A 56608-nucleotide genomic window follows, 5' to 3' on the forward strand; every position below is an offset into this window, starting at 1 on the left:
CGGCAGGACGCGTACCCTCACCAGCGGCTCGGGGCGGCGGACATTGCGCCGCCTGATGCGCATGCTCATCCACCACACCTCGCCCGCGCCACGTGCAGCTCCGGTGTGATCACCTGCTTGGTCTTCGGCAGCACGATCCGGCCGTCGAAGTCGCAGAGGTAGAAGTTGAACCATGAGCCGTACGAGGCGGTCCCCGTCAGCTTCTCGAGCTTGTTCGGCAGCCGCTTCAGGACGCCCTCCACGGTGTTCTCGTTCTTGTTCAGCGTTCCGACGACGTCGCCGAGCCCGGCGATGTCGTCCTTCAGCGGGGGACGCGCGTCCTTCAGCAGCCCCGACGTGGCGTCCGTGAGGTCGCCGATGCTCACCAGTGACTGCCCGATGGGCCCCCGGTCGGCGGACAGCCCTGAGACCACCCGGCGCAGCTGAGTGAGCAGCCCGGAGAAGCGGGAGCCGCGCTTGTCGAGCGTCTCCAGGACGGCGTCGAGGTTGTCGATCACCGATCCGATCAGCTTGTCGCGGTCGGCGAGGGTGCTGGTGAGCGAGGCAGTGTGCGCGAGCAGGCTGTTCACCGTGCCGCCCTCTCCCTGGAGGGTCTGGACGATCTCGGTGGCGAGCTGGTTGACGTCGCTCGGGCTGAGCGCGGCGAACAGCGGCTTGAAGCCGTTCAGCAGGGCGTTGAGGTCCAGCGCCGGCCGGGTCCGGGACAGCGGGATGGTGCCGCCCGGCCGCAGCCGGGCGGTGACGTCGCCTGTGCCCTCGGTGAGCGCGATGTACCGCTGCCCGACCAGGTTGCGGTAGCGGACCACCGCGTGGGTCCCGGCGAGCAGCGGCCGGTCCGCGCTGACGGTGAACGTGACCTCCGCCAGGGTCCGGTCCTTGATCCGGATGCCGTCGACCTCTCCTACCCGCACTCCGGCCACCCGAATGTCGTCGCCGTTCTCCAGCCCGGTGACGTCGGTGAACACCGCGTGATAGGTGTCCTTGGGGGTGAAGGAGACGTTGACGATGGTGGCGGCGAGCAGCGCCGTCGCCGCGATCGTGACCAGCGCGAAGAGGCTGAACTTGACCAGCGGGGCGGCGGTCTGCCGGGCTCCTGACCTGCTCATACGACACTCACCGCCGTTCCGCGCGCGAGCGGCCCGAACAGCAGGGTCGCCACGGGGGGCACCTGGTCCGCGGGGACGCCCATGACGGGGGCCACGAGCGAGTCGACGGCCCGCTGCTCGGCCCGGGTGGCGGACACGTCGACACCTCCGGGGGGTGCGCCGCCGGAACCTCCGGCCGACGTACCGTCGTCGAGATGGGGCTTCGGCCCGGGCACCTGCGGATGCGGCAGGCCGCGGCAGTTCGGACCGGACCGCTCGCCGTACACCGGCTCCTCACCGGGCCGGTACTCCCCCTGCGGCCGGACGACCTCGAGGGTGATCCGCATCTCGCCGCCCCGGAACGCGTCCTCCGACGCCTTCTCCTGCCGGACCAGGCCCTGGAACAGGCACGGGTACTCGGGGGAGTAGCGGGCGAACAGCTCCAGCGTGGGGCGGGCGACCCGGCCCAGGGTGATCAGCCGGTCGCCGTTCTCGGACAGGAAGTCGTTCGCCGTGGCCGCCACGGAGGCGGTCGCGCGCAGAGCCGAGGCCAACCGGTCCCTCTTCTCGACGATCGTTCGGCTGGTGGTGACCGTGTTGCGCAGGATCCGCATCAGGTCGGGCGCGGCGTCGCCGTACACCTCGGCGACGTCCGCGAGCCGCGTGATGTCCTCCTTGAGGGAGGGCATGTGCGGGTTGAGGCGGCGTAGATAGCCCTCGACCCGGACGAGGTTGTCGCCGATCCGGTCGCCGCGGCCCTCCAGAGCGGTGGCGAACGCCGAGAGCGTGGCGTTGAGTTCGCCCGGCTGGACCGTCCGCAGCAGCGGCAGCAGGTCGTTCATCAGCTGCTGTACCTCGATGCCGACCGTGGTGCGGTCCTGTGTGATGACGTCCCCGGCGCGGATGGGCCGGGCCGTCGACCTGGCGGGCGGCACGAGATCGACGTACTTCTCGCCGAAGAGTGTCTTGGGCAGCAGCCGCGCGTGCACGTCCGAGGGGATGTCCGCGACGTACTCCGGCTCGAGCGCGATGTCGAGCGTGGCCTTCGTCCCGTCCGCGTGCACCCCCCGAACCTCGCCGACCAACAGCCCGCGCAGCTTGACGTCGGCGCGCGGCTCGAGCTGGTTGCCGAGCGTGTCGGCCTGCAGCGTGATGCGCACGACCGACGTGAACGCCTGCTCGTAGACGGCCACGGCGAGCGACAGCAGCAGCGCCAGCACGGCGATGAACGCGACGCCGTACCACCTGAGTCTCAGTGCTCTCATCGGCCTCACCCCGCGATCCGTACGGTCGTGTTGGCGCCCCAGATCGCGAGGCTCAGGAAGAAGTCCAGGACGTTGATGGCGACGATCGAGGTCCGCACCGCACGGCCGACCGCGACGCCGACGCCCGCCGGGCCTCCGCTCGCGTGGTAGCCGTAGTAGCAGTGCACCAGGATGATCAGGACGGCGAAGACGATCACCTTGCCGAAGGACCAGAAGACGTCGACCGGTGGCAGGTACTGGTGGAAGTAGTGGTCGTACGTGCCCGTCGACTGCCCGTAGTAACCGGTCGTGATGGTGCGGGCGGCGAGGTACGAGGACAGGAGCCCGATCACGTACAGCGGGATCACCGCGACGAAGCCGGCGATCATTCGCGTCGTCACCAGGAACGGCAGCGAGGGGACGCCCATCACCTCCAGCGCGTCTGTCTCCTCGCTGATCCGCATCGCACCGAGCTGCGCGGTGAACCCGGCGCCGACCGTCGCGGACAGGGCGAGTCCGGCCACCAGCGGGGCGATCTCCCGGGTGTTGAAGTACGCCGACAGGAACGCCACGAAGTTGGAGGTGCCGAGCTGGTTGAGGGCCGCGTAGCCCTGGAGGCCGACCTCGGTTCCGGTGAAGAAGGAGAGGAAGGCGATCACGCCGACCGTGCCGCCGACGACGGCGAGGGCGCCTCGGCCGAAGCTGACCTCGGCGAGCAGCCGCAGGATCTCCTTCTTGTAGCGGCGGACCGTGCGGCCCGTCCAGGCCAGTGAGCGCCCGTAGAAGGAGAGCTGGGATCCGAGCTCTTCGAGAAAGTCCAGTGGACGGCTGAGAAGTCGCATGGGCTAACCCCTCTGCGGGACGACCTGGAAGTACACCGCGGTCATCACGAAGTTGGTCACGAACAGCAACATGAAGGTGATCACCACCGACTGGTTGACCGCGTCGCCCACGCCCTTCGGGCCGCCCTGCGCGGTCAGCCCCTTGTAGGAGGCGACGATCGCGGCGATCGCCCCGAACACCAGCGCCTTCAGCTCGGCCGCCCATAGGTCGGACAGCTGGGCGAGGGTGGTGAAGGACGCCAGGTAGGCGCCCGGCGTGCCGTGTTGGAGGACGACGTTGAAGAAGTAGCCGCCCGCGACACCGACCACCGAGACCAGGCCGTTGAGCAGCACGGCCACGACCATCGATGCCAGAACCCGCGGTACGACGAGCCGGTGGATCGGGTCGATGCCGAGCACCTGCATCGCGTCGATCTCGTCCCGGATCTTGCGCGCCCCGAGGTCCGCGCAGATAGCCGTGCCGCCCGCGCCCGCGATCAGCAGCGCCGTGACGATCGGCGAGGCCTCCCGTAGCACGGCGAGCACGGACGCGGCACCGGAGAAGGACTGCGCGCCCAGCTGCCGGGTCAGGCTGCCGATCTGCAGCGCGATGACCGCCCCGAAGGGGATCGAGACCAGAGCTGTCGGCAGGATCGTGACGCTCGCGACGAACCACGCCTGCTGGATGAACTCCCTCGCTTGGAAGGGCCGTCGGGGGAGGGACCGGACGACGTCCAGTGCCATCGCGAAGAGGTTGCCCGAGTGCCGGAGCGCACCCGTCGGGGAGAGCCTCATGCGCCCGCCACCCCCGTCCCGTGCAGCTGTGCCTCGCGTCTGGCGATCGCCTCCCAGCGGGGCGGGCGGGTGATGCCGGGGCCGGGGAGCAGGCGGGGAGTCAGCGCCTCGGCCGCGCCGCCCTCGTTGATCTGGGCCAGCTCCTGCTCGACCTGGGCCGCGTCCTTCTCCTCCGCCATGCCGATCGGCCCCTGCATCCGGCCGTTCAGGAACTGCCGCACGACGGGCTCGTCACTGGCCAGCAGCTCCTCGCGGGGCCCGAACATCACCAGCTCGCGCCGGAACAGCAGCCCGATGTTGTCCGGGACCTGACGGGCCGAGGCGATGTCGTGGGTGACGATCAGGAAGGTCGCGTCGATCTGTGCGTTGAGGTCGACGATGAGCTGATTGAGGTAGGCCACGCGGACCGGGTCCAGGCCCGAGTCCGGCTCGTCGAAGAGGATGATCTCCGGGTCGAGGACCAGGGCACGGGCGAGTCCGGCCCGCTTGCGCATACCGCCGGAGATCTCGCCGGGCAGTTTCCCCTCGGCGCCGATCAGCCCGACCATGTCCATCTTTTCGAGGACGATCCGCTTGATCTCGCTCTCGGACCTGCGGGTGTGCTCGCGCAGCGGGAAGGCGATGTTGTCGTAAAGGTTCATCGAGCCGAACAGCGCGCCGTCCTGGAACAGCACACCGAACAGCTTCCGCACCTCGTACAGGTCGTGCTCGCGCAGGCGGGTGATGTCCCGGCCCGCGACCTTCACCGAGCCCCGCTCCGGCTTCAGCAGCCCCACGAGCGTCTTGAGGAACACCGACTTGCCCGTCCCCGAGGGGCCGAGCATCACCGAGACCTCCCCGGCGGGCAGCGTCAGCGAGACGTCCTGCCAGATGACCTGGTGGCCGAAGGACTTGGTGAGCCCTTCCACACAGATCTCGACACCCATCCGGTTCCACCCTTCGCCTGTGGAGCAGCTCCGACATCTGCTCTACGGGGAGGGGAGGGGCGTCCGTCGCTGCGGACGAAGAATTTTTTACGGACGCGTGTACGGGCGCTACGGCAGCATCGGTGATGGCGTGCGCGAAGGCGTCCTCGGGGCGGGGACGGAGAGTGGAGCGGCCGGCAGGGCCGGGGCCGGGGGAAGCGACGGGACCGACGAGGCGGCCGACCTCGTCGGCAGGCCCGGCACCTTCGGCACCTCGGGCACCTGCGGGATCTGCGGCGCCGACAGCCCCGGCAGCGGGGACGCGGACACGTCCGGCAGGGACGGCACGGGCACCGACAGGGACGTTCTCCCGGTGGGTGAGGGCGTCCGGCCCCAGGCCCCGGGCGCCGGGGGCGAGGGAGTGGGCATTCCGGGGGCGCGCCCCCGGCCCGTGGCCTCGCTGCCCAGGACCTGCGCGTCGCTGGACACGGCCGGCCGCGGCGTCGGACCGTTCCCGTGTCCGCCCGCGTCGAGCACGTACGGCAGCGCGAACCCCGCCACCGCCAGCGTCACCGCCGTCGAGGTGGTCACGACCGCCTGGGCATTGCCGCCCCCGCGCAGCCGCCCGCGCCCGACCAGGAACAGCACCAGCCCGAGCGTCCCGGCCAGCGAGGCGCGCAGCGTCCGCCGGGCCCGGGCGAGCAGCGACTCGACGGTCCGGTAGCTGAGCCCCATCCGCACCGCGACCTGGCTCACGTCCAGGTCCTCCGACCTCAGCCGAAGCGCCTCCGCCTGCCGGGCGGGCAGCTCACCGCTGCGCACGGCGAGCCACTTCGCCTCGGCCCGGTCGCACACCGCCTCCTCGACGGGTACCGGGCCCGGCGCGACGAGTGTGGGGCGGCTGCCCACCTCGGCCTCGCGGTTGACCTGCCGGTGCCGGTCGACGCACAGCCGCATCGTCACCGTCGTCAGCCAGGCGCCGAGCCGCTCGTCATCGAGCTCCGGGCGCTCCGCGGCCCGCAGCATCGCCTCGTGAACGGCGTCCTCGGCGTCCTCCTGGCTCATGGATCGCCGCCGGGCCACCTTGAGCAGCTGCTCGCGATGGCTCCACATGCGCTGCCAACGCTCGTCGGAGGCCGCTGTGTCCGCAGGCATGTCCGTCGCCATGAGGGCCCCTTCGCACTCACCCGCCGGTCCTGTGCTTCCAGCGGGTGGCGACATTACCGCCGGGTAGTGGCAGTTGTGGAGGGGGAGACGGCCATCGTGTTCCAGCCGTTGCCGGTGGTCAGCGGACCCGCGTCGGGCAGCACACCGCTGCTGGGCAGCGTGAGGGTCGGTTCGGGGACGGGAACCAGCGGCGTCCCGGACTCCTTCGGGACGCCGGCCTTGGGGGACGGGCTGGGGGAGGGTGAGGTGGGCGGCCTCGACGACGTGCGCGAAGGACCAGGGCCCGGCTTCCGGTCGTCCGACGGCTTCGGCGACGAGGGCTTCGGCCTCTTCGGGCGGGACGGCTTCGGCCGGTCCGAACGGGATCCGTCGGACGCGTCCGGCACCACGCGGTGTCCGGTCAGGTAGTACGCGTACCACGCCTCGACGGTGCGCAGATAGGCGTCCGAGTGGTTGTAGCCCAGGATCGCCCGGTCCAGGTCGGCGGGGTTCGACAGGTCCCGGCCGCCCGCGCACAGATAGCGGCCGGCGGCGAGCGCCGCGTCGTAGACGTTGTTCGGGTCCGTCCGTCCGTCGCCGTTGCCGTCCGCTCCCCAGCGGGCCCAGGTGGACGGGATGAACTGCATCGGGCCGACCGCGCGGTCGTACACCGCGTCTCCGTCGTACGCGCCGCCGTCGGTGTCCTCCACGACGGCGAAGGCGCCGCCGGTCAGCCGCGGGCCGAGGATGGGCGTCACGGTCGTACCGTCCCGGGTCACCCGGCCGCCCCGTCCCTGCCCGGACTCCACCTGGCCGATCGCGGCCAGCAGCTGCCAGCGCAGCCGGCAGCGTGGCGCGCTGCGCGCCAGCTCCTCCTCGGCACGCCGGTACGCGGCGAACACGCTCGCGGGCAGGGCGCCGCCGACCGTCACTCCCTGTGCCGAGCCGTTCTTCCGGGTCCGCAGCGGGGGAAGGCCGGTGCGGTACGGGGTGTCGCCGGACACGCCGAGGCCGTGCTCGGCGGGTGCCGCCCTCCGCGCGGGCTCCGCGGCCTGGGCCGAGACCGCCTTCGGCGCCTGCGACGCGGTCAGCACGGCCATCGCCGCCGCCGCGATCGCCGTACCCCTGGCACCCCTCAGTGCCCCCTTGAGTGCACGCGCTGTCACTGTGCAGTCCCCTCCGTGGGTGAATCCGTCGTCTGCTCTACGCGGCCGGAGGGCAGGTCCGTCGCGCGGAACCGGGGGGGGGGGGGGGGGGATTGGGCGGGCGCCTCTTCGGGAGATCGGTGTTGGTCAGGCGGGAGCCCTCGTTCACGGCTGAGTGAGAGTCCCGGCGTACCAGGAACGCGGCCGAACGCGGCTGCTGACGGTGCGGCCGTGCCAGCCCGGATCTCGGGGCCGGAGGCTTCCACCCCCTGCGCCGACTGGGTGAAGGCTGAGGCGAAACCGGCGGAGACGCTCAGCGCCCAGGGAGGATTTTGCCCGACGGCGCGTTCCCATTCGTTCCCATGCAAGGCCAAAAAGCCCCTCGGAGATCACTTCCGAAAGGCCCTTCTGGTACATCGTGCCTGTTCAGGCATGGTGCCCCCGGCAGGATTCGAACCTGCGACACCCGCTTTAGGAGTTTCCTTTGGCTGGGGCCGGGCCGTGGCCTGCGGAAACGCCGACTGCATGCTGCCTGGGCTGGGGAAACACCATCGGTGGTTCTCGCGTGTTCACAGGGATTCCCGGCCTCATGTGTGCTGAATCCGTTCTGGCTGGGGCTGCCTTCGGCGAGGAATCGCCAGGACGGTGATCCGCCTGCACGGCGGATCACCCCGCGACGACGGCCAAACGGTCGCTGATCTCGTGTGCTGCAGACCGGACACCCTGGACCGTGCCATCGCCGCCCACCGCACCGACGGTAGGTAGCGCCCGGCCTTCCGTGAACACCTCGGCATCACGACGGCCCGATGGTCGAGACGCAAGACGGACCAGGAACGCGTGCTGCTCGCGGAAACGCCGGTGAGGGCCTCGGTCGGCTCGGGGATCTCGTCATGGAGTTTTCGCTCGGCCGGGGCCCGGCCCGACCAGCGCGGCAGGCGGGGAACCTCACGCCGAAGGGCGCGCGGATGCGTACATGACTGAATCTGCAACTGGATCTACACAGCGAAGGCGCAATTGCCGCACAGGTGAGTTCGGTTGATGCAGAGTTGTCCGGGTCGGAGCAGACGTGACAACAGCTGCCGGTTTCGATGTGCAGCGCTACATGTAGAGAGGCTGCCCTCTATTCGTGTGCATCCCTGCACGGATGAGTGGCCGACCGTTTCAACTGCCCTGCTGGGAGCAACGACCGACTGGATGCCGGGCATGCTCCGTGATTTGATCCTTCGCGTCGCAGGGATCGCGCCAAGGTGTCCGGAAAGAGATGGCGCGGGCTGCGGTCGCGGCCGACCATCTGTCCCCGGCTTTGCCGCTCCCCCTTGTGGAACATCCATACGAAGGGCAGTTTCATGATGAACTCCGCTCCCCAGGTTCAGACCCTTGAAATCTCCGACGCCGAGCTCGACACCGTCTCCGGTGGCCTGAGCCCGCAGGTCGGTATCACCGCCGGCCCCACGGCGATCAGCAGCTCGGGCCTCGTGGCTCAGTTCGGCGCGGTCAAGGACGAGGTCCTGGACACCGTCGGCCAGTACCACCAGGTGGGATTCACCGCCTCCTTCTGATCGCGAGATCGCGGGACTCCCTCGTCGGGTGATCGCTGATGGCTTGGCCGACAGCCTGACCGTTGATCGGTAACCACAGCGGGCCCGTAGCTTCTTCAGGCGGCTATGGAAAGCGGAAAGCGTTGTGGCGGTTCTGGTCGAGGTCCGGCGGAAGGCCAAGTCGAGAGACGAGCTGTGACTCCATGGCTCACGGTTCCAACTGCTCGACCAGGCACACTCGCGTGTTGTCCGCCAGTCATCGGTCCAGGGCGGCTTCGCCAGCCTGGCCGAAGGTCCTCAACCTACCGCTGCCACACGCCACCGCGTCTCGGCGACATGATCTGGAAGGGCGGGGAAGAGGCTCCCGCCCAGGAGACGTGGCATCCGCGTGGCATTAGTGACACGCGTCTGGCACGCCCCCGAACACGACGCAGGGCCAGCTCAGGAGGAAACCCTCCCGAGCTGGCCCTTCTCGCTGTGCCCCCGGCAGGATTCGAACCTGCGACACCCGCTTTAGGAGTTTTCTTTGGGCGGGGCCGTGACCTGCGGAATCGTCTGAAGTGGTGTGTCTGGCCTGGGAAAACACCCCTCCGTGGTTCTCGCGTGTTCTCGGGGTTTCCCATCCCCATGTGTGCTGAATCCGTTTCGTCGAGGACTGTTGGCGAGGCCGAGGCTTCTCCTTCCCCAGGCTCTCCATGATGGACACCCCTTCGAGGCAGAAACCCTGATCTCAAGCGTCCGCCGAAGCGGATCAAGCTCACCGACCACTGGCGCCGCCGCTACGGACACCGTGCCGGCGTCGAGGGCACCATCTCCCAAGCAGTCCGTGCGTTCGGCCTGGGCGGATCCCGCTACCACAGCCTCGTCAAGACCGGCCTGTAGCGCCACCTCACCGGCCGCCGCCCCTCGCCCGCACCACCCGCATCCCATCCCTTGGCGGTAATACGCCCAGTCAGGGCCTTCGTTGCGTGGCAGCCGGCCGTACCCGCCTGGCGGGCTTACACGATGGGGTGAATCCCGCAGGTAAGCGGCAACCGGCCGCCACCTTCACATGTCACACATCTTGCTCTCGACAGCGGACACCTCAGGGGGACCCATGAGTAACCAGCCGCCGCAGCCTCCCGGATGGGCCGGCCCGCAGCATCCCTTCGGCCAGGCCGCTCACGGCCAGCAGCCGTACGGGCAGCCGCCGTTCCAGCCGCAGCCGCCGAAAAAGGGACCTGGCGCAGGGAAGGTCATCGGTTTCGGCTGTCTCGGCCTCGTCGGCGTGGCTGTCGTCCTTGGCATCGCTGCCGCTGCCGTCAGCGGCAGCGGCTCGAACGACTCCGGCAGCAGCGTCTCGAAGTCCACGTCCACCACCACGACCGGCAACAAGACGGCCGCCGATGCCACGGGAGACAGCAAGGGGTCCGGCGCCCCGAAGACCGTCGTCTTCAAAGTCTGGGGGACCGCCCCGGCCGGAGCGCTCGGCGGTCTCGACATCAACTACGGCTCTGACAGCGACACCCGCAAGGGCGTGTTCAAGAACGGCAAGTTCGAGGCCACCCTGCCCCTCAAGAAGGGGGCGATGTATTACACGCTGAACGCCCAACTGCAGGGTTCGGGGGACATCAACTGCAGCGTGACCGTGGACGGGCAAACGAAGTCCGGGCACGCGTCGGGCGGCTACAACATCTGCGACGCCCAGCTCAGCGGCGACTTCACCGGTGGCTGGCAGTAAGAGCGGTCCGGATTCCCGGCTGCCCATCCTCGAACCGAACAACTGCCTCTGGGGGAACCATGACCGACGCCGCCACACCGCCGATGCCGTCGTACAGCCCGACACCACCGGTGAAGAAGTCCCGCGCCAGCCTGGTCATCGCGGCTTCAGCCGCCGCCGTCATCGTGGCGGTCGTCGGCACCGGCATGGTCGTAGTGCACTCCGGCCACGGCAGCAAGCAGGCCGCAGCCGCCAATCCGACGGGCGGCGCTACGGAGGCGGCCGCCACGGAGTCACCGACCCCCACGCCGTCGTACGACGAGGTGACCGCCGACAGCTTCACCATCGAGCTGAGAACCACGAAGCGGCAGTGCTTCGGGACGGCTGGCTGCAATGTGACAGTCGAGCCGACCCTCACCTACCTGGGGGACAGTGAGAGTATCGACCCGGACGCCGTCTACGAGATCACTTACGAGATCCACGGCGACGAGTCCGGCCCGGTCATCGAGACAGCTGAACTGTCGGACCGGACGAGCCTGAACTACACGCCGTCCATGATCAGCACTGCTTCGGCGGGCACGAATGTATCCGTGGAGATCACCGACGTCACAGCCCAGAGAGGATGAGGTGTCGAAGGCCGGGTGCGCGGCGGCCTTGCTTCCCGACCCGAACCCGGTTGGAGGCCGACGTCGCGCAAGGCCCGATTCAACCAACAGCACCTCGGATGGCGTACGGGGGTGTTCGCGTCTGGAGTGACCTGCGGTTATCCCCTGATCGTTCAGGCGATGCTCAGTAGGTCGGCACTCGTGCCCCGGCCCCTCTCTGACCTGGGAGTTCCGGGGTCGTAGCCCTGCTCCAGACTGTGGCCCGGGCAGGGTTCGAACCCGCGACACCCGTTCAGGCGTTGGATGGAATCCTTGCCGGGTGCTGCCGCGCGGTGCTGTTTCCCAAGGTCAGCATCGTACGGAATGCACTTGCTCCGGCTCATGCTGCCCTGTAGCGGGCCGTCCGCTCATGTATCGCTCACACGCGCTGCCGACTGCCGAGCAGTGAGTAGGTCAGACCTGGCCGAGGTCGATCTCCACCGGGAAGGGGGCTGCTGCCTTGACGACGCCGGTGAACACGTCTCCGTCCCTGTAGGTCTTCGTTGCGGGGTCGAGAACGTAGGTGTACACGAGCGGGACGCCCGTCGCGGCCTGCTCGATCCGCCAGTAGAAGCCGATGCCTGCCTTGGCGTACTGGTCGACCTTCACGATCCGGTCGGTGGTCTCCGAGCCCGGCGACACCACCTCCGCGACCAGCAACACGTGCTCGGGGCGGGTGGGGGTGATGTCGATCGTGTCTGCGCGGTACACGACGACGTCCGGGCGTCGATTGGTGAGCGGGAGGTCCTGAAGCCGGACGTCGAAGTCCGTGTCGGCATTCCATTCCGGGCCCGCGGCGGCGTCCAGGTTGTTCGCCAGAATCCGGGCCAGCCGGTTGTGCCGTTTGGACGCGCTCGGACTCACGACGACCATCCCGTCCACGATCTCGATACCGGCGCACTGCTCCTCGGACCAGGACTCGTACTCCTCCGCCGTGATCTGCTCATGCATCCACGCCGGGGCCACCATCTCGGCCGTCATGAAGCACCTCCCGGACACTGTGCAGCGGGCCCGATCCCGCTGGATTCAGCGTACTGTCCACCACCCGTCCGGCACGCCGATCTCCTTCACGCACCCTCTCCGCCGGCCGGCATCCCACTGGTGAGCCCACGACGTCGTGATCGCTGGCCTCCCTCTAGGAGAGGCTGAACTCTGGACCTGCGCAGACCCGCCCGTCACAGAGCCGGCAGTACACCGCTGGTCACCCAAAACGGCCCCGGACAAGAAGCCCGAGGCCGAAGAGAGCGCCTCCCTGGGGAGAAATCCCAGGTCGGCAACGAACTACATGGTGCCCCCGGCAGGATTCGAACCTGCGACACCCGCTTTAGGAGAGCGGTGCTCTATCCCCTGAGCTACGAAGGCCTGGCACTCGGTCCACAGGGTACCGGATCAGGTGCCGGGTGCGTGAAAGTCCGGGGGTGCCGGGGCGGGTGCGGGGTTCAGGTCGGCGGGACGCGGGTGAAGCGGGATGCCGTGTGCAGGTCCGTCTGGAGGTGGTCGGCGGTGGTGCGCAGGGCGGGGAGCAGGTCGTGGACGCAGTCCTCGAGGGTGCGGCGGGCCGGGTGGGTGGCCACGTTGAGGGCCGCGACGACGCGGCCCGCCCGGTCCCGTACCGGCACGGCGATCGATCGCAGCCCCGACTCCAGCTCCTGATCGACCAGGGCATAGCCCTGCGCGCGGACCTCGGCGAGAGCGGGCGGCAGGGGACCGGAGGCATCCGCGAGGAGCACGCGGCCCAGGGACGTCGAGGCCGCGGGCAGCCGTGCGCCCACCGCGATGTCCACGGTCAGGACGCGGCCCGCGCCGGCCCCGGCCGTGTACTGGATCTCCGTGTCCGCGGCTGCTGCGGTGCCCGGCGCCAGGACCGCCAGCGCCGTCGGCTCGTGCACCTGGTCGGCGAGGGCCCTCAGGTGGGGCCCGGCGAGGCGGGGCAGCGTGGTGCGGGACAGGGGAGGGAAGCCCAGGCCCAGGACGCGGGGGGTCAGCGTGAAGGTGCGGTCGGCGGTGGGGGCCACCAGCCCCAGGTGTTCGTAGGTGATCAGCGCCCGGCGTGCCGTCGCCCGGGCGAGGCCGGTCGCCCGGGCCACCTCGGCCAGGGTCAGCGCCGAGCGCCCCTCGCCGAACGCGGTCAGTACGGTCAGGCCCCGGGCCAGGGACTCGATGAACTCCCGGCCCAGCTCGTGCTTGGACGCCGTCGTCCAGGTCGCCAGCCCCGAGGGCGGCGGGCCGGGCTGCGGCGGTGCCGCCTCGCGCAGGTCGGCCTCCATCGCCGCCACCGCCGTACGCAGCCGGGGCAGCAGCGCGGCGTGCAGGTCGGCCGCCGAATGCCTGCTGGTGTGGCTCACCACGCTCGCCACACAGGCCGTGCGGCCGGTGCCCGGTTCCCGCACCGGTGCGGACACCGCGACCAGCCCCGGTTCGATCAGCTGGTCGTCCAGCGCCCAGCCGTCCCGCCGGGCCCGCTCCACCCGCTCCTCGAAGTCGTCCGCGGCGGCCGCGGCGCGGGGCGGTACGGCGGGGAAGGAGGTGTCCTCGGGGTCCTTAGCCCGCCGGGACCGCCATCGCTGCCGGTCGGCCTCGGTCCACTCGGCCGCGAACAGCGGGCCGGGCGCGGTGCGTTCGGCCGGGAGCAGGTCGCCGATGCGGAAGCTCACGGACATCGCGCGGCGGCGCGTGGCCTGATGGATGAAGCGGACGCCGTCCAGGTCGGCGACCGCGAGCGACACGGACTCGTCCAGTTCGTCGGCGAGCGCGTCGGCCCGCGCGGCCAGCAGCGCGGGCAGGCGCAGGGCGGCCAGGTAGGCGTTGCCGAGCCGCATCACGCCGGGAGTGAGGACGACGTCCCGGCCGTCGAGGCGGACGTATCCCATGCGGGCGAGGGTCGCGGTGATCCGGTCGACCGTGGAGCGGGCGAGCCCGGTGGCCCGCTCCAGCGCGCCGGGGCTCAGCGTGCCGTCCGCCTCGGTCAGCCTTCGCAGTACGGCGATCCCGCGGATCAGCGGCGTGACCGCCTCGGCCGGCGGCCCACCGGCCACGTCGTGCGGTGCGGTCTTCGCGGGCATCGGCTCTCCGGTACGGCGTTCGGGCAGGCCTACGGTAAACCCGCCCGGCCCCGGCCTTCAGCCCCGTCTCCCGCTGCCTGCCCCGGCTCGCGGTCCTGGCTCACGCTGCTTGCCCCGGACGTCGGCTCTGCCTCCTGCTGCCTGTCATGGCTCTCGGACCGGTCTCCCGCTACCTGTCATGGCTCTCGGACCGGTCTCCCGCTACCTGTCTCGGCCTTCGGACCGGTCTCCCGCTACCTGTCTCGGCCTTCGGACCGGTCTCCCGCTACCTGCCTCGGCCTTCGGACCGGCCTGCCGCTGCCTTCTCGCTCTTCGGCCCCGTCCCTCGTTGCCTCCCCCGACCCACCACCCATTTACCCGCCCCCTTGACCTGCTGCCACCCCCCGACTTGCTGCCCCCCTCGACCTGCCGTTGTCGCCCCCCCGGCCCTGCTGCCACCCACCCCCCGGTCTGCCCCCGATCTGCCGCCCCCACCCCCAGCTCCGCGGTCTCCCCCCTATCGCCGGGTCACGCGCACCTTGTACTCCCCGTCGCGGCCTCTCCCCACCACCTCGACCGTGATCCCGTGACGGGGGTCCTTGAAGGTCTCGCCGGGGCCGAAGGGGGCGTCGGAGAGTTCCGTGTGGACGTTGGGGCTGCGGGTGCAGCCGCCGCTGCCCCGGTGGGCGTCGAAGACCGAGACCGGGCCGCGGCCGGTGTCCACCGTGGCGTCGACCTTGTAGATGAGGATGCCCGGCTTGCACACCGCCTCGTCGTTGCCTCCTTGTGTACGCAGCTCCATCGCGTACGAGGTGCGAGCGTCGACCGGCACGAGGATCAGCTTTCCGCCGCCCTCCTTGTACAGCGGCGTCAGCGTGAACTCGGCGCTCCCCTTGGCCGCCGCGCAACCGACCTGGGAGCCGTCCAGCCAGCCCAGCTTCCACTTGTGCCAGCCGAGCAGGTCGTTGTTGGCCCCCCAGTCCTCGCTCATGATGTCCCAGTGCCCGACGGAGCCCCCGCCTTCCTGGGTGTAGAGGTCGGGCAGCCCGAAGGTGTGGCCGTTCTCGTGCGGCAGCACCCGGTAGCCGGTGCGGGCGTAGGAGCCGGAGCCGTCGTCCTGGCGGGAGTAGACGAAGGACGCGTTGGCGACGGGGACCCCGTCGGCGACCGGGGCGTCGGAGTTGCCCGCGAAGGTCACGGACAGCACGGTGTCCAGGGCGGAGGGGCCTGCGTTCGGGGTGATCAGCACGTTCAGCAGGTCGTACGAGCGGAAGTCCACGTCCGGATCGGCGGCGGCCACGATGTCCTGCACCAGCTGCCGGTAGCCGGGGTCGAAAGGGGCGCCGCGCTCTATGCCGTACGCCTTGAACGGTTTCGGCATGCGCAGCCAGGTGGTGATGGGGGTCTCGGGGCGGTAGTCGAGACGGCCGTACGACGCTCTGCGGAACCACTCCTGGGTCTGCGGGAAGAATTCGTGGAAGCGGGCGAGCGCGCTGCCCTTTCCGGGCGCGTCGGAGAAGTCGATCATCAGGGTCAGGGCGTGGACCGTACCGGTGGAGCGGGAGTAGCCGGTCGGGGTGGGCACTCCCTCCGTCATCTGTACGTCCACGCCGCCGTGGAGCATGCAGGGCTGGAGGGCGGCGGAGTGGCCCAGGCCGATGGGCCCGGCGGTGGTGGGCGCCGTCAGATGTCCGGTCCCGGCCGAGGTGCTGACCGCGAGGGTCAGGAGAGTCACCGCGGCCAGGGCGGCCACACGGCGCCGGCATATGCGGCAGGGACGTATACGACAGGGACGCATACGGCACCCGCGGGTGCGGCACGGGCGTGTGCGGCGCGGGCGTATGCGGCGGCGGGGCTTCTGCGGCTGCATGCACGGACCTTCCGCTCCACGGCAGCCGCCGTCGGCGGCGACGCCGCCCCGGTGTCCGGCTGCCCCCTTGCGCTCACCCTGTGTCGGCGGGGCGCGGGGCGCGCGCTGGGCGAGACCGATCGTGGGAATCGGGCGCGAGCAGGTGTGAAAGACGCGGTGGGACCGGTTTGAGCTGCGCGGGGGAGGGACGATCGGGCCGCCGACGGGATGTGTGGCCCAGGTCACAGGAATTCTTTCCCGCGGGGGGAAATAACCGGGGAGCCTCTCCCCGTTTAGACCTGTGTCCGAGTGAAACGGGGACTGCTTCCCCGGATCGCCCTCACCATCGTCATCACTCTCCACACTCTCCACGACCGATCGACCGAAGGAGTACGCCGTGCAGACCGCGACCCCCATGCGCAAGGTGGCCAGGCCCCGCGCCGACGCCCTGCGCAACCGGGAGCGGATCGTCACCGCCGCCCGGGAGATGTTCGTCGAGCACGGCCCCGATGTGCCGCTCGACGAGATCGCCCGCCGGGCCGGTGTCGGCAACGCCACGGTGTACCGCAACTTCCCCGACCGTGACGCCCTCGTCCGCGAGGTCGTCTGCTCCGTGATGAACCGGACGGCCGAGGCGGCCGAGAAGGCCCTCGCGGAGACCGGGGACGCGTTCGCCGCTCTGGAGCACTTCACGCATGCCGCCGCCGACGAGCGGATCAGCGCGCTGTGCCCGATGGTCTCCAGCACCTTCGACCAGCACCACCCCGACCTGGAAGCGTCCCGGGGACGGATCGAGCGACTCGTCGAAGAGATCATGAGCCGCGCAAAGGCGGCAGGGCAGCTCCGGGCCGATGTGGGAGTCGGCGACCTGCTGGTCGTCGTGGCCCAGCTCAGCCGGCCCCCGGCCGGTACGGACTGCCTGTTGAGCGACCGCTTCGTCCACCGTCATCTGCAGCTCTTCCTGGACGGACTGCGGGCCCCGGCCCGCTCCGCCCTGCCCGGTACGGCCATCACCCTGCAGGAGCTGCGTCAGAACTGACCGCCTCCTCGATCACGCCCGCCTCGATCACGCCCGGCATCGTCGTCACCACCTCGGCGAGGGCGTGGGCGCGATCGTGACCTCGACCACGATCCCGACCGACTCGACCGCGACCGATCAGTTCCGTACGACACATCGACCGTTCAGTTCCGTGCGACACCGACCGATCAGTTCCGTACGGCACATCGACCGGTCGGCCCGTACGGCGCACAGGCCGATCACTTCCGTGCGGCACGCCGACCGATGAGTTCCGTGCGGCGCATCGGTCCACATGACACGCACGCCGCCCAACGACCGTTACGACCTGCTCTTTTTCCGTCACGAAGTCCCGAAGTGGGTACCCCCATGTCCGAAACAGCCGTCAAGGCTCCCCTCGCCGCCGCGTCAAGCGGTGACGCCAACCGCTGGAAAGCGCTCATCTTCATCGCGCTCGCCCAGCTGATGGTCGTCCTCGACGCCACCATCGTGAACATCGCCCTGCCCTCCGCCCAGACGGACCTCGGCATATCCGACGGCAACCGGCAGTGGGTCGTCACGGCCTACGCCCTCGCCTTCGGCGGTCTGCTGCTCTTCGGCGGCCGGATCGCCGACCTGTGGGGTCGCAAGCGCGCCTTCGTCATCGGCCTGACCGGCTTCGCCGGGGCCTCCGCGCTCGGCGGCGCCGCCACGAGCGGCGCCATGATGTTCGGCGCCCGCGCGCTGCAGGGCGTCTTCGGCGCCATGCTCGCGCCCGCCGCGCTCTCCCTGCTCGCCGTGATGTTCACGGACGCCAAGGAGCGTGCCAAGGCGTTCGGCATCTACGGCGCGATCGCCGGTGGCGGCGGCGCCGTCGGCTTCATCCTCGGCGGCGTGCTGACCGAGTACCTGGACTGGCGCTGGACGTTCTTCGTGAACATCCCGTTCGCGATCGTCGCGGCCCTCGGTGCCTACTTCGTCATCCGCGAGCCGGAGGGCGGCCGCAACCGCTCCCCGCTCGACATCCCCGGTGTCGTCCTGTCCACCCTCGGCCTGGTCTCGCTGGTCTACGGCTTCACCCGCGCCGAGTCCGACGGCTGGGGCGACACGGTGACCGTCTCCCTGTTCGTCGCGTCGGCGGTCCTCCTGGTGGCCTTCGTCTTCACCGAGACCCGGGTCAAGGCGCCGCTGCTGCCCCTGCGCGTGGTCACCGACCGCAACCGCGGCGGCATCTACCTCTCCCTCGGCATCGCGATCATCGCGATGTTCGGCACCTTCCTCTTCCTGACCTACTACCTGCAGGTCGTGAAGGGCTACTCGCCGATCAACACCGGTTTCGCCTTCCTGCCGATGATCTTCGGCATGATGGTCGGCTCGACCCAGATCGGCACCCGTCTGATGACCCGGGTCCCGGCCCGGCTGCTGATGGGCCCCGGCTTCCTGGTCGCCTCGGTCGGCATGCTCCTGATGACGCAGCTGGAGATCGGCTCGTCGTACGCCGCGACCATCCTGCCGGCGATGCTGCTGCTCGGTCTCGGCATGGGTACGGCGTTCATGCCGGCCATGTCCCTGGCCACCCTGGGCGTCGAGCCCCGGGACGCCGGTGTCGCCTCCGCGATGGTCAACACCTCCCAGCAGGTGGGCGGCGCGATCGGCACCGCCCTGCTGAACACGATCGCCGCCTCCGCGACGACCGCGTACATCAAGGACCACATCGCCACCGCGACCTCCAAGTCGCAGCAGCAACTGGTCAAGCTGGAGGGCCAGGTGCACGGCTACACCAACGCCATCTGGTTCGCCGTCGGCATGCTGGTGCTCGCCGCGGTGATCGTGGTGACCTTCGTCAACGCCGGCCGTCAGGACAGCACTCCGGTGGCGTCCGGTGACGGCGTCGAGGACGAGGTCCCGGTGCCGGTGGTCGCCCACTGAGGCGCCCGGGCGGTGCGCCACTGAGGCGCTTGGGCGGTGCGCCGCCGGGACGCCGGGGCGCAGGGACGAGGGGTCTGCTCCAACACGGCCGGGGCAGGTCGGGGCCGACTCTGCTCTAGCGCAGCCAGGGCAGGTCGGCACCCGCTTCGTTGGGCTGGAGGCCCTCGGCGACGATCTCCATGATCTCGCCGAGGGCCTTCTGCTGTTCCGGGGTCAGCCGCTCGAACAGCGCCTGCCGTACGGCGGTCACATGGCCGGGCGCGGTGCGCCGCAGCACCTCGGCGCCCTCGTCGGTGAGCACCGCGAACTGGCCGCGCTTGTCGGAGGCGCAGTCCTCGCGGCGGACCCAGCCGTTCTTCTCCAGACGCGCGATCGCGTGCGACAGCCGGGAGCGGGTGATCTTCGACCGCATCGCCAGCTCCGTCATCCGCAGTCGGCGGCGGGGTGCCTCGGCGAGGCCGACGAGCAGGCCGTAGTAGATGTGGGGCATGCCCGCGTCGCGCTGCAGCTGCCGGTCGAGGTGGTCCTCCAGCAGGGTGGTGGCGTGCAGGTAGGAGCGCCAGACGCGCTGTTCCTCGTCGGTGAGCCAGCGGTGCCGGTCCGCGGAGTCCGTTGCCGTGTTCATGCATCCCACTGTACGGGGCATCTCCTTGAAACTTGAACAAGTCACGCGTACGCTGTCCCGTAGAGCTTGAGAGTTAAAGCATCGAGGTCGCTCGGAGGCGTCCGGAACGATCCGGAGCCGGCCGGAGCCAACCGGGGTCGGCCTGAACTGTCCGGAGCCGGCCCGAAGTGTCCGCAGCATTCGAAGCGTTGGGAGCCGCCGTCGTGTCCGCCACCCAGGAGCGCATGCCCGCCCTCTATCTCGGCCATGGCGCCCCGCCGCTCGCCGACGACCCGATCTGGCCCGGCCAGCTCGCCGCCTGGTCCGCGGATCTGCCGCGCCCCAAGGCGATCCTGATGGTCTCCGCCCACTGGGAGGAGGCCCCGCTCGCCCTCGGCGCCACCCGGACCGTCCCCCTCGTCTACGACTTCTGGGGCTTCCCCGAGCACTACTACCGGGTCCGGTACGCGGCCCCCGGCGCTCCCGGGCTCGCCGAGTCCGTCCGCAAGCTGCTGCGCGCCCCCGGCGTCCCCGTCCAGGACATCCCCGACCGCGGGCTCGACCACGGCGCCTACGTCCCCCTGGTCGAGATGTTCCCCGCCGCCGACATCCCCGTCCTGCAGATCTCCCTGCCCACCCTCGACCCCCGACGTCTGATGGACATCGGCCGCAAGCTCGCCCCGCTGCGCGACGAGGGCGTGCTGATCGTCGGCTCCGGCTTCTTCACGCACAACCTGGCCGCTCTGCGGTACACGGGCCGCGGAGTGCCGAGCTGGTCGTCCGAGTTCGACGACTGGGGCCGGGGCGCGCTGGAGGCGCGCGACTGGGACGCCCTGCTGGACTTCCTCGACAAGGCCCCGGCCGGCCGTTACGCCCACCCGCGCACCGAACACTTCGCGCCGCTCTTCGTCACCATGGGCGCGGCCGAGGCGGGCGGCGAGCTGGATGCGCAGAAGTCGGTGATCGACGGGTTCTGGATGGGGATGGCGAAGCGGTCGGTGCAGTTCGGCTGACCGCCGGTCCTCATCCTGCTCCGGCCCGTGGATCCCGCGCTCGCACCGGCCTGCGGACCCTTCTCCCGCTCCGGCCCGTGGATCCCGCGCTCGCACCGGCCTGCGGACCCTTCTCCCGCTCCGGCCCTGCAGATCCGTTTCCCGCGCCGGCCTACAGATCCGTGTCCCGTGCCGGCCTACAGATCCTTCTCGTACCAGGCCACGTCCCAGTAGCGGCCGAACTTGCGCCCGACCTCCCGGTGGGTGCCGACGTGCCGGAAGCCGAAACGGGTGTGCAGGTGCTCGGAGGCGCGGTTGGGCCGGGCGATGCCGGCGTAGGCGCGGTGCACGTCCTCGTCGGCCAGGATCCGGAAGAGAGCGTCGTAGAGCAGGGTGCCGATCCCGCGGCCGCCGGCATCGGGAGCGACGTAGACCGATATCTCCACGGATGTCGCGTATGCGGGCTTCGGCCGGTAAGGGCTGGATGTGGCGTAGCCCAGAATTTCCTGAGAGTGCGTCTCCGTGGCAACCATCAGGCGGTATGGGCCGTCTTCCGGGTGGGAGAGCAGCCAAGGACGGCGCTCCTCCGCAGTGAAGACAGCCGTGTCGAAGGTGATCGCCGTCTTGCGCACGTAGTGGTTGTAGAGGGCCGTGAGGGCTTCGAGATCCTCCTCGACTCCCGGCCTGACCTGCGCCTCTGTGCGCTCGGTCGACATCACGCCTCCCCGTGTGGCGGACAGGGTACTGCATGATCAGAAAAATAGGGGAGCGGGTTGGGAATTCTGTCCGGATTCCAGTCGTTGTTTCCCACGGATGCAGGGCACTCCAGGAGAGTCCAGAGACAGTCCCGGGAGTGCTGAGCGTCCGATAGGACCACCCGCCAGCCCACCACGCAAGGGAGCACGCATGGCAACCCGTGCCGTCGCCCGTCGTCAGTCCGCCACCGGCGAGACGGTCGACTCGGCAAGCAGTGTTCGCGCCCATGGCGGCGAGATCGCCGACCGCGACCTGGTCGGCATGTACCTCGACGAGATCGCGCGTACGCCGCTGCTCGACGCCGCCAAGGAGGTCGAGCTGTCCCAGACCATCGAAGCGGGTGTGTTCGCGCGGCAGGTCCTCGACGGCTTCGAGGACAGCGAGACGGACGCCAGCCGTGACGAACTGGAGGCCCTGGTCGCCGCGGGCGAGCGGGCCAAGGACGTCTTCATCCGCTCCAATCTCCGCCTGGTCGTGGCGGTGGCCCGGCGCTACCCGCGCAGCGGCCTGCCGCTCCTCGACCTGATCCAGGAGGGCAACGCCGGTCTGGTGCGTGCCGTCGAGAAGTTCGACTACCGCAAGGGCTTCAAGTTCTCGACGTACGCCACCTGGTGGATCCGTCAGGCCATCACCCGCTCCATCGCCGACCAGTCCCGGACGATCCGGCTCCCCGTCCACCTGGTGGAGGAGCTGGGCCGCATCCGGCGCGTCCAGCGGGAGTTCAACCGTGAGCACGGGCGCGACCCGGAGCCCGCGGAGATCGCCGGCGAACTGGACTCGACGCCGGAGCGCGTGACCGACGTGCTCGACTGGTCCCGGGACCCGGTCTCGCTCAACATGCCGGTGGACGACGAGGGCGAGACGCAGTTCGGTGACCTCCTGGAGGACACCTCCGCGGTCTCCCCCGAGCAGTCGGTGCTCACCCTCCTGCGCAGCGAGGAACTGGACGACCTGATCGGCCGCCTCGACCAGCGCACGGCCTCCATCATCAAGATGCGGTACGGCATCGAGGACGGCCGGGAGCGCACGCTGACCGAGGTGGGCAAGGAGCACGGCCTGACCCGCGAGCGCATCCGCCAGATCGAGAAGCACGCGCTGCTCGAACTGAAGAAGCTGGCCCGCCAGACCGGCTTCGACGCGGCGGCGTAACGGGGCGTACGCCCGCTTCGGCCGCGTACGCCCGGTGCCCGAAGACGGCGCAAACATGGCGCGCTACCGTCGCTTCAACTGCGGGACCCGAGGGAAAAACCCTTCCGAGCCCAGGAGTTGGACGCCAGGGGCCGCACTCCCGCCCCCACACACGCACCATTCGGCACGACGAACAGCGGGCACGACCCACCGCCTGTACGAGCTGTACGAGCTACGTCCCGACGCAATCCCCCCCCGGCGCCGGGACCTACCAGAGCCGGGCTCCGGCGCCTACCCCCCCCAGGCGCCGGAGCCCGGCTTGTTCGTCTGCTGCCCAGGTGCTGCGGGGTGGCGGGGTGGCTGTCCCCGAGGTGCGAACGTCCGCGCCGACGGCGGACGTTCCGCAGCCGGCGGACAGGCTGAAGTGGCGGGCCACCCCGTACCTGAACCCCGGGGTGGCCCGCCGGATGGCAGATTCTGCCACACCGGCATAGCCTGCCGAGGTGAGCACCCCCCGCACCACCGGCACCTCCGCCCACCAGCAACTTTCGGCCTCCTCCCCGGCGTCCCTCACGGAGCGGCGCAAGGCGGAGACCCGCATGGAGATCGCCCGCGCGGCGGCCGCCCTCTTCGTCCGTCAGGGCCTGCGCACCACACGTGCCGAGGACATCGCCCAGGCGGCGGGCATCGCGCCGCGCACCTTCTACCGTTACTTCGCCTCCAAGGAGGAGGCGGTGGCCCCCCTGTATGCGGCGGGCGCCGAGCGGTGGACCCAGGCGGTGCGCGAGGCCCCGCCCGCCCTCACCGTCCCCGAGGCCCTGCGGCACGCGGTCGGCCGGACGCTCACCCCCGGGGCCGGTGTCTCGGCGTCGTCCTGGGAATGGGTCCGCACGCTGATCCGCCTGGCCGACGCCAGCCCGGCACTGCGGAAGGTCTGGGCCGAGGTCTGCCAGGCCTCGGAGAGCACGCTCGCGGAGATCCTCGCGGAGCGGCTGGCCTCGACGGGGGAGGGGGCGACGGGCCGCGGTGCCGCCTCGGTAACCCCGGCCGCCGCAGCCGTCCAGGAGGCTTTGGCCGCCGGGGAAGTCCCGGCCGTTCCGGAGGCTGCGGCCGCCCGGGGAGATGCGGTTGCCCCGGTTGCCCCGGAAGTGCCGCGCCTCCGCTTCGCGGCAGCGGTGGCCGGTGCGGCGGTCCGCGTGGCCGTCGAGAACTGGGCGACCACCACGGCGCCGCCCACCGGCCCCGCCGGTCCGGCATCCCTGGCCCTGCAGAACCTCGATGCCTTGGGGGACTTCGGGTGGGGGGCGGGGGCGTAGCGCGGGGTGCTCGGCGCCGGGGGCCGTTGTGGGGGGCGGGGTCTGTTCTTCGGGTGCGGGTGCGTGGTGGTTTTCGCGCAGTTCCCCGCGCCCCTATGGGGCGGTTGTTGTGGGGGCGGGGTTTGCTCCGCGGGTGTGTGGTGGGATTTTGCGCAGTTCCCCGTGTCCCTGTGAGGCGTCCGTTCCTGATCCTGCGCGGCTCAGGCGTGCTCCCAACTCCCTTGCGCACCGCACCAGTTCCTCCGGTGACCGCACCGTGAACTCGCATCCCACCATGGCCAGCCGTGCCGCCAGCCACTCCACGGGATCCCCGCTGTCTCCCCGCAGCACGCACCCGCCCTCGTCGCCCGCCGCCTCCGGCACCCCGATCCATGCCGGCACCCGTGACGACACCACCTCCGCCGATCCGGCGAACCACACCTCGAACGCGTACCTCTCCTGGTGCCGCCGCCCGATCGACCGCCGCAGATACTCCGCCGCGTTCTTCGCCGGCAGCTCCCGCGGAGCGAACCGCACCCCGGTCGCCAGCGGCTCCGTCACCCGGTCCACCCGGAACGTCCGCCAGTCCTCCCGCCCCAGGTCGTACGCGACGAGGTACCAGCGCTGTCCCGTCGACACGAGCCGGTACGGCTCGGTCAGCCGCCGCGACTCGCCGCCGTCCTTGTCACGGTAGGCGAACCGCAGCCGCTCCCGACCGGCCACCGTCGACGCCATCACGGTCAGCGTCTCGGGCGCGATGCTCGCGCCGTCGCCGTGGGTCAGCTGCGTCGTCGCGGCCTGGAGCGTCGACACCCGGTGCCGCAGCCGGGCCGGCAGCACCTGCTCCAGCTTCGCCAGCGCGCGCACCGACGCCTCGTCCACGCCCTCGACCGCGTGCCCGGCCCCCGCCCGCAGCCCGACGGCGATGGCCACCGCCTCCTCGTCGTCCAGGACCAGCGGCGGCATGGCCTTGCCCGCGACAAGGCGGTAGCCGCCGTCGGCGCCTTTGCTCGCCTGTACGGGATAGCCCAGTTCCCGCAGCCGGTCGATGTCCCGCCGCACCGTCCGGCCGGACACCCCGAGCCGGTCGGCCAGCTCGCTGCCGGGCCACTCTCGCGGCGTCTGCAGGAGGGAGAGCAGCTGGAGGAGTCGAGCCGGAGTGTCCGTCGTCATACTTTCGAGAATGCCGCATATCTAGGACACGATCTGACCTAGTGCCCTTCTACCTTGAAGTCATGACCTCCACGGAACAGACACCCACCGCCCAGCAGGCGGCCGGCGACCGCCGCCGATGGTTCGCGCTCGCGATCGTGATGACCGCGGCCTTCATGGACCTCGTCGACGTCACGATCGTCAACATCGCGATCCCCTCGATCAAGCAGGACGCGGGCGCGTCCCTCAGTCAGATCCAGTGGATCACCGCCGGATACGCCCTGGCCTTCGCCGCCGGCCTGATCACCGGTGGCCGACTCGGCGACATCCACGGCCGCCGGCGGCTGTTCCTCGTCGGCATCGCCGGCTTCACGGTGGCCTCCGCGCTGTGCGGCTTCGCCGTGAACCCGGAGATGCTGGTCGCCTCCCGCATCCTCCAGGGCGGAATGGCGGCGATGATGGTCCCGCAGGTCCTGTCGATCGTGCACGCCACCTTCCCCGCCCACGAGCGCGGCAAGGTCTTCGGCCTCTTCGGCGCGATAATCGGCCTCGGCGCGGTCTCCGGGCCGCTGCTCGGCGCCCTGCTGACGGAGTGGAACCTGTTCGGGCTCGAGTGGCGCCCGATCTTCCTGATCAACCTGCCCGTCGGCGTCGTGGCCTTCCTCCTCGGCCGTCGCTACATCACCGAGTCCCGCGCGCCGAAGGCCCTGAAGCTGGACCTGGTCGGCGTCGCCCTGGTGACCCTGGGCCTGCTGATGCTGCTCTACCCGCTCACCCGCGGCCGCGAGCTGGGCTGGCCGCTGTGGGGGTACGTCTCGATGGCCGGCGCGCTCGGCGTCTTCGCGGCGCTGGTGGCGTACGAGCGGCGCAAGGCGGCCCGGGACGGCTCCCCGCTCGTCGAGCTGTCGCTGTTCCGCGTGAAGAGCTTCGCCGCCGGGATCGCCGTACAGACCGTCTTCGGTGTCGCGCTCGGCATCTTCTTCCTGGTCTGGACGCTGTACATGCAGATCGGCCTGGGCTGGAGGCCGCTCAGGGCCGGCCTGACCGGTGTCCCGTTCTCCCTCGCGGTGTCCACGGCGGCCGGGATGTCGGTGCAGAAGCTGGTCCCGCGGTTCGGCCGCAAGGTGCTCCAGGCCGGCGCGCTGATCATGGCGGTGGGCGTCCTCCTGTACATCTGGGAGTCCCACCGCTACGGCCTCGGCATCGCCCCCTGGCAGATGGCGCTCCCGCTGGTCGTGATGGGCGCCGGCATGGGCCTGATCGTCGCCCCGCTGACGGACGCGGTGCTCTCGGAGGTGCCGCAGGAGCACGCCGGGTCCGCGTCCGGCCTGATCAACACCGTGCAGCAGATGGGCAACGCGCTCGGCCTCGGGCTGGTCTCGGTGGTGTTCTTCGGCGTGATCGGTGACCGGCTGACCCCCGCCGAGGTGGGCCCCGCCTTCGTGAACGGCTTCCAGCACGCGCTGTGGTGGGTGGCCGGTGTGATGGGCGTGATCTTCCTGCTGATGTTCGCCCTGCCCAAGCGGCCCGCCCAGCACGTGGAGGGTGCGGAGCCGGCCGGGCAGGAGCTCCCGGCGAACGACAAGGAACCCGTATACGCGGGGTGACGCCCGACGGAGGTCCGTAACCAGCACGACGTCGACGAGCCCGGTGGCCACGGCCCCGGGCTCGTCGGCGTTCCTGCATTCCTGCATTCCTGCGTTCCGTTCGCTTTGTGTGCCCTGGGCGCTCCGGGCGCTCCGTGCGCTCCGTCCATGCCTCTCACCTGGGCACTCCCGGGGACGCGGGCGGGCACTCTCGCAGGGCGCTCGCAGGCGCCTCCCACAAGTACAGAAGTCCGTTTGTGTCCGAATGAGGTCTGGGACTGTTTACTTTCCGGAAAGCCGGGCGTAGCCTCCCATTGAAACCACACGTTCGGGCATCAGTCGGAGGCAAACGGACATGTACGCACCGGAGCGGCAACAGGAGATCCTCCGGCTCGCCCGTGACGGCGGCCGGGTGGACGTCCTGTCGCTGGCCGAGGAGTTCCAGGTCACCGCGGAAACCATCCGCCGCGACCTGAAGGCCCTCGACCGCGCCGGACTCGTCCGCCGGGTGCACGGCGGCGCCATCCCCGTCGGCCGCCTCGACTTCGAGCCGGACCTCGCCGAACGCGAGTCCACCGCCGCCGACGAGAAGGACCGCATTGCCAAGGCGGCCCTCGCCGAGCTGCCCACCGAGGGCACGGTGATCCTCGACGCCGGTACGACGGTGGCCCGGATGGCCGCGGCCATCCCGCTGGAGTCCTCCCTCACCGTCGTCACGCACAGCCTGCCGATCGCGGCCCGCCTCGCCGACCATCCGGGCATCCAGCTCCACCTGGTCGGCGGGCGGGTACGGCACCGCACGCGCGCCGCCGTCGACGCCTGGGCGCTGCGCGCCTACGGCGAGATCCGCGCCGACGTCCTGTTCGTCGCCGCCAACGGCTTCTCCGCCCGGCACGGCCTGACCACCCCCGACCTCGCCGAGGCCGCGGTCAAGCGCGCGGCCGTGGCCGCCGCCCGCCGTGTGGTCCTGCTCGCCGACTCCTCCAAACACGGCCAGGAGCACTTCGCCCGCTTCGGCGACCTGGGCGACGTGGACCTGCTGATCACCGACAGCGGGCTGAGCCCCGAAGACACGGTCGCCATCGAGAGCGGCGGCACGGAAGTGGTGCGCACATGATCCTCACCGTCACCCCCAACCCCTCCCTCGACCGCACCTACGAGGTCCAGGCCCTCCGGCGCGGCGAGGTCATCCGGGCCGAGACCGAGCGCATGGACCCGGGCGGCAAGGGCGTGAACGTCTCGCGCGCCGTCGCGGCCGCCGGCCGGCACACGGTCGCCGTCCTGCCCCTGGGCGGTGCGCCGGGCGCGCTCGTCGCCGACCTGCTCGACGCGCAGGGCATCGAGGTCGCCCCGGTCCCGGTCGCCGGCGCCACCCGCTCGAACATCGCGCTCGCGGAGGCCGACGGGACGCTCACGAAGATCAACGCTCCCGGACCGGAGCTGACGGCGGCCGAGCAGGAACTCCTCCTGGACGCCGTCCGCGTGCAGTCCCGGGACGCCGACTGGATCGCGTGCTGCGGAAGCCTGCCCCGGGGGCTCTCGCCCTCGTGGTACGCCGACGTCGTCACGCGGGCGCACGCCGGAGGCGCACGCATCGCCCTGGACACCTCGGGGCGCGCGCTGCTGGAGGCACTGCGCGCACGGCCGGACGTGGTGAAGCCGAACGCCGAGGAGCTGGCCGAGGCCGTCGGCCGCCCCCTGGCGACGGTGGGCGACGCGATGAAGGCGGCCGAGGAGCTGCGCGGGATGGGCGCGCGCGCCGTCCTCGCGAGCCTCGGCGCCGACGGGCAGCTGCTCGTGGACGATGCGGGTGCCTGGTTCGGCAGCGCCCGCGTGGACACCGTACGCAGCAACGTGGGTGCCGGTGACTCCTCCCTCGCGGGCTTCCTGATCGCCGGCGGCAGCGGCCCGGAGGCCCTCGCCTCCGCCGTCGCCCACGGCGCCGCCGCCGTGCAGCTCCCCGGCAGCGTGATGCCGGCCCCCGCCGACCTGGACCCGGCGGCGGTGACGGTCACCGCCGACATCCCGGTCGACCACGAACTGACGGAGCCGGTGTCATGACCGCCCGAGGCGTCGTCACGACCCTGCGGCCGCCCCCGCTCGCCCCATCGGCCCCGCCTCCGCCCGCCCCAGCGGCCCCGGCCCTGCTCCCCGCAGCGGTCGCCCCCACCCCCGCCCACCCCACCCCCCGGGCGATACGCGCGCATTGGAGCCCGCGATGAGCGACCTGATCACCGTGGACCTGGTCGATCTCGACCTGTCCGCCGACACCAAGGAAGCGGCGGCGCGCGTCCTCGCCGAGCGCATGGTGGCGCAGGGCCGGGTGACCGACCTGGCGGGCTTCCTCGCCGACGTGGCCGCCCGTGAGGCACAGATGCCGACCGGCCTCGACGGCGGCATCGGCATCCCGCACTGCCGCAGCGCCCATGTCACCGAGCCGACGCTCGCGTTCGGCCGCAGCGCGGCGGGCATCGACTTCGGCGCCGCGGACGGCCCCGCCGACCTGATCTTCCTCATCGCCGCCCCGGCCGGTGCGGACGACGCCCATCTGACGATCCTCTCCTCCCTGGCCCGGCAGCTGATGAACACCGAGTTCACGGATGCGCTGCGCTCGGTGGGCGACGCGGGGACGGCGGCGGCGCTGATCCGCGGCGACGAGACACCGACGGGCACGGCGGAGACAGCGACCGGGACAGCCGCCGGGCAAGCTGCCGAGGAAGCCGCTGGCCAAGCCTCCGTGCAAGCCGCCGAGGCAGGGGCCGGGGCCCCGGGCGGGACCTCGGCCGAGCACGCCGGGGCACAGGACGCCGAGCGCGTCCCCGAGAACACCGCTGCGGCGCCGGGGGCGGCCTCCGCCGGCGCCGCGGCGGGCAGTACGACACAGCAGGCACCGGGCGCGGGCGAAGGCGCGGGCGAGGACGAGGGCGTGGGCGCGGGGGCGCGGGCGTCCGCTCCGGCGCAGAGCGCCAGGGCCGATGCGGCCGACGCGTCCGGCAGGCCCGATGGGTCCGGTAGGTCCGACGGGTCCGGCAGGGCTGAAGAGTCCGGCAGGTCCGATGGGGCCGACGAGGGCGAACGTCCCTTCCGTGTCGTCGCCGTCACCTCCTGCCCGACCGGCATCGCCCACACCTACATGGCCGCCGAGTCCCTGGAGAACGCGGGCCGCGAGGCGGGCGTCGAGGTTGTCGTCGAGACGCAGGGTTCGGCCGGCTTCACCCGGCTCGACCCCGCGGTGATCGCGGCGGCGGACGGCGTGATCTTCGCGCACGACGTCCCCGTGCGCGACAAGGACCGCTTCGCGGGCAAGGCGACCGTCGACGTCGGTGTGAAGGCGGGCATCAACCGCCCGGCCGACCTGATCGCCGAGGTGCGTTCCAAGGCCGAGCACGGCGAGGTCACCGCGGCCGCCACCGCCGCAACCCCCATCGAGCGGGCCGGTGACTCCACCGAGGGCTACGGCACCAAGCTGCGCAAGTGGCTGATGTCCGGCGTGAGCTACATGGTCCCGTTCGTCGCCGCGGGCGGCCTCCTCATCGCCCTCGGCTTCGCGATCGGCGGCTACAGGATCAACAAGGCGCCGTCGGTGATGGACCACTTCGTGTGGACCCAGACCGGCAGCTGGGGTGCCCTCCTGTTCCAGATCGGCGTCGTCTCCTTCGGCTTCCTCGTCCCGGTCCTGGCCGGCTACATCGCCTACGGCATGGCGGACCGGCCCGGCCTGGTCCCCGGGTTCGTGGGCGGCGCGATCTCGCTGACCATCAACGCCGGCTTCCTCGGCGGCCTGGCGGCCGGCCTGATCGCCGGTGGTGTGGTGCTGGCGATCCAGAGGATCCGTGTCCCGGGGGCGTTGCGCGGCATCATGCCGGTGGTGGTGATCCCGCTGATCTCCTCGGCGATCGTCGGCTTCCTGATGTTCGTCGTGATCGGCAAGCCCATCGCCTCCGCCCAGAAGGGCATGACCGACTGGCTGAACGGCCTCACCGGAGCCAACGCCGTCCTGCTCGGCGCCCTGCTCGGCCTGATGATGTGTTTCGACCTGGGCGGTCCGGTCAACAAGGTCGCCTACACCTTCGCCACGGCGGGCATCGCCGTCTCCGACCCCAGCGACTCCGCGATGAGGATCATGGCCGCGGTGATGGCGGCCGGCATGGTCCCGCCGCTGGCGATGGCCCTGGCCACGACCGTCCGCGGGAAGCTCTTCACACCGGCCGAGCGTGAGAACGGCAAGGCCGCCTGGGTGCTGGGCGCCTCGTTCATCTCCGAGGGCGCGATCCCGTTCGCCGCGGCGGACCCGCTGCGGGTCATCCCCTCCTCCATGGTGGGCGGCGCGGTCACCGGTGCTCTGTCGATGGCCTTCGGCGCCACCCTGCGTGCCCCGCACGGCGGCATCTTCGTGGTCCCGCTGATCGGCAACCCGTTCCGCTACCTCGTCGCCATCGTGGCCGGTATGTGCATCACCGCGGCCCTGGTCGTCATCCTGAAGGGCATGCGCAGGCCGGCCCCGCAGACCACGGCCGCCGACCCCGCCGCGAGCGCGGACACGGCGTCGAGCCGGACGAAGCAGCCGATCGCCGCCTGAGGCACTCCGGCGCCGGCTGAAGCAGTCACCGCCGCCTGAGGCGGTCCGGCGCCGGCTGGGGCAATCCCTCGCCGTCCGAGGGCGCACCGCAGCCTCTTGTCCCTTTGGTGAACTGTGAGTTGTTCACGCCACCTGCGAGATACGTCACGGTCCGGGGCCAAAGTCCCGGGGCGTGGTGTGTACTGGGGTGTATGCGTGAGCACGTCTCGACTCTTCAGCTGATCGGCGCGGTCGCCCTCACCGCCGCGGGCGTCGCCTGGGCCGTCCTGGTGACACGCCTGCTGCGCCGCGCCCGTGTTGAGGCCACTGGACGATTCGCCGCCGCGCTCCCGGCCCTCCCGCACCAGTCCGAGGTGGGTCCCTCGCAGGAGTCCGTCGAGCTGACCCCGGCGGAACAGGACGCCTTCGCGGGCCTGGTACGACGACTCGGCCACCGCTAGAGCCCGTCCGGCGGACCCCGCGGGAAGGGGAGCGGACCCGATCCGCGGGCCAGGATCTCGGCCCGGCCGGACCTCAGGCTCTGCCGGTCCCCGGCTCTTGCCGGGCCCTTGGCCCTTGCGGTCCCCAGGTCTTGCCGGGTCCCTGGCTCTGCTGGTCCCTACCTCTGCCGGGCCGCGCGTCGCTCCATGGCGTGCCGTGCCGCGTCCGCCGTCGTGTACACCTCGCACATGTGCCGCCCGTCGGGCGTCGCCGTGTGCTCGACCTCCCACAGGGAGATCTCCCGGCCGTCCGGCAGCAGGAACGCGTGCTCGTACAGCGCGAAGCTCACTCCGGCCCGGGCGGCCCGCCCGGGCCGTCCGAACGCCTGGGTGATCTGATGCGCGGCCGCGGTTGCCAGCAGTGCTGCCACCTCCGCGTCCGGCGCGTCGGGGTTCTCCGCACGGCGCAGCAGCCGGCGCGCGTGGTCCGCCGAGTCGTCCGGGGTGTACACGTGTCGGGGCTCGGGAATCGCCGACAGATGCGTCAGCGGCGGCAGCTCGAAGTCCGGCGTGTCCGGCGGCAGCGGGAGCCGGGCGGTGGAGGCGTGCAGTTCCTCCTTGTCGACGTACACCTCGTGCTGTGCGCCGACGCCCGGAGCGGTGTTGTGCACGAGCTCCCACAGGGTCACCGCGGAGCCGTCGGCGAGCAGCCAGGTGTGCCGGTACGTCTCGCAGTGCAGGCCCGCACTGTGGTGGGCGGAGTGCAGGGAACTGTCGTGCGCCAGCGCGCAGTCGAGCCGCCGTATCACCTCGTCCGGCAGCTCGAAGGAGTTCAGGGCACGGCCGAGGAGTCGCTCGAGATGCTCCTCCGGAGACTCGGGCGACTCGGCTGGTTCGTACGCTGCCGTCTCGTACGGAACGCTCAAGGCTTCTCCCGGCGTTGCTGCATGTCACCTTGTGGGTGCATACCGTAGCCCCTCGGTCGGACATCATGTCCGGGAACCGGAAAAACGTATGCCGGGAAAACGTGAGGGCCGCGCGAAATGTTCTCGCGCGGCCTCACGTTCCGTCAAAACCCGCCGGTCAGGCGGCACTTCCGGCAGTCCAGGCGCTCCACGCCATGTTCCAGCCGTTGAGCCCGTTGTCCGGGGACACCGTCTTGTCCGGGGAGTTCTTCACGATCACGACGTCGCCGATGAGCGAGTTGTCGTAGAACCACTTGGCCGTCGTGGCGCCCTGCGCGCCCTGCACGTCCGCCAGGCCGACGCAGCCGTGGCTGGTGCCCTCCCGGCCGAAGGGCGGGTTGCCCTTGTTGTACCAGTAGTTGCCGTGGATGAACGTGCCGGACGTCGTCAGGCGCATCGCGTGCGGCACGTCCGAGATGTCGTACTCCCCGCCGAAGCCGACCGTCGAGCCGTTCATGCGGGTCTGCACGAACTTCTCGGAGATCACCATCTGCCCGTTGTACGTGGTGTGCTGCGAGCTGCCAGCGGAGATCGGCAGCTGCTTGATCGTCCGGCCGTCCCGCACCACGGTCATGGTCTGCGTGTTGGCGTCGACCGTGGAGACCTGCGAGCGCCCGATCGTGAAGGTCACCGTCTTCTTCTGCACACCGGAGACGCCCTTGGCGCCCTGCACGCCGTCCAGGTCGATCTTCATCGTGACCTTGGATCCGGCCTTCCAGTAGTCCTGCGGACGGAAGTCCAGCCGCTGGTCGCCGAACCAGTGCCCGGCCACCTGCTGCCCGCTGCTGGAGCTGACCGTGATGTGCGACTGCACGGCCTTCTTGTCGGTGATGTGCTTGTCGAAGGTGAACGACACCGGCATGCCCACGCCGACCGTCGAGCCGTCGTCCGGCGTGTAGGTGCCGATGAAGCTGTCGCTCGAGTTGACCGTGGTGAAGATGGAGTTGGCCGCCGCCGTGCGTCCGTTCGCGTCCTTCGCGGTCGCGGCTATCTGGTACTTGGTCCCGCGCTCCAGCCGCTGCTTCGGCTTCCAGGTGCTGCCGTCCGCCGATATCGCACCCTGCACGGCCTGTCCCGAGCCGGCCACGGTCATCTTCACATCGGTCAGCTTGCCGTCGCTGACCTTCACCCCGGTCGCGTTGATGGACGCGCCGGTCGAACCGTCCTTGGCCGAGATCGCGATGTTCGCCGTCGACGTCCTGGACGAGTCCTTGCCGCCCTTGCCGTCCTCGTTCGTGGCGTTGGCGCTGCCACCGCAGGCGGTCAGGGTGAGGGCGCCGACCAGCAGGGCGGCACAGGCCCCCAGTGCGCGCCGCGCTGTAATGTCCGGCGTTGTCACGGGCTGCTCCAGGTTCGTGTGATGTGAGTGATCCGTTCCAGTGCGTGGAGAAAGAGGGCACCGCACCCACCGGAGGTTCCGTCCGAGGCCGATGAACGCCATCACGTGACAGAACCGCGACATTCCGAACCCCCGAGCCCCCTGACGTGCCCCTCTTCGGCCGCCTGGGCCTACCGCTCCCCGTGCAGCTCCCCGGACGGCTCCCCGTACAACTCTGCGTACGACGGCCACACCCCGCCCGGCCCCTCGACCGACTCGGCGGCGCGCACGGCGCGCACGATCGCGCGCGTCACGACGTCCGCGCCCGCCGCGAGGATGTCGTTCAGCGCCAGGGGGTGCCCGCTGTCGAGCGGGCGCGCCCCCGTCGCCAGGGCGAACACCGTGTCGCCGTCGTGCAGCAGGTGCACCGGCCGTACGGCGCGCGCGATGCCGTCGTGCGCCGTGCCCGCCAGCTTCTGCGCCTGCGCCTTCGTGAGGTCCGCGTCGGTCGCGACCACCGCGAGTGTCGTGTTGAGCGGCGGGGGCGCGTTCTTCGCGGCCGCCTCGGCAAGGCGCCCGAGGGCGGCCTCGTGCACGCGCTCGTCGGGGTACCGCACGCGCCCCTGGAACAACTCCCCGTACAGGACGCCCGTACCGGGATCCGTCACCGCCCCCGCGGCGTTCGCCACCACCAGCGCGGCCACGGTGATCCCCGAGCCGAGGACCGTGCTCGCGGTCCCCACCCCGCCCTTGAGCGGCCCGGCCACTGCACCCGTGCCCGCCCCCACGCACCCCTGCGGCACCCGCTCACCGGGCGCGCTCGCCGCGGCCGCCTCGACCGCCGCGCGGCCCATCGCCGCGTCCGGGCGGGCGCGGAAGTCCCCGCCCCGTCCCAGGTCGAAGACGCACGCGGCCGGAACCACCGGCACGACGTGGGCCGGATCCGTCCCGACCGGCACCCCGCGCCCCTGCTCCTCCAGCCAGGCCATGACCCCGGACGCCGCGTCGAGCCCGTAGGCGCTGCCTCCGGTCAGCACGACGGCGTCGACCTTCTGCACCACGTTGCGCGGGTCGAGGGCGTCGGTCTCCTTGGTGCCGGGACCGCCTCCGCGCACGTCCACGGCGGCGACGGCGCCGCCCTCGGGGGCGAGGACGACCGTGGTGCCGGTGAGCCAGCCGTGCCCGCTGCGGGAGGCGTGCCCCACCCGCACTCCGGCGACGTCCGTCAATGCGTCAGTTGTCATGGCGGCCAGTCTGGCCCAGCCCGGGGCGCCGTCGCAGGGTTCGGGCGGCCGGTGCGTTCGCAGGGCTCAGGCGGCCGGTGCCGTCGTGTCCGTCCGCCGTTCGTGGGCGACCATGCGCGCGGTGAGTGCCACTCCCGTCGCCACCGCGGCCGCCGAGACGAGCCCTGCCGCGAGCACCGCCCAGTCGCCGAGGAAGGTGCAGCAGATCACCAGCAGGGCCGTCAGCGGAAGCACCAGCTGCTGGGTGATGCCGATCTTGAAGTGCCGCGAGTGCAGCGCCCAGACGGTCAGCAGATACAGCGCCGTCGGCAGGGTCACGGCCGCCGAGGCGGACAACGTCGAGATGTGCGTCTTGCCGACGGCCTGCTCCACCGCCACCTCCAGGCCCGCGCCGATCGCCGCGGCCGAGGCGAAGATCAGGTAGTGCCCGTAGCCCCAGAGGAACGACTGTCTGTTGGAGCGCAGATGGCTGTGGATGGGCACCACGAAGTAGATCCACCAGGCGGAGAAGACGATCAGCAGCCCGCCCGCCGCGATCGGCAGCAGCCGGCCGAGCGCGTCGTGCTCGCTCACCGCCGACTGCACGGCGACCGTGGCGGCCGCGATCGTCTCTCCGAGCACGATGATCGTGAACAGGCCGTACCGCTCGGCGATGTGGTGCGGATGCCACGACGTCTGATGGCCCCGCTCGGCGTACAGCGGCACGCACAGCTCCGCGATCGCCATCACCAGGAACACCCAGGGCCGGGCGGGTCCGGGCAGTACGACCAGCCCCAGCCAGCCGACCTGGCACAGCAGCACGCCGCCGGCGTATCTGAGCGCCATGGTTCTCTCCGCGCCCTCGGCACACCGTGCCGCTCTCAGCCACTGCGCGGCCATCGCCACGCGCATGATCACGTAACCGAGCCAGAGCACCAGGTAGTCGTGTTGCACGGCCGCCCCGGGGATGCCCGCGGCCAGCACCAGCACACCCGCGATCTGGACCAGGGTGACGACCCGGTAGAGCGCGTCGTCGTTGTCGTACGCGGAGGCGAACCAGGTGAAGTTCATCCAGGCCCACCAGATGGCGAAGAACACCATCGCGTAGTTCCGGATCCCCTCGCCCGCGTGGCCCTCGGCCACGGCGTGCACGAGCTGCATGCCCGCCTGTGCAATGGCCACGACGAAGCACAGGTCGAAGAAGAGCTCCAGTGGGGAGGCGACCCGGTGCGCCTCGTCGCGCCCGCGCGCGGTGAGCCGGCGCAAGGGCCCCTGGGAGTGTGGTGCGCCCGGGGAAGCAGGTGCCGGAGCGGAACTCGAGGTCATGCCTCCCAGGACAGCAGAAAACCGCCTCCATGTCTTGTGAAGACTTTCACGAGCGAGCGGGGGGTGCAGGTGGCGGCGGCCCGGGACGTCAGTGCGGCCCGCGGCCGGGCCGTACCCTTGGGGCATGAGCACCGCCCCCGCACCCGAGCCGCGCGACTCCTCGAAGGCGCACGACCCGTCCGAGCCGCGCGAGCTGTCGGAGCCGCGCGACCCGTCCGAGCCGCGCGGGCCCAAGGCCGCGCTGGTCTTCGAAGACCCTCTGAACCAGCAGTCCTCGGACGACACCGACCGCGGGTGGGGCGAGCGCGGGGACGGCGACAGCGCCGCCGACCTGAAGCGCTTCCTCGACGAGAAGCCGCCCCACCACCTGTGAGCCGCCCGCGCAGGCGCCCCTAGCGCTTGTCGTACCCCGACCCGCGCTGCGCGACCAGCGCGTCGCGGATCTCCTTGAGGACCTCCAGCTCGGTCACCTCGATGATCTCGTGCGTGCCCTCCCGCGCCTTCCTGCGGGCCTCCTGCCGTGCCAGGAACTTCGCCATCGGCAGGACCATCAGGAAGTACACGACCGTCGCGGTGATCAGGAAGCTCAGGGCGGCGCCCAGTACGGAGCCCCACATCAGCTGGATGCCGTGGGTGCCCTTGCACGAGTCGCTCAGGCACGTGCGGTAGTTGTCCAGGTTCTGCGTGCCGATCGCGCCCACCAGCGGGTTGATGATCCCCTTCACCACCGAGTTCACGATGTTCGTGAAGGCCGCGCCGATGACCACCGCGACTGCCAGATCGACGACGTTCCCGCGCATCAGGAAGGCTTTGAAGCTCTGCCAGATGCTCGGTTCCTTCTGCGTGCTCACCTCGGGGACTCTCCTCGTATGCACAGGGTGTGGAACGAAACGCTCCGCAACCTACGGCACGATGCCGCCATTGTGTCCAATTTCTTAGCTTGATCGAGCGATCTGACAGCGGGTCGACTGGAAAGTGGCCGGGACGCCTCAGCACAGCGTCACCGCCAGCCGCGTCGTGGCGCTCGCGCCGACGAGCCGCGCCGCCGTGGTGCGCGGCACCGACAGCACGACCAGCGCCCCGCTCTCGGCCCCGCCTTCCAGGGGCTCCGGCACCTTCGTCACCCGCACCCCCCGCGCGAGCACCCGGGCGCCGCCCCCGGTCGACGGATCCTCGGCAGCGACGACATCGACCCGGTCACCGGGGCGCAGCAGCCGGACGGTGGCGGCATCGGCGATCCGCACCGGCGCCGTCACCGCATCCACCGTGCCGCCCGCATCCACCGTGCCGCCCGCATCCACCGTGCCGCCCGTGTCCACCGCGCTGCCCGTGTCCGGCGCCGGTCGATGCGGGCGTGCAGGTTCGGTGACAGGGTGCCCGCGGGCCCGGTCGGCGCTCTGTGCTTCCGGCGCGCTCCGCGGTCCGGCCACCACCAGCGCGGCAGCCGTCACGGCAAGACCGGCCGCCAGGGCGCGCCTGCGGTGTCGTAGGAGTCGCTGCAGGCCGTAGCGCCCGCCGCGCACCCGCACCGGGGCGAAGTGCGGTACCTCGCGGGTCGCGGGCGCGTCGGTGCCCGGCGGATGCGGGGGAGCTGCGAAGGACGGGCGTGGGGGAGGGGCGAGACCGGAGGGCGAGGAGACGGAGGGAGCAAGGACGGAGGGAGCAAGGACGGAAGGAGCAGGGACGGAAGGAGCAGGGACGGACGGAGCAGGGACGGAGGGAGCAGGGACGGAGGAAGCAAGGAGGGAAGGAGCGGGGGATGACGGGGCCGAGGACATGGGGATCACCGCCTGCGACGAGGAATCGGCCTGCGATGCCACGATGAGGCCTCGCGCCGAATCCCGCCGGAGCCGGTGGACCACCCACCGGTTGTGGACAACTCGCCCACCCGAACGGGCAATTCCGCTCGACGGGCCGCCCCCAGCTCGGCCGCCACCCAGCTCGGCCGCCTTCCCGCTCAGCCGACCGTCGTCCCGTTCGGCCCGCTGTCGTCCCGCTCAGCCGACCGCCGTCCCGTTCGTCCCGCCGTCGTCCCGCTCAGCCAACCGCCGTCCCGTTCGGCCCGCCGTCGTCCCGCTCTCCCGCTACGGCAGCTCGAAGCCCGGGTCCATGCCGCCGAGCGCGTTCACGCACAGGCAGTCCCGTGCCCCGGTCTCCGGCAGCGCCGCCACCGCGTCGAAGAGCACACCCCGCAGCCGGTCCACGTTGGCCGCGAACACCTGCAGGACCTCGTCGTGCGAGACGCCCTCGCCGGTCTCGGCCCCGGCGTCCAGGTCGGTGACCAGGGTCAGCGACGAGTAGCACAGTTCGAGTTCACGGGCGAGCGCCGCCTCGGGGTGGCCGGTCATGCCCACCACCGACCAGCCCTGCGCCTGGTGCCACAGCGATTCGGCGCGGGTCGAGAAGCGTGGTCCCTCGACCACGACCAGCGTGCCGCCGTCCACCGGCTCCCAGTCCCGTCCGCGGGCCGCCTTCAGCGCGGCGGCCCGCCCCGCGGGGCAGTACGGGTCGGCCACGGACACGTGCACCACGTTGGGCACCGTGCCGTCGGGCAGCGGCAGCCCGTCGAAATAGGTCTGCACCCTGGACTTCGTACGGTCCACCAGCTGGTCCGGTACGAGCAGGGTGCCCGGGCCGTACTCGGGGCGCAGCCCGCCCACCGCGCAGGGGCCGAGGACCTGCCGGACGCCGACCGAGCGCAGGGCCCACAGGTTGGCGCGGTAGTTGATGCGGTGCGGGGGCAGGTGATGGCCGCGGCCGTGCCGGGGCAGGAAGGCGACCCGCCGGCCGGCGATCTCGCCGAGGAAGAGGGAGTCGCTGGGCTGCCCGTACGGGGTGTCCACCCGGACCTCGGTCACGTCGTCGAGGAACGAGTAGAAGCCCGAGCCGCCGATTACGCCGATCTCTGCGTTCGCCATGACGAGCACACTAGCTGGCGGCGAACCCCCGGCGGGAGCCGGTTCCGGGTACGCCGAAGGCCCTGCCGCCGTACGGCGACAGGGCCCGGGAGTGAGGTCTCAGGCGGCGGAGCTGCTGGCGGAGCCCGACGAAGAAGACGACGAAGATGAAGAGGACGAAGACGTCGATGAGGACGTCGACGTCGACGACGAGGACGACTTCGAGTCGGACGACGAGGCGCCGGACGACTTCGATGCCGGGCTGCTGCTCGACGTGGAGCCGCGGGAGTCGTTGCGGTAGAAGCCGGAGCCCTTGAAGACAATGCCGACCGCGGAGAACACCTTCTTCAGGCGGCCACCGCAATTGGGGCACTCGGTCAGGGCGTCATCGGTGAACTTCTGCACCGCCTCGAGGCCCTCGCCGCACTCGGTGCACTGGTACTGGTAGGTGGGCACTGACTTCCTCCTGGCACTCTCACTCAATGAGTGCTAACGACGATCCATAGTGACGTATTCCTGGGGATCAGTCCACTGTCACCGGCACACGGTGACCGACGCCACGTGCGACGGTCAGGCTCCCGGGCCGGGCGGTCAGCCGTGAGCGCAGAGTCAGCAGCGTGGCCAGCGCGAGCAGTGTGCCGGCCATCGGCACCAGGAATCCGGCGCCGCCCCACAGGCGGTCCTCCAGCTGTCCGGCGGCCGTGACGGCTGCCGCCTGGCCGAGCGCGACGGCGCCGGTCAGCCAGGTGAACGCCTCGGTGCGGGCGCCGGCCGGGACCAGGCTCTCGACCAGGGTGTACCCGGTGATCAGGGCCGGGGCGATGCACATGCCGACCAGCAGGCCGAGGGCGGCCAGCAGCAGGACGGAGTGTGCCGTCCACAGCGCGGACGCGGCCAGCGCGAGTCCCGCGTAGCCGACGAGCAGACGCCGCTGCGGCGCGACCTTCCAGGCGATCGCACCGCAGACGATGCCGGAGAGCATGTTGCCGGCGGCGAAGACGCCGTACAGGACGCCGTTCAGGCCGGGCTCGCCGATCGACTCGGTGAACGCCGCCAGCGACACCTGCATGCCGCCGAAGACCGACCCGATGCCCAGGAAGGTCACGACCAGCACCCGCACGCCGGGGATGCGCAGCGCGGAGGCGTGCTGCACGCGCGCGTGCCCGCTCTCGGCGGTCACCGGCGGCTGCGTACTCTTCTGCGCGGCGAACAGCAGACCGCCGACGAGCGTCAGCGCCGCCTCGGTGACCAGGCCGGCGGACGGGGCCACGGCGGTGCACAGCGCGGTAGCCAGCAGGGGGCCGACCACGAAGGTCAGCTCGTCGGTGACGGACTCGAAGGCGGCGGCGGTGCTCATCAGGGGCGAGCCCTGGAGCTTCACACCCCAGCGGGCGCGCACCATGGGGCCGACCTGAGGCACCGAGGCGCCGGTCGGGACGGCCGCCGCGAACAGCGCCCACAGGGGCGCGTGGGCCAGCGCGAGCGCCGTCAGGGACAGGCCCGACACCGTGTGCACCAGGACACCCGGGAGCAGGACCGCGCGCTGCCCGTAGCGGTCGGCGAGCCGGCCGCTGTACGGGGCGAACAGCGCCATGGACACACCGGTGGCGGCCGCGGCGGCACCCGCGGCACCGTACGAGCCGGTGGTGTGCTGCACGAGCAGCACGATGGAGAGGGTGAGCATCGCGAACGGCTGACGCGCGGCGAAGCCGGGGAGCAGGAACGTCCAGGCGCCGCGGGTGCGCAGCAGCTGTCCGTATCCCGGGCGGGACGACGCCGGCGCGTTCTGCGCCGGGTCGGTGGTGACCGCCGGGTCGGTGGTGACCGTGGATGCCACGGCCCGTGCCTTTCTACCGCCTGGTAGCGCGCCCGTGCGGGGGCGCCGAGAGCTGTCCTCTTGCGCGGAACTGCGGTAGATACCGGTGCCGCTGCAAAGGGCGTCCGGCCGCCATACGGTCGCGCCAGCTCTGCGTCAGGCAGAGTTGGTTCGATCAGGGTGCCTTTATGTTACAGGGGGCAAGGGCTTGTGAGCCTGTGAAAACGAGCACCATGCAGCGCGTTCACCTGGGATTGCCGAAGGTGTGAATCGCGCGAAACCCACCCGTAACGTGTGCCCCCGCAGCTCATGTCCGCATCGCGCACCACGCCCCGCTCCTCGGCCCGCCGCGCCCCGCTCCCCAGCGGCCCGCGCCCCGCTCCCGGACCTCCGCGCCGCCCGCTCCCCAGTGCCCTGCGCCCCGCGCTGCTCAGCGCCCCGCGCTCGCCCCGTCCGTGCCCAGCCAGCCGGCCAGCTTGCCGCCGTGGCCGATCGCGCGCAGCCGGCGTTCCGCCGCGTCGCGCACGGGGTCGGTGGCGACCACGAGGAGTTCGTCTCCGCGCCGCAGCACCGTCGTGGGCAGCGGAACAAACGATTTTCCCTCCCGGACGACGAGGGTGACGGCGGCACCGGGCGGCAGCCGCAGTTCGCCCACCTCGACCCCGTGCATCCGGGAGCCCTCGGGGATCGACATGGACAGCAGGTGTCCGCGCAGCCGCTCCAGGGGGGCCGACTCGATGCCGAGGTCGGACGCCTCGCCCTGCTCGCCCAGGCGCAGCGTGCGTGCCAGCCAGGGCAGGGTCGGCCCCTGGACGAGGGTGTAGACGACGACCAGCACGAAGACGATGTTGAAGATGCGATGGCTGGCGTCCACGCCGTTCACCATGGGGATCGTCGCCAGGATGATGGGCACCGCACCGCGCAGCCCGGCCCAGGACATCAGGGTCTGGTCCTGCCACGGCACCCGGAACGGCACCAGGCTCACCATCACGCTCACCGGCCGCGCCACCATGGTCAGCACGAGCCCGATGACGAGGGCGGGCACGATGTCGTCGCCCAGTTCGTGCGGGGTGACCAGCAGGCCGAGCAGGACGAACATGCCGATCTGGGCGATCCAGCCGAGCCCTTCGGCGAAGCCGCGGGTGGCCGGCCAGTGCGGCAGCTTGGAGTTGCCGAGCACCATCGAGGCGAGGTAGACCGCGAGGAAGCCGCTGCCGTGGGCGAGCGCGCCGCCCGCGTACGCGGTGACCGCGATCGCCATCACGGCGATCGGGTAGAGGCCGGAGGCGGGCAATGCCACGTGCCTGAGCCCGAAGGAGCCCAGCCAGCCCACGGCGAGACCGACGGCCATGCCGATGGCCAGCTCCAGGGCTATTTCGCCGAGCAGCACGTACCAGTGTGAGACCGGGCCGGCCTGGGAGAAGGCCACGACCAGGATGACCACCGGGGCGTCGTTGAAACCGGACTCCGCCTCCAGCGTGCCCGTCACGCGTGAGGGCAGGGGAATCCTGCGCAGGACCGAGAAGACCGCGGCCGCGTCCGTCGAGGAGACCACCGCGCCGATGATGAGCGCCTGCCGCCACCCCAGCCCGATCAGGTAATGCGCGCCTGCCGCCGTGATCCCGACGCTGATCGCGACCCCGACCAGCGCCAGGGTGGAGGCGGCCGGCAGGGCGGGTTCGATCTCCTTCCACTTCGTGCTCAGGCCGCCCTCGGCCAGGATCACGACCAGGGCCGCGTACCCGATGACCTGGGTCAGCTCGGCGTTGGCGAAGTGGATGTTCCCGATGCCGTCCTGGCCCATGAGGACGCCGATCCCCAGGTAGACGAGCAGGCTGGGGAGCCCGCTGCGCGAGGAGATCCGCACGGCCGCGACGGCGACCAGGAGGACCACGGAGCAGACGAGCAGGAGCTTGTCGAGGTGGTGGACAGTCAGCGGCGAATCCCTTCCTTGGCCCGTGCGCGGAATGCGCGGGCACACGTACACAAGACCCGAGGCTGCGGCGCACCGCACCCAAGTACTTCGTTACCTTACCTAACTCTTGACGCTTTCTTGACGCTCGCCGAGGCAGGATCGAACGTCCGTGCGCGCTTGTTACCGACTCCGCGTCAAGCGGTTCGGGGCCCTGCGCCTATGGTTGCTCCAGCGCTCATTCAAAGTCACAGCCCGACCTGCCGCTCGCGTTAGGACAGCAAGGACAGCGATGCCCCCCAACACCACCGCCACAACGGGTGACACCGCCACCACGGGTGCCACGTCCGTCAAGTCCGGCAGGAAGAAGGGGCGCAAAGCCCGACTTGTCGTGCTGGTCCTCGTCCTGGCCATCATCGGTGGCATCGCCTACGGGGCGTACTGGTCGATCAGCACCGTCCGTGCCTCCTTCCCGCAGACCACGGGGTCGATCACGCTCCAGGGCCTGTCGGGTCCCGTCGACGTGAAGCGGGACGGCAACGGCATCCCGCAGATCTACGCCTCGTCCGACGAGGACCTGTTCATGGCGCAGGGCTTCGTCCAGGCGCAGGACCGGTTCTACGAGATGGACGTGCGCCGTCACATGACCTCCGGGCGCCTGTCCGAGATGTTCGGCAAGGGCCAGGTCAAGAACGACGAGTTCCTGCGCACCCTGGGCTGGGACCGCGTCGCCAAGCAGGAGTACGACACCAAGCTGTCGGCCTCCACGAAGAAGTACCTCCAGGCGTACGCCAAGGGAGTCAACGCCTACCTCCAGGGCAAGGACGGCAAGGACATCTCCCTGGAGTACGCGGCCCTGGGCTTCGTCAACGACTACAAGCCCGCGGCGTGGACCCCGGTCGACTCCGTCTCCTGGCTGAAGGCGATGGCCTGGGACCTGCGCGGCAACATGCAGGACGAGGTCGACCGCGCGCTGATGACCAGCCGCCTCGGCCCGCAGCAGATCGCGGACCTGTACCCGGACTACCCCTACGGCCGCAACAAGCCGATCGTCCAGGAGGGCGCCTACAGCCAGCTGGCCAAGGCCTTCCGGCAGAGCGGCGGCACCGGCGCCTCCCAGGGCACGACGGGCACGACGGGCACGACCGGCTCCCAGGGGACCGCGGGCACGGCCGGTTCCCAGGGCACGGCAGGCACGACCGGCTCCCAGGGGACCACGGGCACGACCGGCTCCCAGGGCACGACCGGCTCCACCGCCTCGACCGGGACCGGATCGGGCCTCACGAGCCAGCTGGCGGGTCTCTACAACGTCCTGGACAACGTTCCCGCCGCCGTCGGCGTGAACGGCCAGGGCATCGGCTCCAACTCCTGGGTCGTCTCCGGGAAGTACACCATCACCGGCAAGCCGCTGCTCGCCAACGACCCGCACCTGTCCCCGTCGCTGCCGTCCGTCTGGTACCAGATGGGCCTGCACTGCCGCACCGTCTCCAGCACGTGCCAGTTCGACGTCACCGGCTACACGTTCGCCGGCATGCCCGGCGTGGTCATCGGCCACAACGCGAACATCGCCTGGGGCATGACCAACTCCGGGGTCGACGTCACCGACCTGTACCTGGAGAAGCTCAGCGGCAACGGCTACCTGTACAACGGCAAGGTCCGGCCCTTCACGAGCCGCGAGGAGACCATCAAGGTCGCCGGTGGCACGTCCAAGCCGATCGTCGTGCGCCAGACCGCCGACGGGATGCCACTGCTGTCCGACCGCGACGACGAACTCGTCCAGGTCGGCAGGAAGGCCTCCGTGAGCAGCGCCGCGCCCGACCGGGGTGACGGCTACGGCATCGCCCTGCGATGGACGGCGCTCGACCCGGGCACCTCCATGGACGCCGTGTTCGCCATCGACAAGGCGGCGAACTGGAACGACTTCCGCTCCGCCGCGTCCCTGTTCGACGTGCCCTCGCAGAACCTGATCTACGCCGACACGGACAACCACATCGGCTACACGCTGCCCGGCAGGATCCCCACCCGCTCCTCGGCCACCGACGGCTCCGTCCCGGTGCCGGGCTGGGACCCCAAGTACCGCTGGACCGGCTTCCTCAAGCAGAACGAGCTGCCTTACGAGTACGACCCCCATCGGGGCTACATCGTCACCGCCAACCAGGCCGTGGTCGACAAGGACAAGTACCCGTACACGCTCACCACCGACTGGGGCTACGGCACCCGCAGCCAGCGCATCACCGACCTGATCGAGTCCAAGATCAAGGACAACGGCAAGATCTCCACCGAGGACATGCGCCAGATGCAGATGGACAACAGCAGCGAGATCGCCAAGCTGCTGGTGCCCAGGCTGCTGAAGATCAACCTCAAGGACAAGGACGTCCGCGACGCCCAGAAGCTCCTGGAGGGCTGGGACTACACCCAGGACGCGGACTCCGCGGCAGCCGCCTACTTCAACGCCGTGTGGCGCAACGTCCTCAAGCTCGCCTTCGGCAACAAGCTCCCCAAGGAGCTGCGCGTCAAGGGCCAGTGCCTGTGGGTCGACAAGATCGACGGCACCGGCCCGGTGGACGACGACACCAAGGTGCGCGAGTGCGGCCAGCGTGACGCCGACCAGGCGCAGCCGGACGGCGGCGACCGCTGGTTCGAGGTCGTGCGCCGGCTGATGGAGAAGCCGGACAGCGACTGGTGGAAGACGCCCAAGTCGGGCACCCGTCCCGCGGCGAACACCATGGACCAGCTCTTCAACCGTGCCATGATCGACGCCCGCTGGGAGCTGACCGCCAAGCTCGGCAAGGACATCGACACCTGGAGCTGGGGCCGGCTGCACCGCCTGTTCCTGAAGAACCAGACCCTCGGCACCGAGGGCCCCGAGTTCCTCCAGTACATCCTCAACCGCGGTCCCTGGCAGCTCAGCGGCGGCGAGGCCACCGTCAACGCGACCGGCTGGAACGCCGCCGGCGGCTACGGCGTCGTCTGGGTGCCGTCCATGCGGATGGTGGTCAACCTCAAGGACTTCGACAAGTCCAAGTGGATCAACCTGTCCGGCGCCTCCGGACACGCCTTCAGCGCCCACTACACCGACCAGACGGGCATGTGGGTCAAGGGCGAGCTGCTGCCCTGGTCGTTCACGGGCAAGGCGGTCGACAACAGCACGAGCGACACGCTCGTCCTCAAGCCGTGAGCGGCTGACACAGGACGACGAGAGGGCCCTTCACGCGCGCGTGAAGGGCCCTCTCGCACGTGCGGCGAGGACCGGACCCGCTCAGCCGCTCGTGAAGCGGCGTACGCCCGACGGCGTCACCACCGCCTGCACGGGCCGGTCGTGCGCCTGGACCGGGACCTGGGCGACGACTTCCGTGTCGTACAGAAGGACCACGAGCGCCGGGTGCGCGCCCGCGCGCTCCAGACGCGCGAGCACGCGGTCGTACGATCCACCGCCGCGCCCCAGACGCATCCCGCGCGCGTCCACCGCCAGCCCGGGCAGCAGGACGACGTCCGCGCCGGTCACCGCGTCCGGGCCGAGCCGCTCGCCGGAGGGCTCGAACAGCGCCATTTTTCCGCCGTGTTGGACCCGGGCGAGGGAGCCCGGGCCGGTGTACTCGCCCCAGTCCAGATCGTTGTCGGGCAGGAGCGCGGGGAGCAGCACGCGCACGCCCCGCGCGCGCAGGGCGTCCAGCAGCGCGGGCGTGGCGGGCTCGCTCCCGACGGAGACGTACGCCGCCACCGTGCGCGCACGCGCCAGTTCGGGCAGCTCCAGGGAGCGCAGGGCCAGCGCCCCGCCCGCCTCCCGTACGACACTCTCCGGCAACCTGTTCCTCACCGAGAGGAACTCCCGCCGCAACATCCGCTTGTCACGCTCGTCCGTGCGCCCGTCGTGTTCCACAGGTCGTTCCTGCACCCTTCGCAATGTGCTCATATGAGGGCCAAGTAACCGGAGCCGCAGAATCCCTGCAAAGGCACCGGATAAGGTTGCGGGCATGACTCAGTCGCACCCCAGGATCAGCAAGGCTGTCATCCCAGCAGCAGGTCTCGGTACCCGGTTCCTGCCGGCCACCAAAGCCACTCCCAAGGAGATGCTGCCGGTAGTCGACAAGCCTGCGATCCAGTATGTGGTCGAGGAAGCCGTGACCGCGGGTCTCGACGACGTCCTCATGATCACCGGACGCAACAAGCGTCCGCTGGAGGACCACTTCGACCGTAACTACGAGCTGGAATCGGCGCTGCAGAAGAAGGGCGACGCCGGCCGACTCGCCAAGGTGCAGGAGTCCAGCGACCTGGCCACCATGCACTATGTGCGCCAGGGCGACCCCAAGGGCCTCGGCCACGCCGTGCTGTGCGCCGCCCCGCACGTCGGCCACGAGCCCTTCGCCGTCCTCCTCGGCGACGACCTGATCGACCCCCGCGACCCGCTGCTCCAGCGCATGATCGAGGTCCAGGAGCGGCACGGCGGCAGCGTGATCGCCCTGATGGAGGTCTCGCCCGAGCAGATCCACCTCTACGGCTGCGCCGCGGTGGAGGCCACCGCCGACCAGGACGTGGTCAAGGTGAGCGGCCTGGTCGAGAAGCCGGACCCGGCGGACGCCCCGTCGAACTACGCGATCATCGGCCGCTACGTCCTCGACCCGCACGTCTTCGACATACTGCGCAAGACCGAGCCGGGCCGCGGCGGCGAGATCCAGCTCACCGACGCCCTCCAGCAGCTCGCCCAGGACGAGAAGGTCGGCGGCCCGGTGCACGGCGTCGTCTTCAAGGGCCGCCGCTATGACACCGGCGACCGTGGCGACTACCTGCGTGCCATTGTCAGACTGGCATGCGAACGTGAAGACCTGGGCCCGGACTTCCGGACCTGGCTTCGCAGTTACGTAGCCGAGGAGATGCAGCAACCTTGACCAGTGCCGCGACCCGCCCCACCGACCCGGACCGCCTGTGGTCGGTGGACGAGCACCTGGAGGACATCCTCACCACCGTCCGTCCTCTCGAACCCATCGAGCTGCAGCTGCTCGACGCCCAGGGCTGTGTCCTGGTCGACGACATCACGGTGCCGGTCTCGCTGCCACCGTTCGACAACAGCTCCATGGACGGGTACGCGGTGCGGGTCGCGGACGTCGCGGGTGCAGGCGAGGAGTTCCCGGCCGCCCTGGAGGTCGTCGGGGACGTGGCGGCGGGCGCGGCCGACCTCGTCCGGGTCGGCCCCGGCCAGGCCGCCCGCATCATGACCGGCGCGCCGATCCCGCCCGGCGCCGAGGCCGTCGTCCCCGTCGAGTGGACCGACGGCGGGCTCGGCGAGGGACCCGTGGACGGGATGCGGGCGCGCAGCCTCGCCCCCGAGGGCGCCGAGGGGCACGTGCGCGTGCACCGCCCCGCCGAGGCGGGCGCGCACGTGCGCGCCGCGGGCAGCGACGTGAAGGCCGGCGACCGGGCCCTGGAGGCCGGGACGATCCTCGGCCCGCCGCAGATCGCGCTGCTCGCCGCGATCGGCCGGGGCACGGTGCGCGTGCGCCCGCGCCCGCGCGTGGTCGTCATGTCCACGGGCAGCGAACTCGTCCAGCCCGGCGAGGCACTGGGCCACGGCCAGATCTACGACTCCAACAGCTTCGCCCTCACCGCCGCGGCACGCGACGCGGGCGCCATCGCCTACCGGGTGGGCGCCGTCGCCGACGACGCCGACATCCTCCGGTCCACCATCGAGGACCAGCTCGTCCGCGCCGACCTGCTGGTGACCACCGGCGGGGTGAGCGTCGGGGCGTACGACGTCGTCAAGGAGGCGCTGGCGTCCGTGGGTGACGAGGACGAGGCGGGCGGCGGCGTCGAGTTCCGCAAGCTCGCCATGCAGCCCGGCAAGCCCCAGGGCTTCGGCTCCATCGGCCCCGACCACACACCCCTGCTGGCCCTGCCCGGCAACCCCGTGTCGTCGTACGTCTCCTTCGAGCTGTTCGTCCGCCCGGCGATCCGCACCCTGATGGGCCTGGAGGACATCCACCGGCCCAGCGTCCGGGCCACCCTGAAGGCGGACAAGGCGCTCCGCTCGCCCAAGGGGCGCCGGCAGTTCCTGCGCGGCACCCACACCGGCGGCGAGGTGACCCCGGTGGGCGGCGAAGGCTCCCACCTGGTCGCGGCGCTGGCGCACGCCGACGCACTGATCGTCGTACCGGAGGACGTGGAGTCCGTCGAGCCCGGCACCGACGTGGAGGTCGTGCTGCTCGGCTGACCGGACCCGGGCCCCCGCCCCGTGCGCGGGGCGGCGGGCGGCCACGGGGGTCCTGGCCCGGTGCGTACGCCGGCTTGGCGGTACCGTGTCGCGCACAACAGGCCCGTGCACCGCACCGCGACGGGCCCGGACCGGGAGCGCCTCACAGCATGACTGAGCCTTTCCGGGGGCAGACCCCCGGACCCTCTGCGCAGGACCGACTGACGCACATCGACGAGGCGGGCGCGGCCCGCATGGTCGACGTGTCCGGAAAGGACGTGACCGCGCGCACCGCCCGCGCGAGCGGCCGGGTCCTCGTGTCACCCCGTGTGGTCGAGCTGCTGCGCGGTGAGGGGGTGCCCAAGGGGGACGCCCTGGCCACCGCGCGCATCGCGGGCATCATGGGAGCCAAGCGCACCCCGGACCTGATCCCGCTGTGTCACCCGCTGGCGGTCTCCGGTGTGAAACTGGACCTGTCGGTCGCGGACGACGCCGTGGAGATCCGGGCCACCGTGAAGACCACGGACCGCACGGGCGTCGAGATGGAGGCCCTCACCGCGGTGACGGTCGCCGCGCTCACCGTGATCGACATGGTGAAGGCGGTCGACAAGGGAGCGGTCATCACGGACGTGCGGGTGGAGGAGAAGACGGGCGGCAAGTCGGGCGACTGGAGCCGGGCATGACCTATCGAGCTCTGGTCGTCACCGCCTCCAACAGGGCCGCCGCGGGTGTCTACGCGGACCGGGGCGGCCCCTTGGTCGCCGACGGCCTCAGGGGCTTCGGCTTCGACGTCGACGGCCCCCAGGTCGTCCCCGACGGGGATCCCGTCGAGGCGGCCCTGCGCGCGGGTGTCGACGCCGGGTACGACGTCATCGTCACCACCGGCGGCACCGGCCTCTCGCCCACCGACCGCACCCCCGAGGCCACCCGCGCGGTGATCGGGACCGAGGTGCCGGGCATCGCGGAGGCCGTCCGGGCGTTCGGACGGGAGAAGGTTCCCACCGCCGCGCTCTCCCGGGGACTGGCCGGGGTGGCGGGGCGGACGCTGATCGTCAATCTGCCGGGCTCCACGGGCGGGGTGAAGGACGGCCTCGCCGTGCTGGAGCCCCTGCTGGCCCACGCCGTCGACCAGATCCGCGGCGGCGACCACCCCAGACCGAGCAGCGGGGGTGCGAGCTGAACAGCCCTTCCTGGCCCGTCGTGCTGGAGGACGAAGATGTCGTCCTGCGGCCGATAAGGCTGCGCGACCAACGGGTCTGGCGTGAGGTGAACCGGCGCAACCGGGACTGGCTGCGCCCGTGGGAGGCGACGATTCCGCCGCCCACGCCGAGCGGGCCGATCACGCACCGGCCGACCTACCGCCAGATGGTCCGGCATCTGCGCTCCGAGGCCCATGCGGGCCGGATGCTGCCGTTCGTCATCGAGTACCAGGGGCGGCTCGTCGGCCAGTTGACGGTCGCCGGGATCACCTGGGGATCGATGTGCTCGGGGCACGTCGGCTACTGGGTGGACGAGTCGGTGGCCGGGCGCGGGGTGATGCCGACGGCCGTCGCGCTCGTGGTGGACCACTGTTTCCGCACCGTCGGGCTGCACCGCATCGAGGTCTGCATTCGCCCCGAGAACCGGCCCAGCCGCCGGGTCGTGGAGAAACTCGGATTCCGCGAGGAGGGGCTGCGGCCGCGGTATCTGCACATCGACGGGGCCTGGCGCGACCACCTCGTCTTCGCGCTCACGGCGGAAGAAGTGCCCGAGGGGTTGCTCAGGCGCTGGCAGCGGGCACGCTCCGAGAAGGCGTCGCAGGCGCAGCGCCGGTCCGGTGCCGAGGGCGGGTCCGGTGCACCGGGCACGCCGGACGTGCCGCGGAGGCCGTAGAACATCCCGCGGAATCCGGCCGACCCTCTGAAATTGAATATGTGTTCGAAATTGATCGCCCGGCGACCGCCTCAGGGCATTCAATTCGCCACTTCGGCACTGTGCTGATCGCATCGGTCGCAAAAAAAGCTGGAAATATCAGCCAGATCGTGCGACACACCGGCCCAATTGGCGGATGGCCTCACGCAAACCCCTCTACCGTGTGAGATGTGAGCAGCAGCGGCCTCATCTACGCAGTCATTGTCGGGGCCTGGGCCGCCTACTTGGTGCCGATGTGGCTCCGTAGGCAGGACGAGCTGAACGAGGCCCGTCCGACGGAACGCTTCAGCACCGCCATCCGGCTGCTGTCCGGACGGGCGGGCATGGAGCGCCGATACGCCAGGGACCTGCGGGCGCGCTCCGCCCAGGAGGGGGAGCCGGACGCCAGTGATCCGGACGCCGTCACCGACTCGGTGGACGTCCGGGCCTTCGCCGTGCCTCCGACGCGCCGTCAGGCGCGCGCCGAGGCCGAGCCGGAGGCGCCCGGGCGGCCGGAGCCGGCCCGCGACCAGTCCGTCGCCCCGACACCCAAGTCCCCTTCGGTGCCCGCCCAGAAGCGCGTGCCGGCCGCCCGGCGTTCCCCCTCGGCACAGGCGGCCGCTGCACGTGCCCGGCGCTCGAAGGTGCTCGCGCGCCGCCGGCGCACCACCGTGGTCCTCTTCCTCGCCTTCACGCTCGGTGCGGTCGTCGCCGCCGTCAGCGGGCTCGCGTTCCTGTGGGCGCCCGCTGCGCCCGCGGTCATGCTCAGCGCGTACATCGCCCACCTGCGGGTCCAGGAGCGCCGCCGCTTCGCCTACCAGATGGACCGCAGGCAGGCCGAGGTCGCGGCCCAGCGGCTGCGGGAGCGCCAGCCGCGCCGGCGGGTGTCCCCCGACGCGGGTCCCGGCGCCGGCGAGGCGGAGGACGGTGCACAGGCGGGGACGGACACCGGCCTCTCCGCCCTGGCCGCGGACCGTCGCGCCCTCGTCGAACAGACCGACCACGCCGAGTGGGTCGACCAGCAGCAGCGCGAGCGGCAGCGGCGGCCCGGGCGCGGAGACAGCTGGGACCCGGTCCCGGTGCCGCTGCCCACCTATGTGACCGCGCCGGTCGCGCCGCGGGCCACCTCCGACGTGGACCTGGGGGCGCCCGACACCTGGAGTTCGGCGCGTTCCAGCTCGGCCCTGCCGGAGCACGAGACGGGCCGCGTGTCCCAGGCCGAGCCGGGCGAGGCCGGGCCCGCGTCCGAGGACCGGACGGCGGACGGCCGCGGCGACGGGCTCCCTCGCGCCCGCTCGCTCCCGCACTCCCGGCCTCACCCGAGCGGGAGGGACCCCCACCGCGGGGAGAGCCCCACCGCGGCCTCGGCCCGCCGGGCGCGCGAGCGAGGACGCACGCCGCTCTTCGACCAGTACGAGGACGGCGACCGCCCCCGCGCGGCCAACGAGTGAGCGCCGTCACTGTGCCGGAAGCCCGCCTCTGACCAGTCAGGGAACGGATTTCCAAGCACCCCGACGGGGATGCTAGAGTTTCACTCGTTGCAAGGGCCTGTGGCGCAGTCCGGTAGCGCACCTCGTTCGCATCGAGGGGGCCAGGGGTTCAAATCCCCTCAGGTCCACGCATCATGAAGCCCCGGTCGGCAGTAGCCGACCGGGGCTTCATCGTGTCTACAGCTGCTTCGCGTAGCAGCGGCTCTCCTCGTAGTGGCGGTAGTAGCCGAACTTGGCGCAGGGCTCGTAACCGCTCGACGCATACAGAGCGATGGCCTCCGGCTGCTTGGTGCCCGTCTCCAGAACCATCCGGACGCGGCCGGCCGTGCGGGCGTCCTCCTCCAGGGCCGCGAGGATGCGGCGGGCGAGGCCGTGGCCGCGCATCCGGTCGATGACGAACATGCGCTTGAGTTCGGCGTCGCCGTCCTCGTAGCCCTCTTCGTTGCGGTCCTGGAGGCGCCAGCCGCCGGTGGCCACCGGGCGGTCGTGCTCGTCGTAGGCGATCAGATACACGCCCCGGGGCGGGTCGAAGTCGTTGGCGTCGAGCGCGGTGGCGTCGCCGCCGTCTCCGTAGCGCAGGTGGTATTCGGCCTGGACCTCGTCGTTGAGCTTGACGGCATCGGGATGGTCGAAACGGACACGGCGTATATTCATGCTAAGTATCGTACTTCTATGCGGGCACTTCCGTGCGGGCTGCTGGATGACCGGGCTCAGACCAGTGTGCAGGTATCGTGCCCTGGTGCTGACTGTGACCTCGGTGAACGCGTTCAGCCGCCGAGGTCGCCCATGAGGTCGAGGAGAGTGTTTTGCTGACGGTGACCTCGGTGAATGTGAACGGGCTGCGGGCCGCCGCCAAGAAGGGCTTCGTGGAGTGGCTCGCCCGGACCTCCGCGGACGTGATCTGTCTGCAGGAGGTGCGCGCCGAGCCGCACCAGTTGCCCGAGGAGGTCCGGCAGCCCGACGGCTGGCACGTCGTGCACGCCCCGGCCGCCGCCAAGGGCCGCGCGGGCGTCTCCCTGTATTCGCGCCGCGAGCCCGACCGGGTCCGGGTCGGCTTCGGGTCGGACGAGTTCGACGGCAGCGGACGCTATGTCGAGGCCGACCTGCCCGGCGTCACCGTCGCCTCCCTCTATCTGCCCTCCGGCGAGGTCGGCACGGAGCGGCAGGACGAGAAGGTCCGCTTCATGGGCGAGTTCCTCACCCACCTCAAGGAGCTGCGCGAGCGGGCCGCCGCCGACGGGCGTCAGGTGGTCGTCTGCGGTGACTGGAACATCGCGCACCAGCAGGCCGACCTCAAGAACTGGCGCGGCAACACCAAGAACTCCGGCTTCCTGCCCGAGGAGCGGGAGTGGCTCTCCCGGGTGCTCGCCGCCCAGGACGGCGGCTACGTCGACGTCGTCCGCGCCCTGCATCCGGACACCGAGGGGCCGTACACCTGGTGGTCGTACCGGGGGAGGGCCTTCGACAACGATTCGGGATGGCGGATCGACTACCAGGTGGCCACTTCCGGCCTCGCGGACAGGGCGGTCAAGGGCTTCGTCGAGCGCGCGGCCACGCACGCCGAGCGGTGGTCCGATCATGCGCCGGTGACCGTCGTGTACGACCTGTAGGGCCGGGCTGGTGCCGGTCGGGCCTGCTCGCCCGACTGGCCGTTCGTGCCCGCGCGATGGGTGTGGACCGCGTGCGGCCCCTCGTCCGCCCGGGCCTGCGCGACGGCCGCCCCTCAGGGGCGCTTGCTCATTCGGCGGTCCAGGGCCAGGGACAGTTCTGCCTCCACCACGCTGCGGGCGAGTGGGCGCAGGCGGTGCAGGTCCTCCTCGGGGGCATGGCGCAGGATCAGGCCGGAGAAGAGTTCGGCGAGGGCGTCGGCGTGTTCCCGTACCCGCTTGGCGGCTGCCAGGACCTCCGCGAGCGGGATGCCCTCGCGGACCAGGGCGGAGGAGACGTCCAGCAGGCGGCGGCTGATGTGGACGATCTGGTCCCCGTCGGTGCCGAGGTAGCCCAGGTCCATGGCGGCGGCGAGGTTCTCGGGGGTGACCTCGCCCTCGAAGCGGGCGGCGAGTTCCTCGGGGGTGAGGCGCACCGGCTCCTCCTCGGTGGGGCTGTCGACGCCGAGGAGTTCGGCGACGTCGCGGCCCTGGTCGAGTGCCTCCGCGAGTTCCGCGATGCCGTTGAGGGTGTGGCCGCGCTCCAGCAGGGTCGAGATCGTGCGCAGGCGGGCCAGATGGTGGTCGTCGTACCAGGCGATACGGCCCTCGCGGCGCGGTGGCCGGATCAGGCCCCGTTCGCGGTAGAAGCGCAGCGTGCGCACGGTGATGCCGGCCAGCCGGGCCAGCTCCTCCATGCGGTACTCGCGCACTGCGCCGTCCCGTCCGGCCTTGCGTCCGCTGCTGTTCCCGTCGTGGTCCGTCACGCCCGAAGCCTATGGTGTACCGCCGGTAACTTTCCTTTCCGCTCCCCTACCGCTCGGTACGGAGCTGCTCTACAGTCCCATTGCGCCAGTATTCACTGGCAGAGTCCAGGCGATGCGTGGAGGCTTCGGGATGGACGAGCACGAGCATGTACGAGTGGCGGTGATCGGGTCCGGCTTCGGTGGACTGGGGGCCGCCGTCCGGCTGCGCCGCGAGGGGATCACCGACTTCGTCGTCCTGGAGCGGGCCGCCAGCGTCGGCGGCACCTGGCGGGACAACAGCTACCCCGGGTGCGCCTGCGACGTCCCTTCCCACCTGTACTCCTTCTCCTTCGCGCCCAACCCCGACTGGCCGCGCACCTTCTCCGGGCAGCAGCACATCCGCGCCTACCTGGAGCACGTCACCGACGTCTTCGGTCTGCGCCCGCACATCCGCTTCGACTCCGAAGTGAAGATGATGACCTGGGACGCCGAGAACCTGCGGTGGACCATCGAGACCGCCCGCGGCGCGCTCACGGCCGACGTCGTGGTCTCCGCCACCGGGCCGCTGTCCGACCCCAGGATCCCCGAGATCCCGGGGCTCGACTCCTTCCCGGGCACGGTGTTCCACTCGGCCCGCTGGAACCACGACTACGACCTGTGCGGCAAGCGCGTCGCCATGGTCGGCACCGGAGCCTCCGCCATTCAGATCGTGCCCGCCGTCCAGCGCGAGGCCGGCCGGCTCACGCTCTTCCAGCGCACCCCGCCCTGGGTGATGCCGCGGATGGACCGCGCCATCAGCGGCGCCGAGCGCCGGCTGCACCGTGCGCTGCCCTTCACCACGCAGGTCAGGCGCGGAGTGCTGTGGGGCATCAGGGAGCTGCAGGTGCAGGCGTTCACCAAGCGTCCCGACGAACTCGGCCTGGTCGAACGGCTCGCCAAGCGCAACATGGCCCGCGCCGTCAAGGACCCGGCCCTGCGCGCCAAGCTCACTCCGGACTACCGCATCGGCTGCAAGCGGATCCTGCTGTCCAGCGAGTACTACCCGGCGCTGGCCCAGCCGAATGTGGACGTCGTCGCGAGCGGGCTCACCGAGGTCCGCGGGTCGACCGTGGTCGCCGCCGACGGCACCGAGGCCGAGGTCGACGCGATCATCTTCGGCACGGGCTTCCACGTCACGGACATGCCCATCGCCGAGCGCGTGGTCGGCGCGGAGGGCATCACGCTCGCACAGGCCTGGAAGAACGGCATGCAGGCGCTGCGCGGCGCCTCGGCGGCCGGGTTCCCGAACTGGATGACGATCATCGGGCCCAACACGGGCCTCGGGAACTCCTCCATGATCCTCATGATCGAGTCCGCGCTGAACTACATGGCCGACTATCTGCGCCAGCTCGACGTCCTGGGGGTCCCCCCAGGCCCTCAAGGCACTGGGGGAGGCCGCGCCGCCCTCGACGCCCGGCCCGCCGCCGTCGACGCCTGGAACCACGCGGTCCAGGAGCGCATGAAGCGGACCGTGTGGAACACCGGCGGCTGCACCAGCTGGTACCTCGACGCGAGCGGCCGCAACACCACCATCTGGCCCGGTACGACGACGGAGTTCCGGCGCGCGACACGGCGGGTGGACCTGGCGGAGTACGAGGTGATCCGGAAGGTCGCGGACAGGCCGAAGGGGGCGCCCGCCGGGGAGAAGGGCGAGGCCGGCTGGGAGAGGAGCAGGGACGCCGGGGAGAAGAGCGAGGCTGCCGGGGAGAAGAGCAAGGCCACCGGGGAGAAGAGCGAGGCTGCCGCATGAGCCGTCTCACCTCCGTGGCCTCCGGCCCCTACGCCCCGCCCGTGCCCGCCCGCGAACTCA

Annotated in this window: 50 protein-coding genes and 2 tRNA genes (1 of these 52 only partly in view); 25 read left to right on the top strand and 27 right to left on the bottom strand. The window is 71.0% G+C overall.

Going from position 1 to position 56608, the window contains the following annotated elements:
* Window positions 1–65: 65 nt before the first annotated feature.
* The 7 genes from ACFZCP_RS05550 to ACFZCP_RS05580 form a co-directional block, all read right to left on the bottom strand.
* The gene (locus tag ACFZCP_RS05550) at window positions 66–1106 is read right to left on the bottom strand and encodes an MCE family protein (RefSeq protein WP_391424279.1); all 1041 of its coding nucleotides are present in this window, start codon (window positions 1104–1106) and stop codon (window positions 66–68) included.
* A complete protein-coding gene (locus tag ACFZCP_RS05555; protein WP_391424281.1) occupies window positions 1103–2350 on the bottom strand; it encodes an MCE family protein in 1248 nt (415 codons plus the stop codon). The genes ACFZCP_RS05550 and ACFZCP_RS05555 overlap by 4 nt, the downstream gene beginning before the upstream one ends.
* A 5-nt stretch (window positions 2351–2355) precedes the next feature.
* Window positions 2356–3171 carry an ABC transporter permease gene (locus ACFZCP_RS05560; RefSeq protein ID WP_362680941.1) on the bottom strand — a complete coding sequence of 272 codons (816 nt, stop codon included), beginning with the start codon at window positions 3169–3171 and terminating at the stop codon, window positions 2356–2358.
* 3 nt (window positions 3172–3174) lie between these two features.
* Entirely contained in the window at window positions 3175–3945 is a 771-nt protein-coding gene (locus ACFZCP_RS05565; RefSeq protein ID WP_362680938.1) for an ABC transporter permease, read from the bottom strand.
* The gene (locus ACFZCP_RS05570) at window positions 3942–4871 is read right to left on the bottom strand and encodes an ATP-binding cassette domain-containing protein (protein WP_391424283.1); all 930 of its coding nucleotides are present in this window, start codon (window positions 4869–4871) and stop codon (window positions 3942–3944) included. The genes ACFZCP_RS05565 and ACFZCP_RS05570 overlap by 4 nt, the downstream gene beginning before the upstream one ends.
* 108 nt (window positions 4872–4979) lie before the next feature.
* Window positions 4980–6017 (bottom strand): sigma-70 family RNA polymerase sigma factor, encoded by a 1038-nt coding sequence (locus ACFZCP_RS05575; RefSeq protein WP_391424284.1) that lies wholly within the window; start codon window positions 6015–6017, stop codon window positions 4980–4982.
* Window positions 6018–6070: 53 nt separating this feature from the next.
* On the bottom strand, window positions 6071–7096 hold the full coding sequence (locus ACFZCP_RS05580; protein WP_391424709.1) for a lytic murein transglycosylase: 1026 nt from the start codon (window positions 7094–7096) through the stop codon (window positions 6071–6073).
* 1394 nt (window positions 7097–8490) lie between these two features.
* Here ACFZCP_RS05580 and ACFZCP_RS05585 point away from each other — a divergent pair.
* From ACFZCP_RS05585 to ACFZCP_RS05595, 3 genes are all read left to right on the top strand, one after another.
* Window positions 8491–8700, top strand: coding sequence for a hypothetical protein (locus ACFZCP_RS05585; protein WP_391424711.1), 210 nt, complete (start codon window positions 8491–8493; stop codon window positions 8698–8700).
* A gap of 1075 nt (window positions 8701–9775) precedes the next feature.
* A complete protein-coding gene (locus tag ACFZCP_RS05590) occupies window positions 9776–10399 on the top strand; it encodes a hypothetical protein (RefSeq protein ID WP_391424286.1) in 624 nt (207 codons plus the stop codon).
* A 59-nt stretch (window positions 10400–10458) separates the two neighbouring features.
* Entirely contained in the window at window positions 10459–11004 is a 546-nt protein-coding gene (locus tag ACFZCP_RS05595) for a hypothetical protein (RefSeq protein ID WP_391424287.1), read from the top strand.
* Between the two features lie 432 nt (window positions 11005–11436).
* On the opposite strand, the gene ACFZCP_RS05600 is transcribed toward ACFZCP_RS05595, so the two are convergent.
* The 4 genes from ACFZCP_RS05600 to ACFZCP_RS05615 form a co-directional block, all read right to left on the bottom strand.
* Entirely contained in the window at window positions 11437–12003 is a 567-nt protein-coding gene (locus tag ACFZCP_RS05600) for a Uma2 family endonuclease (protein ID WP_391424289.1), read from the bottom strand.
* A 305-nt stretch (window positions 12004–12308) separates the two neighbouring features.
* Window positions 12309–12384, bottom strand: a tRNA-Arg gene (locus tag ACFZCP_RS05605).
* A 77-nt stretch (window positions 12385–12461) separates the two neighbouring features.
* Window positions 12462–14084, bottom strand: coding sequence for an IclR family transcriptional regulator C-terminal domain-containing protein (locus tag ACFZCP_RS05610; RefSeq protein WP_391424291.1), 1623 nt, complete (start codon window positions 14082–14084; stop codon window positions 12462–12464).
* A gap of 496 nt (window positions 14085–14580) precedes the next feature.
* Window positions 14581–15861 (bottom strand): M6 family metalloprotease domain-containing protein, encoded by a 1281-nt coding sequence (locus ACFZCP_RS05615; RefSeq protein WP_391424293.1) that lies wholly within the window; start codon window positions 15859–15861, stop codon window positions 14581–14583.
* Between the two features lie 448 nt (window positions 15862–16309).
* Between ACFZCP_RS05615 and ACFZCP_RS05620 the strand changes: the two genes are divergently transcribed.
* Together ACFZCP_RS05620 and ACFZCP_RS05625 are read left to right on the top strand one after the other, a co-directional pair.
* The gene (locus ACFZCP_RS05620; RefSeq protein WP_391424295.1) at window positions 16310–16951 is read left to right on the top strand and encodes a TetR family transcriptional regulator; all 642 of its coding nucleotides are present in this window, start codon (window positions 16310–16312) and stop codon (window positions 16949–16951) included.
* A 345-nt stretch (window positions 16952–17296) separates the two neighbouring features.
* Window positions 17297–18835, top strand: coding sequence for a DHA2 family efflux MFS transporter permease subunit (locus ACFZCP_RS05625; protein WP_391424297.1), 1539 nt, complete (start codon window positions 17297–17299; stop codon window positions 18833–18835).
* Window positions 18836–18950: 115 nt separating this feature from the next.
* On the opposite strand, the gene ACFZCP_RS05630 is transcribed toward ACFZCP_RS05625, so the two are convergent.
* Window positions 18951–19460: a MarR family transcriptional regulator gene (locus ACFZCP_RS05630; RefSeq protein ID WP_391424299.1), complete on the bottom strand. Its 510-nt coding sequence runs from the start codon at window positions 19458–19460 to the stop codon at window positions 18951–18953.
* A 203-nt stretch (window positions 19461–19663) separates the two neighbouring features.
* Between ACFZCP_RS05630 and ACFZCP_RS05635 the strand changes: the two genes are divergently transcribed.
* The gene (locus ACFZCP_RS05635) at window positions 19664–20452 is read left to right on the top strand and encodes a dioxygenase (RefSeq protein ID WP_391424301.1); all 789 of its coding nucleotides are present in this window, start codon (window positions 19664–19666) and stop codon (window positions 20450–20452) included.
* 176 nt (window positions 20453–20628) lie between these two features.
* Here the strand turns inward: ACFZCP_RS05635 and ACFZCP_RS05640 are convergent, their stop codons facing one another.
* Window positions 20629–21147: a GNAT family N-acetyltransferase gene (locus ACFZCP_RS05640; protein WP_391424303.1), complete on the bottom strand. Its 519-nt coding sequence runs from the start codon at window positions 21145–21147 to the stop codon at window positions 20629–20631.
* 190 nt (window positions 21148–21337) lie between these two features.
* On the opposite strand from ACFZCP_RS05640, the gene ACFZCP_RS05645 reads away from it, so the two are divergent.
* A complete protein-coding gene (locus tag ACFZCP_RS05645; RefSeq protein ID WP_391424305.1) occupies window positions 21338–22336 on the top strand; it encodes a sigma-70 family RNA polymerase sigma factor in 999 nt (332 codons plus the stop codon).
* Window positions 22337–22914: 578 nt separating this feature from the next.
* Complete coding sequence (locus ACFZCP_RS05650; protein ID WP_391424713.1) at window positions 22915–23631, top strand: TetR family transcriptional regulator; 717 nt, start codon at window positions 22915–22917, stop codon at window positions 23629–23631.
* Between the two features lie 93 nt (window positions 23632–23724).
* Here the strand turns inward: ACFZCP_RS05650 and ACFZCP_RS05655 are convergent, their stop codons facing one another.
* On the bottom strand, window positions 23725–24783 hold the full coding sequence (locus tag ACFZCP_RS05655) for a WYL domain-containing protein (RefSeq protein WP_391424307.1): 1059 nt from the start codon (window positions 24781–24783) through the stop codon (window positions 23725–23727).
* A 62-nt stretch (window positions 24784–24845) separates the two neighbouring features.
* Between ACFZCP_RS05655 and ACFZCP_RS05660 the strand changes: the two genes are divergently transcribed.
* The 5 genes from ACFZCP_RS05660 to ACFZCP_RS05680 all read left to right on the top strand — a co-directional run bounded on the left by ACFZCP_RS05660 (window position 24846) and on the right by ACFZCP_RS05680 (window position 31367).
* Entirely contained in the window at window positions 24846–26369 is a 1524-nt protein-coding gene (locus tag ACFZCP_RS05660) for a DHA2 family efflux MFS transporter permease subunit (protein WP_391424309.1), read from the top strand.
* A gap of 334 nt (window positions 26370–26703) precedes the next feature.
* Window positions 26704–27465: a DeoR/GlpR family DNA-binding transcription regulator gene (locus tag ACFZCP_RS05665; RefSeq protein WP_362680896.1), complete on the top strand. Its 762-nt coding sequence runs from the start codon at window positions 26704–26706 to the stop codon at window positions 27463–27465.
* Complete coding sequence (pfkB, locus tag ACFZCP_RS05670) at window positions 27462–28409, top strand: 1-phosphofructokinase (protein ID WP_391424312.1); 948 nt, start codon at window positions 27462–27464, stop codon at window positions 28407–28409. Before ACFZCP_RS05665 ends, pfkB begins: the two co-directional genes overlap by 4 nt.
* A gap of 157 nt (window positions 28410–28566) precedes the next feature.
* Complete coding sequence (locus ACFZCP_RS05675) at window positions 28567–30927, top strand: fructose-specific PTS transporter subunit EIIC (RefSeq protein WP_391424314.1); 2361 nt, start codon at window positions 28567–28569, stop codon at window positions 30925–30927.
* A 191-nt stretch (window positions 30928–31118) separates the two neighbouring features.
* Entirely contained in the window at window positions 31119–31367 is a 249-nt protein-coding gene (locus tag ACFZCP_RS05680; RefSeq protein ID WP_391424316.1) for a hypothetical protein, read from the top strand.
* 158 nt (window positions 31368–31525) lie between these two features.
* On the opposite strand, the gene ACFZCP_RS05685 is transcribed toward ACFZCP_RS05680, so the two are convergent.
* The 4 genes from ACFZCP_RS05685 to ACFZCP_RS05700 all read right to left on the bottom strand — a co-directional run bounded on the left by ACFZCP_RS05685 (window position 31526) and on the right by ACFZCP_RS05700 (window position 36178).
* Complete coding sequence (locus ACFZCP_RS05685) at window positions 31526–32272, bottom strand: DUF6227 family protein (protein ID WP_391424318.1); 747 nt, start codon at window positions 32270–32272, stop codon at window positions 31526–31528.
* 157 nt (window positions 32273–32429) lie between these two features.
* Entirely contained in the window at window positions 32430–33650 is a 1221-nt protein-coding gene (locus ACFZCP_RS05690; RefSeq protein ID WP_391424320.1) for an Ig-like domain-containing protein, read from the bottom strand.
* A gap of 170 nt (window positions 33651–33820) precedes the next feature.
* A complete protein-coding gene (locus tag ACFZCP_RS05695) occupies window positions 33821–34873 on the bottom strand; it encodes a P1 family peptidase (protein ID WP_391424322.1) in 1053 nt (350 codons plus the stop codon).
* 66 nt (window positions 34874–34939) lie between these two features.
* Window positions 34940–36178, bottom strand: a complete 1239-nt coding sequence (locus ACFZCP_RS05700; RefSeq protein ID WP_362680875.1) for a low temperature requirement protein A — start codon at window positions 36176–36178, stop codon at window positions 34940–34942.
* Between the two features lie 124 nt (window positions 36179–36302).
* On the opposite strand from ACFZCP_RS05700, the gene ACFZCP_RS05705 reads away from it, so the two are divergent.
* A complete protein-coding gene (locus ACFZCP_RS05705) occupies window positions 36303–36551 on the top strand; it encodes a hypothetical protein (protein WP_391424325.1) in 249 nt (82 codons plus the stop codon).
* A gap of 19 nt (window positions 36552–36570) precedes the next feature.
* Here ACFZCP_RS05705 and mscL read toward each other — a convergent pair whose 3' ends face one another.
* The 6 genes from mscL to ACFZCP_RS05735 all read right to left on the bottom strand — a co-directional run bounded on the left by mscL (window position 36571) and on the right by ACFZCP_RS05735 (window position 42878).
* Entirely contained in the window at window positions 36571–37029 is a 459-nt protein-coding gene (gene mscL, locus ACFZCP_RS05710) for a large conductance mechanosensitive channel protein MscL (protein ID WP_391424327.1), read from the bottom strand.
* A 138-nt stretch (window positions 37030–37167) separates the two neighbouring features.
* Window positions 37168–37956, bottom strand: coding sequence for a hypothetical protein (locus ACFZCP_RS05715; protein ID WP_391424329.1), 789 nt, complete (start codon window positions 37954–37956; stop codon window positions 37168–37170).
* A gap of 306 nt (window positions 37957–38262) precedes the next feature.
* Window positions 38263–39096 carry an S-methyl-5'-thioadenosine phosphorylase gene (locus ACFZCP_RS05720; RefSeq protein ID WP_362680863.1) on the bottom strand — a complete coding sequence of 278 codons (834 nt, stop codon included), beginning with the start codon at window positions 39094–39096 and terminating at the stop codon, window positions 38263–38265.
* A gap of 99 nt (window positions 39097–39195) precedes the next feature.
* Window positions 39196–39531 (bottom strand): FmdB family zinc ribbon protein, encoded by a 336-nt coding sequence (locus tag ACFZCP_RS05725; RefSeq protein WP_391424332.1) that lies wholly within the window; start codon window positions 39529–39531, stop codon window positions 39196–39198.
* A 67-nt stretch (window positions 39532–39598) separates the two neighbouring features.
* Window positions 39599–40912, bottom strand: a complete 1314-nt coding sequence (locus tag ACFZCP_RS05730; RefSeq protein ID WP_391424335.1) for an MFS transporter — start codon at window positions 40910–40912, stop codon at window positions 39599–39601.
* Window positions 40913–41321: 409 nt separating this feature from the next.
* Window positions 41322–42878 carry a potassium/proton antiporter gene (locus ACFZCP_RS05735; RefSeq protein ID WP_391424337.1) on the bottom strand — a complete coding sequence of 519 codons (1557 nt, stop codon included), beginning with the start codon at window positions 42876–42878 and terminating at the stop codon, window positions 41322–41324.
* Window positions 42879–43095: 217 nt separating this feature from the next.
* On the opposite strand from ACFZCP_RS05735, the gene ACFZCP_RS05740 reads away from it, so the two are divergent.
* Window positions 43096–45981, top strand: coding sequence for a penicillin acylase family protein (locus ACFZCP_RS05740; protein WP_391424339.1), 2886 nt, complete (start codon window positions 43096–43098; stop codon window positions 45979–45981).
* 81 nt (window positions 45982–46062) lie between these two features.
* Here the strand turns inward: ACFZCP_RS05740 and ACFZCP_RS05745 are convergent, their stop codons facing one another.
* Window positions 46063–46644 (bottom strand): 5-formyltetrahydrofolate cyclo-ligase, encoded by a 582-nt coding sequence (locus ACFZCP_RS05745; RefSeq protein WP_391424716.1) that lies wholly within the window; start codon window positions 46642–46644, stop codon window positions 46063–46065.
* Between the two features lie 133 nt (window positions 46645–46777).
* On the opposite strand from ACFZCP_RS05745, the gene galU reads away from it, so the two are divergent.
* From galU to ACFZCP_RS05780, 7 genes are all read left to right on the top strand, one after another.
* Window positions 46778–47689, top strand: coding sequence for a UTP--glucose-1-phosphate uridylyltransferase GalU (gene galU, locus ACFZCP_RS05750; protein WP_391424341.1), 912 nt, complete (start codon window positions 46778–46780; stop codon window positions 47687–47689).
* On the top strand, window positions 47686–49008 hold the full coding sequence (gene glp, locus ACFZCP_RS05755; RefSeq protein ID WP_391424344.1) for a gephyrin-like molybdotransferase Glp: 1323 nt from the start codon (window positions 47686–47688) through the stop codon (window positions 49006–49008). Before galU ends, glp begins: the two co-directional genes overlap by 4 nt.
* 149 nt (window positions 49009–49157) lie before the next feature.
* Window positions 49158–49670: a cyclic pyranopterin monophosphate synthase MoaC gene (moaC, locus tag ACFZCP_RS05760; protein WP_391424346.1), complete on the top strand. Its 513-nt coding sequence runs from the start codon at window positions 49158–49160 to the stop codon at window positions 49668–49670.
* Window positions 49667–50167, top strand: coding sequence for a MogA/MoaB family molybdenum cofactor biosynthesis protein (locus ACFZCP_RS05765; RefSeq protein WP_362680838.1), 501 nt, complete (start codon window positions 49667–49669; stop codon window positions 50165–50167). Before moaC ends, ACFZCP_RS05765 begins: the two co-directional genes overlap by 4 nt.
* A gap of 20 nt (window positions 50168–50187) precedes the next feature.
* Window positions 50188–50859, top strand: a complete 672-nt coding sequence (locus tag ACFZCP_RS05770; protein ID WP_362680835.1) for a GNAT family protein — start codon at window positions 50188–50190, stop codon at window positions 50857–50859.
* A 209-nt stretch (window positions 50860–51068) separates the two neighbouring features.
* Window positions 51069–52328, top strand: coding sequence for a gephyrin-like molybdotransferase receptor GlpR (gene glpR / locus ACFZCP_RS05775; RefSeq protein ID WP_391424350.1), 1260 nt, complete (start codon window positions 51069–51071; stop codon window positions 52326–52328).
* A 93-nt stretch (window positions 52329–52421) separates the two neighbouring features.
* Window positions 52422–52495: transfer RNA gene (locus tag ACFZCP_RS05780), tRNA-Ala, on the top strand.
* Window positions 52496–52544: 49 nt separating this feature from the next.
* Here the strand turns inward: ACFZCP_RS05780 and ACFZCP_RS05785 are convergent.
* Window positions 52545–53021, bottom strand: a complete 477-nt coding sequence (locus tag ACFZCP_RS05785) for a GNAT family N-acetyltransferase (RefSeq protein WP_391424352.1) — start codon at window positions 53019–53021, stop codon at window positions 52545–52547.
* 152 nt (window positions 53022–53173) lie between these two features.
* Here ACFZCP_RS05785 and ACFZCP_RS05790 point away from each other — a divergent pair, with 152 nt between their 5' ends.
* On the top strand, window positions 53174–53977 hold the full coding sequence (locus ACFZCP_RS05790) for an exodeoxyribonuclease III (protein WP_391424355.1): 804 nt from the start codon (window positions 53174–53176) through the stop codon (window positions 53975–53977).
* A 113-nt stretch (window positions 53978–54090) separates the two neighbouring features.
* Here the strand turns inward: ACFZCP_RS05790 and ACFZCP_RS05795 are convergent, their stop codons facing one another.
* Window positions 54091–54711 carry a MerR family transcriptional regulator gene (locus ACFZCP_RS05795; RefSeq protein WP_391424718.1) on the bottom strand — a complete coding sequence of 207 codons (621 nt, stop codon included), beginning with the start codon at window positions 54709–54711 and terminating at the stop codon, window positions 54091–54093.
* Between the two features lie 199 nt (window positions 54712–54910).
* Between ACFZCP_RS05795 and ACFZCP_RS05800 the strand changes: the two genes are divergently transcribed.
* Together ACFZCP_RS05800 and ACFZCP_RS05805 are read left to right on the top strand one after the other, a co-directional pair.
* Window positions 54911–56548 carry an NAD(P)-binding domain-containing protein gene (locus ACFZCP_RS05800; protein ID WP_391424357.1) on the top strand — a complete coding sequence of 546 codons (1638 nt, stop codon included), beginning with the start codon at window positions 54911–54913 and terminating at the stop codon, window positions 56546–56548.
* Window positions 56545–56608, top strand: the start of a protein-coding gene (locus ACFZCP_RS05805) for an alpha/beta fold hydrolase (RefSeq protein ID WP_391424359.1). 923 nt of this gene lie beyond the right edge of the window; 64 of the gene's 987 nt are visible here — the first part of the coding sequence; it begins with the start codon at window positions 56545–56547; the stop codon falls past the right edge of the window. Before ACFZCP_RS05800 ends, ACFZCP_RS05805 begins: the two co-directional genes overlap by 4 nt.

The sequence above is a fragment of the Streptomyces sp. NPDC007971 genome, from assembly GCF_042958635.1.
Lineage (GTDB): Bacteria > Actinomycetota > Actinomycetes > Streptomycetales > Streptomycetaceae > Streptomyces.

Bases quoted from the DNA above. Each gene is read 5' to 3' on its own strand.
- ACFZCP_RS05550 (WP_391424279.1), bottom strand. From the start codon at position 1,106: ATGAGCAGGTCAGGAGCCCGGCAGACCGCCGCCCCGCTGGTCAAGTTC.
- ACFZCP_RS05555 (WP_391424281.1), bottom strand. From the start codon at position 2,350: ATGAGAGCACTGAGACTCAGGTGGTACGGCGTCGCGTTCATCGCCGTG.
- ACFZCP_RS05560 (WP_362680941.1), bottom strand. From the start codon at position 3,171: ATGCGACTTCTCAGCCGTCCACTGGACTTTCTCGAAGAGCTCGGATCC.
- ACFZCP_RS05565 (WP_362680938.1), bottom strand. From the start codon at position 3,945: ATGAGGCTCTCCCCGACGGGTGCGCTCCGGCACTCGGGCAACCTCTTC.
- ACFZCP_RS05570 (WP_391424283.1), bottom strand. From the start codon at position 4,871: ATGGGTGTCGAGATCTGTGTGGAAGGGCTCACCAAGTCCTTCGGCCAC.
- ACFZCP_RS05575 (WP_391424284.1), bottom strand. From the start codon at position 6,017: ATGGCGACGGACATGCCTGCGGACACAGCGGCCTCCGACGAGCGTTGG.
- ACFZCP_RS05580 (WP_391424709.1), bottom strand. From the start codon at position 7,096: ATGGCCGTGCTGACCGCGTCGCAGGCGCCGAAGGCGGTCTCGGCCCAG.
- ACFZCP_RS05585 (WP_391424711.1), top strand. From the start codon at position 8,491: ATGAACTCCGCTCCCCAGGTTCAGACCCTTGAAATCTCCGACGCCGAG.
- ACFZCP_RS05590 (WP_391424286.1), top strand. From the start codon at position 9,776: ATGAGTAACCAGCCGCCGCAGCCTCCCGGATGGGCCGGCCCGCAGCAT.
- ACFZCP_RS05595 (WP_391424287.1), top strand. From the start codon at position 10,459: ATGACCGACGCCGCCACACCGCCGATGCCGTCGTACAGCCCGACACCA.
- ACFZCP_RS05600 (WP_391424289.1), bottom strand. From the start codon at position 12,003: ATGACGGCCGAGATGGTGGCCCCGGCGTGGATGCATGAGCAGATCACG.
- ACFZCP_RS05610 (WP_391424291.1), bottom strand. From the start codon at position 14,084: ATGCCCGCGAAGACCGCACCGCACGACGTGGCCGGTGGGCCGCCGGCC.
- ACFZCP_RS05615 (WP_391424293.1), bottom strand. From the start codon at position 15,861: ATGCGTCCCTGTCGTATACGTCCCTGCCGCATATGCCGGCGCCGTGTG.
- ACFZCP_RS05625 (WP_391424297.1), top strand. From the start codon at position 17,297: ATGTCCGAAACAGCCGTCAAGGCTCCCCTCGCCGCCGCGTCAAGCGGT.
- ACFZCP_RS05630 (WP_391424299.1), bottom strand. From the start codon at position 19,460: ATGAACACGGCAACGGACTCCGCGGACCGGCACCGCTGGCTCACCGAC.
- ACFZCP_RS05640 (WP_391424303.1), bottom strand. From the start codon at position 21,147: ATGTCGACCGAGCGCACAGAGGCGCAGGTCAGGCCGGGAGTCGAGGAG.
- ACFZCP_RS05645 (WP_391424305.1), top strand. From the start codon at position 21,338: ATGGCAACCCGTGCCGTCGCCCGTCGTCAGTCCGCCACCGGCGAGACG.
- ACFZCP_RS05650 (WP_391424713.1), top strand. From the start codon at position 22,915: ATGGAGATCGCCCGCGCGGCGGCCGCCCTCTTCGTCCGTCAGGGCCTG.
- ACFZCP_RS05655 (WP_391424307.1), bottom strand. From the start codon at position 24,783: ATGACGACGGACACTCCGGCTCGACTCCTCCAGCTGCTCTCCCTCCTG.
- ACFZCP_RS05660 (WP_391424309.1), top strand. From the start codon at position 24,846: ATGACCTCCACGGAACAGACACCCACCGCCCAGCAGGCGGCCGGCGAC.
- ACFZCP_RS05665 (WP_362680896.1), top strand. From the start codon at position 26,704: ATGTACGCACCGGAGCGGCAACAGGAGATCCTCCGGCTCGCCCGTGAC.
- pfkB (WP_391424312.1), top strand. From the start codon at position 27,462: ATGATCCTCACCGTCACCCCCAACCCCTCCCTCGACCGCACCTACGAG.
- ACFZCP_RS05675 (WP_391424314.1), top strand. From the start codon at position 28,567: ATGAGCGACCTGATCACCGTGGACCTGGTCGATCTCGACCTGTCCGCC.
- ACFZCP_RS05680 (WP_391424316.1), top strand. From the start codon at position 31,119: ATGCGTGAGCACGTCTCGACTCTTCAGCTGATCGGCGCGGTCGCCCTC.
- ACFZCP_RS05695 (WP_391424322.1), bottom strand. From the start codon at position 34,873: ATGACAACTGACGCATTGACGGACGTCGCCGGAGTGCGGGTGGGGCAC.
- ACFZCP_RS05700 (WP_362680875.1), bottom strand. From the start codon at position 36,178: ATGACCTCGAGTTCCGCTCCGGCACCTGCTTCCCCGGGCGCACCACAC.
- ACFZCP_RS05705 (WP_391424325.1), top strand. From the start codon at position 36,303: ATGAGCACCGCCCCCGCACCCGAGCCGCGCGACTCCTCGAAGGCGCAC.
- ACFZCP_RS05715 (WP_391424329.1), bottom strand. From the start codon at position 37,956: ATGTCCTCGGCCCCGTCATCCCCCGCTCCTTCCCTCCTTGCTTCCTCC.
- ACFZCP_RS05720 (WP_362680863.1), bottom strand. From the start codon at position 39,096: ATGGCGAACGCAGAGATCGGCGTAATCGGCGGCTCGGGCTTCTACTCG.
- ACFZCP_RS05740 (WP_391424339.1), top strand. From the start codon at position 43,096: ATGCCCCCCAACACCACCGCCACAACGGGTGACACCGCCACCACGGGT.
- ACFZCP_RS05745 (WP_391424716.1), bottom strand. From the start codon at position 46,644: ATGTTGCGGCGGGAGTTCCTCTCGGTGAGGAACAGGTTGCCGGAGAGT.
- galU (WP_391424341.1), top strand. From the start codon at position 46,778: ATGACTCAGTCGCACCCCAGGATCAGCAAGGCTGTCATCCCAGCAGCA.
- moaC (WP_391424346.1), top strand. From the start codon at position 49,158: ATGACTGAGCCTTTCCGGGGGCAGACCCCCGGACCCTCTGCGCAGGAC.
- ACFZCP_RS05765 (WP_362680838.1), top strand. From the start codon at position 49,667: ATGACCTATCGAGCTCTGGTCGTCACCGCCTCCAACAGGGCCGCCGCG.
- ACFZCP_RS05785 (WP_391424352.1), bottom strand. From the start codon at position 53,021: ATGAATATACGCCGTGTCCGTTTCGACCATCCCGATGCCGTCAAGCTC.
- ACFZCP_RS05795 (WP_391424718.1), bottom strand. From the start codon at position 54,711: ATGGAGGAGCTGGCCCGGCTGGCCGGCATCACCGTGCGCACGCTGCGC.
- ACFZCP_RS05800 (WP_391424357.1), top strand. From the start codon at position 54,911: ATGGACGAGCACGAGCATGTACGAGTGGCGGTGATCGGGTCCGGCTTC.